This is a genomic window from Alloalcanivorax sp. (genome assembly GCF_964221125.1).
GTDB lineage: Bacteria > Pseudomonadota > Gammaproteobacteria > Pseudomonadales > Alcanivoracaceae > Alloalcanivorax > Alloalcanivorax venustensis.
In genome coordinates this window covers 1-57,671 of record NZ_CAXPXK010000082.1, presented here as the reverse complement: position 1 = coordinate 57,671, position 57,671 = coordinate 1, and the positions used below count along the sequence as shown (strand labels likewise).

Annotated in this window: 48 protein-coding genes and 1 pseudogene (1 of these 49 running past the window's edge); 26 read left to right on the top strand and 23 right to left on the bottom strand. The window is 62.2% G+C overall.

The genetic code is table 11. The annotated features are described in order from the left end of the window. Nucleotides 1-539: the 5' portion of a response regulator gene (locus ACEQZD_RS10010; protein WP_142948742.1), read on the bottom strand. 184 nt of this gene lie to the left of the window's left edge; the window shows 539 of its 723 coding nt (coding positions 1-539); its start codon is at nt 537-539; its stop codon lies beyond the left edge, outside the window. 543 nt (nt 540-1,082) lie between these two features. Between ACEQZD_RS10010 and ACEQZD_RS10005 the strand changes: the two genes are divergently transcribed. The 7 genes from ACEQZD_RS10005 (at nt 1,083) to ACEQZD_RS09975 (ending at nt 12,737) form a co-directional block, all read left to right on the top strand. After that, nucleotides 1,083-3,992: a ribonucleoside-diphosphate reductase subunit alpha gene (locus tag ACEQZD_RS10005; RefSeq protein ID WP_370185227.1), complete on the top strand. Its 2,910-nt coding sequence runs from the start codon at nt 1,083-1,085 to the stop codon at nt 3,990-3,992. Between the two features lie 66 nt (nt 3,993-4,058). Then, the gene (locus ACEQZD_RS10000) at nt 4,059-5,369 is read left to right on the top strand and encodes a ribonucleotide-diphosphate reductase subunit beta (RefSeq protein ID WP_370185225.1); all 1,311 of its coding nucleotides are present in this window, start codon (nt 4,059-4,061) and stop codon (nt 5,367-5,369) included. A 189-nt stretch (nt 5,370-5,558) separates the two neighbouring features. Then, a complete protein-coding gene (locus ACEQZD_RS09995) occupies nt 5,559-5,777 on the top strand; it encodes a hypothetical protein (RefSeq protein ID WP_142948745.1) in 219 nt (72 codons plus the stop codon). Between the two features lie 120 nt (nt 5,778-5,897). After that, nucleotides 5,898-7,541: an acetolactate synthase large subunit gene (locus tag ACEQZD_RS09990; RefSeq protein ID WP_370185223.1), complete on the top strand. Its 1,644-nt coding sequence runs from the start codon at nt 5,898-5,900 to the stop codon at nt 7,539-7,541. 116 nt (nt 7,542-7,657) lie between these two features. Continuing rightward, nucleotides 7,658-8,485, top strand: coding sequence for an endo alpha-1,4 polygalactosaminidase (locus tag ACEQZD_RS09985; protein ID WP_370185221.1), 828 nt, complete (start codon nt 7,658-7,660; stop codon nt 8,483-8,485). A gap of 144 nt (nt 8,486-8,629) precedes the next feature. Then, complete coding sequence (locus tag ACEQZD_RS09980) at nt 8,630-10,675, top strand: bifunctional metallophosphatase/5'-nucleotidase (protein WP_370185219.1); 2,046 nt, start codon at nt 8,630-8,632, stop codon at nt 10,673-10,675. A 103-nt stretch (nt 10,676-10,778) separates the two neighbouring features. Beyond that, a complete protein-coding gene (locus ACEQZD_RS09975) occupies nt 10,779-12,737 on the top strand; it encodes a cation:proton antiporter (protein ID WP_370185217.1) in 1,959 nt (652 codons plus the stop codon). A 43-nt stretch (nt 12,738-12,780) separates the two neighbouring features. On the opposite strand, the gene ACEQZD_RS09970 is transcribed toward ACEQZD_RS09975, so the two are convergent. Then, nucleotides 12,781-13,800 carry an AraC family transcriptional regulator gene (locus ACEQZD_RS09970; protein WP_370185215.1) on the bottom strand — a complete coding sequence of 340 codons (1,020 nt, stop codon included), beginning with the start codon at nt 13,798-13,800 and terminating at the stop codon, nt 12,781-12,783. Nucleotides 13,801-13,902: 102 nt separating this feature from the next. Here ACEQZD_RS09970 and ACEQZD_RS09965 point away from each other — a divergent pair, with 102 nt between their 5' ends. After that, on the top strand, nt 13,903-14,760 hold the full coding sequence (locus tag ACEQZD_RS09965) for a sterol desaturase family protein (protein ID WP_142949893.1): 858 nt from the start codon (nt 13,903-13,905) through the stop codon (nt 14,758-14,760). Here ACEQZD_RS09965 and ACEQZD_RS09960 read toward each other — a convergent pair. The 4 genes from ACEQZD_RS09960 to ACEQZD_RS09945 form a co-directional block, all read right to left on the bottom strand. Next, complete coding sequence (locus tag ACEQZD_RS09960) at nt 14,757-15,488, bottom strand: TerC family protein (RefSeq protein ID WP_142949894.1); 732 nt, start codon at nt 15,486-15,488, stop codon at nt 14,757-14,759. The two genes, ACEQZD_RS09965 and ACEQZD_RS09960, sit on opposite strands and share 4 nt — an antisense overlap. Before the next feature lie 62 nt (nt 15,489-15,550). Next, the gene (locus ACEQZD_RS09955; protein WP_335629827.1) at nt 15,551-17,041 is read right to left on the bottom strand and encodes a PH domain-containing protein; all 1,491 of its coding nucleotides are present in this window, start codon (nt 17,039-17,041) and stop codon (nt 15,551-15,553) included. Beyond that, complete coding sequence (locus ACEQZD_RS09950) at nt 17,031-17,510, bottom strand: PH domain-containing protein (RefSeq protein WP_370185212.1); 480 nt, start codon at nt 17,508-17,510, stop codon at nt 17,031-17,033. The genes ACEQZD_RS09955 and ACEQZD_RS09950 overlap by 11 nt, the downstream gene beginning before the upstream one ends. A gap of 84 nt (nt 17,511-17,594) precedes the next feature. After that, the gene (locus ACEQZD_RS09945) at nt 17,595-18,293 is read right to left on the bottom strand and encodes a hypothetical protein (protein ID WP_142949897.1); all 699 of its coding nucleotides are present in this window, start codon (nt 18,291-18,293) and stop codon (nt 17,595-17,597) included. A 193-nt stretch (nt 18,294-18,486) separates the two neighbouring features. Between ACEQZD_RS09945 and acnA the strand changes: the two genes are divergently transcribed. From acnA to ACEQZD_RS09900, 9 genes are all read left to right on the top strand, one after another. Further along, nucleotides 18,487-21,237: an aconitate hydratase AcnA gene (gene acnA / locus ACEQZD_RS09940; protein WP_335629829.1), complete on the top strand. Its 2,751-nt coding sequence runs from the start codon at nt 18,487-18,489 to the stop codon at nt 21,235-21,237. A 212-nt stretch (nt 21,238-21,449) separates the two neighbouring features. After that, nucleotides 21,450-22,010, top strand: a complete 561-nt coding sequence (locus ACEQZD_RS09935; RefSeq protein ID WP_370185210.1) for a hypothetical protein — start codon at nt 21,450-21,452, stop codon at nt 22,008-22,010. A gap of 369 nt (nt 22,011-22,379) precedes the next feature. Continuing rightward, a complete protein-coding gene (locus ACEQZD_RS09930; RefSeq protein WP_142949900.1) occupies nt 22,380-23,339 on the top strand; it encodes an ABC transporter permease in 960 nt (319 codons plus the stop codon). Nucleotides 23,340-23,356: 17 nt separating this feature from the next. Beyond that, entirely contained in the window at nt 23,357-24,316 is a 960-nt protein-coding gene (locus ACEQZD_RS09925) for an ABC transporter permease (protein ID WP_142949901.1), read from the top strand. 2 nt (nt 24,317-24,318) lie between these two features. Next, complete coding sequence (locus ACEQZD_RS09920) at nt 24,319-25,317, top strand: ABC transporter ATP-binding protein (RefSeq protein ID WP_370185207.1); 999 nt, start codon at nt 24,319-24,321, stop codon at nt 25,315-25,317. After that, nucleotides 25,304-26,323, top strand: a complete 1,020-nt coding sequence (locus ACEQZD_RS09915; protein WP_194856071.1) for an ABC transporter ATP-binding protein — start codon at nt 25,304-25,306, stop codon at nt 26,321-26,323. Before ACEQZD_RS09920 ends, ACEQZD_RS09915 begins: the two co-directional genes overlap by 14 nt. Before the next feature lie 26 nt (nt 26,324-26,349). Beyond that, a complete protein-coding gene (locus ACEQZD_RS09910) occupies nt 26,350-28,056 on the top strand; it encodes an ABC transporter substrate-binding protein (RefSeq protein WP_335629831.1) in 1,707 nt (568 codons plus the stop codon). Between the two features lie 297 nt (nt 28,057-28,353). Next, nucleotides 28,354-28,617, top strand: coding sequence for a hypothetical protein (locus tag ACEQZD_RS09905; protein ID WP_370185205.1), 264 nt, complete (start codon nt 28,354-28,356; stop codon nt 28,615-28,617). 20 nt (nt 28,618-28,637) lie between these two features. Next, nucleotides 28,638-29,255: a GNAT family N-acetyltransferase gene (locus ACEQZD_RS09900; protein WP_335629832.1), complete on the top strand. Its 618-nt coding sequence runs from the start codon at nt 28,638-28,640 to the stop codon at nt 29,253-29,255. Nucleotides 29,256-29,324: 69 nt separating this feature from the next. On the opposite strand, the gene wrbA is transcribed toward ACEQZD_RS09900, so the two are convergent. Next, nucleotides 29,325-29,924 carry an NAD(P)H:quinone oxidoreductase gene (gene wrbA, locus ACEQZD_RS09895; RefSeq protein WP_370185203.1) on the bottom strand — a complete coding sequence of 200 codons (600 nt, stop codon included), beginning with the start codon at nt 29,922-29,924 and terminating at the stop codon, nt 29,325-29,327. Between the two features lie 126 nt (nt 29,925-30,050). After that, a complete protein-coding gene (locus ACEQZD_RS09890; RefSeq protein ID WP_370185202.1) occupies nt 30,051-31,271 on the bottom strand; it encodes an oxygenase MpaB family protein in 1,221 nt (406 codons plus the stop codon). Between the two features lie 114 nt (nt 31,272-31,385). On the opposite strand from ACEQZD_RS09890, the gene ACEQZD_RS09885 reads away from it, so the two are divergent. Continuing rightward, nucleotides 31,386-31,976: a TetR/AcrR family transcriptional regulator gene (locus ACEQZD_RS09885; RefSeq protein WP_370185200.1), complete on the top strand. Its 591-nt coding sequence runs from the start codon at nt 31,386-31,388 to the stop codon at nt 31,974-31,976. Nucleotides 31,977-31,987: 11 nt separating this feature from the next. Continuing rightward, complete coding sequence (locus ACEQZD_RS09880) at nt 31,988-32,785, top strand: NYN domain-containing protein (protein ID WP_335629834.1); 798 nt, start codon at nt 31,988-31,990, stop codon at nt 32,783-32,785. Between the two features lie 6 nt (nt 32,786-32,791). Here the strand turns inward: ACEQZD_RS09880 and ACEQZD_RS09875 are convergent, their stop codons facing one another. The 11 genes from ACEQZD_RS09875 to ACEQZD_RS09825 all read right to left on the bottom strand — a co-directional run bounded on the left by ACEQZD_RS09875 (nt 32,792) and on the right by ACEQZD_RS09825 (nt 41,502). Beyond that, nucleotides 32,792-34,081, bottom strand: a complete 1,290-nt coding sequence (locus ACEQZD_RS09875; RefSeq protein WP_142949911.1) for a TRAP transporter large permease — start codon at nt 34,079-34,081, stop codon at nt 32,792-32,794. Beyond that, nucleotides 34,078-34,572 carry a TRAP transporter small permease gene (locus ACEQZD_RS09870; RefSeq protein WP_370185198.1) on the bottom strand — a complete coding sequence of 165 codons (495 nt, stop codon included), beginning with the start codon at nt 34,570-34,572 and terminating at the stop codon, nt 34,078-34,080. The genes ACEQZD_RS09875 and ACEQZD_RS09870 overlap by 4 nt, the downstream gene beginning before the upstream one ends. Further along, the gene (gene dctP, locus ACEQZD_RS09865) at nt 34,573-35,562 is read right to left on the bottom strand and encodes a TRAP transporter substrate-binding protein DctP (protein WP_335629836.1); all 990 of its coding nucleotides are present in this window, start codon (nt 35,560-35,562) and stop codon (nt 34,573-34,575) included. Nucleotides 35,563-35,790: 228 nt separating this feature from the next. Further along, on the bottom strand, nt 35,791-36,627 hold the full coding sequence (locus tag ACEQZD_RS09860) for a TRAP transporter TatT component family protein (RefSeq protein WP_335629837.1): 837 nt from the start codon (nt 36,625-36,627) through the stop codon (nt 35,791-35,793). A 73-nt stretch (nt 36,628-36,700) separates the two neighbouring features. Continuing rightward, nucleotides 36,701-37,540, bottom strand: coding sequence for a rhomboid family intramembrane serine protease (locus ACEQZD_RS09855; RefSeq protein WP_335629838.1), 840 nt, complete (start codon nt 37,538-37,540; stop codon nt 36,701-36,703). Then, nucleotides 37,533-38,555, bottom strand: a complete 1,023-nt coding sequence (locus ACEQZD_RS09850; RefSeq protein WP_335629839.1) for an aminopeptidase — start codon at nt 38,553-38,555, stop codon at nt 37,533-37,535. Before ACEQZD_RS09850 ends, ACEQZD_RS09855 begins: the two co-directional genes overlap by 8 nt. Next, the gene (gene yeiP, locus ACEQZD_RS09845; RefSeq protein WP_142949916.1) at nt 38,548-39,114 is read right to left on the bottom strand and encodes an elongation factor P-like protein YeiP; all 567 of its coding nucleotides are present in this window, start codon (nt 39,112-39,114) and stop codon (nt 38,548-38,550) included. The genes ACEQZD_RS09850 and yeiP overlap by 8 nt, the downstream gene beginning before the upstream one ends. Nucleotides 39,115-39,225: 111 nt before the next feature. Next, nucleotides 39,226-39,513 (bottom strand): HigA family addiction module antitoxin, encoded by a 288-nt coding sequence (locus ACEQZD_RS09840; protein ID WP_067610911.1) that lies wholly within the window; start codon nt 39,511-39,513, stop codon nt 39,226-39,228. A gap of 9 nt (nt 39,514-39,522) precedes the next feature. Beyond that, nucleotides 39,523-39,801, bottom strand: a complete 279-nt coding sequence (locus tag ACEQZD_RS09835; RefSeq protein ID WP_335629840.1) for a type II toxin-antitoxin system RelE/ParE family toxin — start codon at nt 39,799-39,801, stop codon at nt 39,523-39,525. A gap of 223 nt (nt 39,802-40,024) precedes the next feature. Further along, nucleotides 40,025-40,810, bottom strand: a complete 786-nt coding sequence (locus ACEQZD_RS09830) for a lysophospholipid acyltransferase family protein (RefSeq protein ID WP_335629841.1) — start codon at nt 40,808-40,810, stop codon at nt 40,025-40,027. Continuing rightward, nucleotides 40,807-41,502, bottom strand: a complete 696-nt coding sequence (locus ACEQZD_RS09825) for a GNAT family N-acetyltransferase (RefSeq protein ID WP_255442638.1) — start codon at nt 41,500-41,502, stop codon at nt 40,807-40,809. The genes ACEQZD_RS09830 and ACEQZD_RS09825 overlap by 4 nt, the downstream gene beginning before the upstream one ends. Nucleotides 41,503-41,743: 241 nt before the next feature. On the opposite strand from ACEQZD_RS09825, the gene ACEQZD_RS09820 reads away from it, so the two are divergent. Together ACEQZD_RS09820 and ACEQZD_RS09815 are read left to right on the top strand one after the other, a co-directional pair. Continuing rightward, nucleotides 41,744-42,034: a CDGSH iron-sulfur domain-containing protein gene (locus tag ACEQZD_RS09820; protein WP_335629842.1), complete on the top strand. Its 291-nt coding sequence runs from the start codon at nt 41,744-41,746 to the stop codon at nt 42,032-42,034. 133 nt (nt 42,035-42,167) lie between these two features. Further along, nucleotides 42,168-42,407 carry a hypothetical protein gene (locus tag ACEQZD_RS09815; protein WP_194856062.1) on the top strand — a complete coding sequence of 80 codons (240 nt, stop codon included), beginning with the start codon at nt 42,168-42,170 and terminating at the stop codon, nt 42,405-42,407. Between the two features lie 26 nt (nt 42,408-42,433). Here ACEQZD_RS09815 and ACEQZD_RS09810 read toward each other — a convergent pair whose 3' ends face one another. Further along, nucleotides 42,434-43,402: an Rpn family recombination-promoting nuclease/putative transposase gene (locus ACEQZD_RS09810; protein WP_335629843.1), complete on the bottom strand. Its 969-nt coding sequence runs from the start codon at nt 43,400-43,402 to the stop codon at nt 42,434-42,436. A 302-nt stretch (nt 43,403-43,704) separates the two neighbouring features. On the opposite strand from ACEQZD_RS09810, the gene ACEQZD_RS09805 reads away from it, so the two are divergent. From ACEQZD_RS09805 to ACEQZD_RS09790, 4 genes are all read left to right on the top strand, one after another. Beyond that, the gene (locus ACEQZD_RS09805) at nt 43,705-44,028 is read left to right on the top strand and encodes a type II toxin-antitoxin system RelE/ParE family toxin (RefSeq protein ID WP_335629844.1); all 324 of its coding nucleotides are present in this window, start codon (nt 43,705-43,707) and stop codon (nt 44,026-44,028) included. Beyond that, nucleotides 44,025-44,393: an addiction module antidote protein gene (locus tag ACEQZD_RS09800; RefSeq protein WP_142949924.1), complete on the top strand. Its 369-nt coding sequence runs from the start codon at nt 44,025-44,027 to the stop codon at nt 44,391-44,393. Before ACEQZD_RS09805 ends, ACEQZD_RS09800 begins: the two co-directional genes overlap by 4 nt. Before the next feature lie 433 nt (nt 44,394-44,826). Next, on the top strand, nt 44,827-46,143 hold the full coding sequence (locus ACEQZD_RS09795; protein ID WP_370185192.1) for an outer membrane protein transport protein: 1,317 nt from the start codon (nt 44,827-44,829) through the stop codon (nt 46,141-46,143). A 15-nt stretch (nt 46,144-46,158) separates the two neighbouring features. Continuing rightward, a complete protein-coding gene (locus ACEQZD_RS09790; protein WP_335629162.1) occupies nt 46,159-49,644 on the top strand; it encodes an Ig-like domain-containing protein in 3,486 nt (1,161 codons plus the stop codon). Nucleotides 49,645-51,425: 1,781 nt separating this feature from the next. Here ACEQZD_RS09790 and ACEQZD_RS09785 read toward each other — a convergent pair. Then, nucleotides 51,426-52,244 carry a hypothetical protein gene (locus tag ACEQZD_RS09785; RefSeq protein ID WP_335629161.1) on the bottom strand — a complete coding sequence of 273 codons (819 nt, stop codon included), beginning with the start codon at nt 52,242-52,244 and terminating at the stop codon, nt 51,426-51,428. A gap of 1,164 nt (nt 52,245-53,408) precedes the next feature. On the opposite strand from ACEQZD_RS09785, the pseudogene ACEQZD_RS09780 reads away from it, so the two are divergent. Continuing rightward, a pseudogene (locus ACEQZD_RS09780) lies at nt 53,409-54,432 on the top strand (integrase core domain-containing protein); the annotation flags it as partial. A gap of 131 nt (nt 54,433-54,563) precedes the next feature. On the opposite strand, the gene ACEQZD_RS09775 reads toward ACEQZD_RS09780, so the two are convergent. Continuing rightward, nucleotides 54,564-55,373 carry a type II secretion system protein N gene (locus ACEQZD_RS09775; RefSeq protein ID WP_335629160.1) on the bottom strand — a complete coding sequence of 270 codons (810 nt, stop codon included), beginning with the start codon at nt 55,371-55,373 and terminating at the stop codon, nt 54,564-54,566. A 1,042-nt stretch (nt 55,374-56,415) separates the two neighbouring features. Beyond that, complete coding sequence (locus ACEQZD_RS09770; protein WP_335629159.1) at nt 56,416-57,120, bottom strand: transposase; 705 nt, start codon at nt 57,118-57,120, stop codon at nt 56,416-56,418. Nucleotides 57,121-57,671 lie beyond the last annotated feature (551 nt).

Here is a 57,671-nt window from a genome sequence, read left to right as displayed (position 1 = left end):
ACCGTGCCGGCGTTGGAAGCCAGCAGCCAGAGCAGGTCGTATTCGGCGCTGGTCAGGTCCACCGACTTGCCGCGCAGGCTCACTTCCCGGGCGGAGTTGTCGATCACCAGGGCGCCGAATTCCAGCCGCGACGGCGAGCTGTCGCGCTCGCTGTCGGTTTCCACCCGCCGCAGCAGGGCGCGGATGCGGGCCAGCAGAACGCGCGGTTTGACCGGCTTGGCGACATAGTCGTCGGCGCCCATTTCCAGCCCCAGGACCTGATCCATGTCGTCGGTGCGTGCGGTCAACATGAGGATCGGGTTCTTGAAGGTGGCGCGCACCTCCCGGCAGACGGTCAGACCGTCGGCGCCCGGAAGCATCAGATCAAGAACCACCAGGTCCGGTTGCTCGGAACGGATGCGGCGGATGGCTTCCTCGCCGTCGCTCACCACGCTGACGTCGAGGCCGTTGGATTGAAGGTATTCGCAAGTGAGATCGGCGAGACGCTCATCGTCTTCCACGATCATGATGGTCGGCGGGTTATCCTGCACGCTTGTCATTCCCGTCGTTATCCTTATCGATTCGTTGTTGTTGCGGCGCAGCCGCCAATTCTGTTTATACGCATACCCGTGCGGTTGAGCAACCGGAATGAGCCGGTGGGGGCGACACAATATATAGTGGTCGTTCCCCCTCTCTCAAGCACCCCGGTTTTTCGCCCACACCGCTGCACAGCCCGCGCACAGTTTATCCACAGGATTTCCCCAACCGGAATGCTTGCAAAAGCCGGAACCCATCTATAACTTGTACTGTTATCGGTCACCGACCCCAACATATTGGGTTTTGTAAAAGTTTTCCGGTTCAGCAGGCCAACGTCTTTCCGCCCCCCGGAAAATGCCGCCGGATCAGCCGCTTACGAGTTCCGGCCCGAATTATGCAGTCCTGAAGTCGCCGACAGTCCGGCCCCCGGCGCGCGCCGCGAACACAACATATGGTGTTTTCGACGCGCCAGCCCACCATTGGCGCCGGACCGGCGGTTTCCGACCCAGGGTCACAACGGTTTTTACAATCAGAATAGCCAGCACAGAGACAACGGAGAGGGCATCATGCACACGGATATGAATCGCGATCAGTCCCACGCGGGCGCGCCCGGCGGCGAAGTCAGCGCCGAACAGGACGTCACCGCCACCGCCCCCGGCCAGCTGCGCGTCATCAAGCGCAACGGCAAGGTGGTTTCCTACGATGACGACAAGATCACCGTGGCCATCACCAAGGCGTTCCTGGCCGTGGAAGGCGGCACCGCGGCGGCCAGCTCGCGCATCCACGACACCGTGGACCGCCTCACCGAGCAGGTCAGCGCCACCTTCAAGCGCCGCATGCCCTCCGGCGGCACCATCCATATCGAGGAAATCCAGGACCAGGTGGAACTGGCCCTGATGCGTAACGGCGAGCACAAGGTGGCCCGCGATTACGTGCTGTACCGCGACCAGCAGGCGCGCAAACGCGCCGAACGCGCCCGCGACCTGCCCGAGCCCAAGCACAAGGTCGACATGACCGTGACCATGGAAGACGGCAGCCGCGCGCCGCTCGACATGGCCCGCCTGGAATACCTGATCCACGAGGCCTGCAGCGGTCTCGAAGAGGTCTACCCGGACAAGATCATCGCCGAAACCGTCAAGAACCTGTACGACGGCGTGTCCATCAAGGACGTCAACACCTCCATGGTGATGACCGCGCGCACCATGATCGAGATGGAGCCCAACTACTCCCAGGTCACCGCCCGGCTGCTGATGGACAAGATCCGCGCCGAGGCCCTGCAGTACCTGGGCGTGGGCGAGCGCGCCAGCCAGCAGGAAATGGAAGACCTCTACGCCAAGGCGCTGAGCGCCTACATCGAGAAAGGCATCGAGTACGAGCTGCTGAGCCCGGAGCTGGCCGAGTTCGACCTGAACAAGCTGGGCGCGGCCATCGACGGCAAGCGCGACCTGCAGTTCTCCTACCTGGGCCTGCAGACCCTCTACGACCGCTACTTCATCCACCACAACGAGACCCGCATCGAGCTGCCGCAGTGCTTCTTCATGCGCGTGGCGATGGGCCTGGCGGTGCGCGAGGACAACCGCGAAGAGCGCGCCATCGAGTTCTACAACCTGCTCTCCAGCTTCGACTACATGAGCTCCACGCCGACCCTGTTCAACGCCGGCACCCTGCGTCCGCAGCTGTCCAGCTGCTACCTGACCACGGTGCCCGATGACCTGTCCGGCATTTACAGCGCCATCCACGACAACGCCATGCTGAGCAAATTCGCCGGCGGCCTGGGCAACGACTGGACCCCGGTGCGCGCGCTGGGCGCCTATATCAAGGGCACCAACGGCAAATCCCAGGGCGTGGTGCCGTTCCTGAAAGTGGTCAACGACACCGCCGTGGCGGTGAACCAGGGCGGCAAGCGCAAGGGCGCGGTCTGTGCCTACCTGGAAACCTGGCACATGGACATCGAAGAGTTCATCGAGCTGCGTAAGAACACCGGCGACGACCGCCGCCGCACCCATGACATGAACTCCGCCAACTGGATCCCCGACCTGTTCATGAAGCGGGTGATCAACGAACAGGACTGGACCCTGTTCAGCCCCAACGACGTGCCCGACCTGCACGATCTGTACGGCGAAGCCTTCGAGAAGCGCTACGAAGAATACGAAGCGATGACCCGCGACGGCCGCATGAAGCTGTACAAGCGCCTGCCGGCGGTGAATCTGTGGAGAAAAATGCTCTCCATGCTGTTCGAAACAGGCCACCCCTGGTTCACCTTCAAGGATCCCTGCAACCTGCGCAGCCCGCAGCAGCACGTGGGCGTGGTGCACTCGTCCAACCTGTGCACCGAGATCACCCTGAACACCAACCAGGAAGAGATCGCGGTGTGCAACCTGGGTTCCGTGAACCTGGCCCAGCACATCGTCGACGGCGCTCTTGACCGCGACAAGCTGGCGAGCACCGTGAAAACCGCCGTGCGCATGCTCGATAACGTAATCGACATCAACTACTACAGCGTGCCCCAGGCGGAGCGCTCCAACATGAAGCACCGCCCGGTGGGCCTGGGCATCATGGGCTTCCAGGACGCGCTCTATAAGCAGGGCTTCAGCTACGCTTCCCAGGAAGCGGTGGCCTTCGCCGACCAGTCCATGGAAGCGGTCAGCTACTACGCCATCCAGGCCTCCGCGGACCTGGCCGAAGAGCGCGGCGCTTACCAGAGCTTCGACGGCTCCCTGTGGAGCCAGGGCGTGCTGCCGATCGATTCCATCGACATCCTGGTCAAGCAGCGCGGCGAGGACTACTGCAAGGTGGACCGCAGCCAGACCCTGGACTGGGACAGCGTGCGCGAACGGGCCCGCAAGGGCATGCGTAACTCCAACGTGATGGCGATCGCGCCGACGGCCACCATCGCCAACATCACCGGCGTGTCGCAGTCCATCGAGCCCACGTATCAGAACCTGTACGTGAAATCGAACCTGTCCGGCGAGTTCACCGTGGTCAACCCGTTCCTGGTCAACGCCCTCAAGGAGCGCGGCCTGTGGGACAACGTCATGGTCAACGATCTCAAGTACTACGACGGCTCCGTGCTGCCCATCGAGCGGGTGCCGGACGACCTCAAGGAAGAGTTCCGCACCGCCTTCGAGATCGAGCCGCGCTGGCTGGTGGAAGCGGCCAGCCGCCGTCAGAAGTGGATCGACCAGGCCCAGTCGCTGAACCTCTACATCGCCGAGGCCAACGGCAAGAAGCTGGACGTGACCTACAAGATGGCCTGGCTGCTGGGTCTCAAGACCACCTATTACCTGCGTGCCATCGGCGCCACCCAGACCGAGAAGTCCACGGTCAACGACAACACGCTCAACCGGGTCTCTTCCGGTGGCGGTGACGCGGCAGCCGCCTCCGCCGCCGCCCCGTCCGAAGCCGATTTCAGCCAGCCCGCGGACGTCCCGCAGGCCTGCTCCCTGGACGACCCGGATTGCGAGGCGTGCCAGTAAGCACGCGGAACGGAATGCAACATCGGTGGCGCCCCGGCGCCACCCCGACAGAATTGGAGAAAGATCATGCTGAGCTGGGACGAATTTCATGCGCCAGAAACGCCCAACCACAAGCAGCCCGGCGGGCGGACAGCGCCGCCGCAATCTCAACCGGTATCTGAGGAAGCGGCACCTGCACCTCAAGCACCGGCAGCGGGAAGTGGAACGGATGCGAGCCCTGAAACCGGACACCCCGGGCACGACGAACTGCGAGGAGAATCCTCACGGGAGCGAGCGCTGAGCGACGCGGTACTGCGTGCCCAGCAAGCGGTGGCCGAAATGGACACCGCCGAAGGCATCGCGGAGCTGGAAGGCGCCGCCGGCCGTGTCGAGGTGGACGACAAGCGCATGATCAACTGCCGCGCCGACCTCAACCAGCTGGTGCCCTTCAAGTACGACTGGGCCTGGCAGAAATACCTGGACGGCTGCGCCAACCACTGGATGCCCCAGGAAATCAACATGAACGCCGACCTGGCGCTGTGGAAGAAGGAAGGCGGCCTCACCGAGGACGAGCGCCGCATCGTCAAGCGCAACCTGGGCTTCTTCTCCACCGCGGATTCACTGGTGGCGAACAACCTGGTGCTGGCCATCTACCGGCTGATCACCAACCCGGAGTGCCGCCAGTACATCCTGCGCCAGTCCTTCGAGGAAGCGATCCACACCCACGCCTACCAGTACTGCATCGAGTCACTGGGCATGGACGAAGGCGAGATCTTCAACATGTACCGGGAAATCCCCTCGGTGGCCAAGAAGGCGCAGTGGGGCGTCGACTACACCCGTGAGATCTCCGACCCGCAGTTCACCACCGGCACCCCGGAGACCGACAAGGCGCTGCTCAAGAACCTGATCGCGTTCTACTGCGTGCTGGAAGGCATCTTCTTCTACTGCGGCTTCACCCAGATCCTGTCCATGGGCCGCCGCAACAAGATGACCGGCGTCGCCGAGCAGTTCCAGTACATCCTGCGCGACGAGTCCATGCACGTGAACTTCGGCGTCGACGTGATCAACCAGATCAAACTGGAAAACCCGCACCTGTGGGACCAGGAGATGCGCGATCAGGCCACGCTGATGATCCTGGAAGGCACCGAGCTGGAAATCCAGTACGCCCGCGACACCATGCCGCGCGGCGTGCTCGGCATGAACGCGGCGATGATGGAAGAGTACCTGCAGTTCATCGCCAACCGCCGCCTCACCCAGCTGGGCCTGCCCGAGCAGTTCAAGGGCGTCACCAACCCGTTCCCCTGGATGAGCGAGATCATGGACCTGCGCAAGGAGAAGAACTTCTTCGAAACCCGGGTCACCGAGTATCAGGTGGGCGGTGCGCTGAGCTGGGATTGAAGCGCCTTGTAGGAGCGAGCCTGCTCGCGAAAGGCAAGCGGAGCTTGCCGGCGGGATACCAGGGGCCTCTGGAATCCTGCCGGCCGACAAGGCGACCTTTCGCGGGCGGGGCCCGCTCCCACAAGCGCTGCCCGATTGTCTCCTCTGCCACCCTTTGGCACCATTAGGGCACCCAAGCCGGAGGCGTCCATGAGCGACCACGAAGACTACGACGACTACAAGCAGGAAGCCCAGGAGCTCCTCAGCACCATTGAGCAGGTGGAGGAAACCCTCTCGGTGATGACCACGGTGGTCAGCCAGCTCAAAGAGCAGGTCGCCACCCATATCGACGACGGCGACGACACCGTGGAAATGAGCGCCGAGGAATTCCTCGAGCAGTGCGAGAACGCCGAAGGCACCTGGCACTGACGCCGCATCGACTCTCCCAATCCCAAGCATCAGCATTGACCATACCCCCCTGCCCCGCCTGCGCGTTATAGTGTCGGGCACGATGATGGCGCGTTCCCGGCGCCGGAAGGAGAAGGTTGAATGAAAGCTTCGGATTTGTTCGTTCGCGCCCTGGAAGCCGAGGGCGTGGAATACGTCTTCGCCATCCCCGGCGAGGAAAACCTGGATCTGCTGGAAGCCCTGCGCGGCTCCCGCTCGATCAAGCTGGTGGTGACCCGCCACGAGCAGGGTGCCGGCTTCATGGCCGCCACCTACGGCCGCCTCACCGGCAAGGCCGGCGTCTGCCTGTCGACCCTGGGCCCCGGCGCCACCAACCTGGTGACCGCCGCCGCCTACGCCCAGCTGGGCGCCATGCCGATCGTGATGATCACCGGCCAGAAGCCGATCAAATCCAGCAAGCAGGGCCAGTTCCAGATCATCGACGTGGTCGATATGATGCGCCCGCTCACCAAGTTCACCAAGACCGTGGTCAGCGGCGACACCATCCCGGCGCGCATCCGCGAGGCGTTCCGCCTGGCCCAGGAGGAGCGCCCCGGCGCCACCCACCTGGAGCTGCCCGAGGACATCGCCCGCGAGCACTCCTCCATGCCGGTGCTCGAGCCCAGCCTGACGCGCCGGCCGATCGCCGAGGACAAGGCCATCTGCCGCGGCGTGGAAGCGATCCGGAACGCCCGCAAGCCGCTGATCGTGGTGGGCGCCGGCGCCAACCGCAAACTGACCAGCAAGATGCTGCGCCAGTTCATCGAGAAGCTCGGCATTCCGGCGATCACCACGCAGATGGGCAAGGGCGTGGTGGACGAAACCGGCCCCCACTTCCTGGGCAACACCGCGCTCTCCGACGGTGATTTCGTGCACCGCGCCATCGGCGCCGCCGACCTGATCATCAACGTCGGCCACGATGTGGTGGAAAAGCCGCCCTTCTTCATGCAGCCCGGCGGCGCCACCGTGGTGCACGTGAACTTCAACTCCGCCCAGGTGGACCCGGTCTACTTCCCGCAGATCGAGCTGGTGGGCGACATCGCCAACAGCCTGTGGCAGCTCAAGGAGCGCCTGGAACCCCAGGAGCACTGGAGCTTCGCCGACTTCCACCGGGTCCGCGACGCCATGCAGGCGCACATCGCCGAGGGCGAACGCGACGACCGCTTCCCGATCCTGCCGCCGCGCCTGGTGCGCGAGATCCGCAAGGTGATGCCCGACGACGGCACCATCGCGCTGGATAACGGTATGTACAAGATCTGGTTCGCGCGCAACTACCCGGCCACGCACCCCAACACGGTGCTGCTGGACAACGCCCTGGCCAGCATGGGCGCCGGCCTGCCCTCCGCCATGGCCGCCAAGATGGTGCATCCAGACCGCCGCGTGATGGCGGTGTGCGGCGACGGCGGCTTTATGATGAATTCCCAGGAGCTGGAAACCGCCGTGCGCCTGCGCCTGGACCTGGTGGTGCTGATTCTGCGTGACGACGGCTACGGCATGATCAAGTGGAAGCAGAAGCAAATGGACTTCCATGACTTCGGCCTGGACTTCCAGAACCCGGATTTCGTCGCCTACGCCAAATCCTACGGCGCCCAGGGGCACCGCGTGGAAAGCACCGAGGGCCTCGGCCCGCTGGTGGAGGAATGCTACGCCGCCGGCGGTGTGCACGTGATCGACCTGCAGGTGGACTACAGCGACAACGACCGCGTTCTGAACCAGGAAATCCGCGAGCTCAGCCGCAAGGTCTAGCACCGCCAAATGCCTTTCCGACGAGCGGTATTCCGCTCGTCGGAAAGCGCTCACCGTGCTCCCGGTGGCGGTGCTAATCTGCCGCTCCCCACCCGATTCGCGCAGGGAGCGCCAGCATGGCAACCACCTCTTTATCCAACCTTCTGCCCTCGGTGCTGAGCGCCGTTCTCTCCACCGGCACGGCGGCCGCCCCGGCCACCGATCCCGCCGTCACCAGCGGCGACTGGTATCGCCCGGCGGTGGACGTGAACGCCCAGGTTCAGCTTCAGGGCACCCCCAACATCAGCTATGACGTGGCACTCTACGTCCTTGATCTGTTCGACACCGACAGCGCCGTAATCGACGCCTTGCACGCCGACGGCCGCAAAATGATCTGCTATTTCTCGGCGGGCACCTTCGAGAACTGGCGCGACGACGCCGGCCGCTTCACCGCCGCCGACAAGGGCCGCCGCCTGGGCAACTGGCCCGGTGAGCGCTGGCTGGACGTCCGCTCGCAAAACGTCCGCGCGATCATGGCCGACCGCCTCGACCTGGCCGTGCAGCGTGGCTGCGACGGCGTCGACCCGGACAACGTGGACGGCTACGCCAACCGCACCGGCCTGCCGCTCACCTACCAGGATCAGATCGACTACAACACCTGGCTGGCGGAGCAGGCGCACCAGCGCGGCCTGGCGATCTCGCTGAAGAACGACCTCGGCCAGATCGATGACCTGGTGGCGCACTTCGATTTCGCCATCAACGAATCCTGCCATGAGTGGGACGAGTGCGAACTGCTGATGCCCTTTATCGAGGCCGGCAAGCCGGTGGTACACATCAATTACCTGTACGCCGACGACCCGATCGGCCGCGCCGAGCTGTGCCTGTACACCCGCGGCCTGGGCTTCAACACCCTGACCCTGCCGCAAATGCTCGACGGCAGCTTCCGCCACAGCTGTAATCCGTAACGCTCATCCATAGCCCTCTCCGGGGCGGGCCGGTGCGACATAAAACCGACCCACCCCGGTAACATCGCTTTCATCGCCCCTTGCTTAGCTGGGGAGTGTCGGCCAAGGCCGCCTTCCCAATCACTGCTAACAAAAGGTCGGACGATGGACACCAGCGCCCTGCGAAAACTTACCACCGCCTGTCTGGCGGCCCTTGCCCTTTCCGCCTGCGGCGGCGACAGCGACAACGACCCGGCGCCGGCGCCACCGGCGGAAGCCGGTTTCCAGCTGCAATTGCTGCACTTCGCCGACATGGACGGCGCCACCGGCGCCCTGCAGAACGTGGAGCCCTTCTCCGCGGTGCTCGAAGCCCTGCGCGCGGAATACCCGGACAACACCCTGGTGCTCAGCTCCGGCGACAACTTTATTCCCGGCCCGCGCTACTTCGCCGCCGCCGACCCGGCCATGGACGGCGTGCCCGGCGTCGCCGTGGCCGGTAACGGCCGCGCCGACATCGCCATGCTCAATGCCATGGGTCTGCAGGGCGCCGCCGTCGGCAACCACGACCTGGACGGCGGCACCGCCGAATTCGCCGGCATCCTGGCCGCCGAGGGCAACTACCCCGGCGCCCGCTTCCCCTACCTGAGCGCCAACCTGGACTTCACCACCGACGCCAACCTGTCCGGCCTGGTGGAAAGCGACGGCCAGAGTCTGGCGGCCATGCCCAACGGCCTGTCCGGCTACGGCACCGTGGAAGTGGGCGGCGAAACCCTGGGCGTGATCGGCGCCACCACGCCGTCGCTGGGCAACATCACCAGCACCGGCGACATCACCATCAACCCGTCCAGCGGCGGCAACCAGGCGCTGGCCGACGTGCTGCAGCCGAAAATCGACGCGCTGCGCGACCAGGGCATCGACAAGATCATCATGCTCGCCCACATGCAGACCCTCAGCGTGGAAAAAGAGCTGGCCACCCTGCTGGAAGGCGTCGACATCATCGTCGCCGGCGGCTCCAACACCCTGCTCGCCGACGACAACGACCGCCTGCGTGACGGTGACAGCGCCGCCGACGGCTACCCGCTCGCCTTCACCTCCGCCGCCGACGAACCGGTGCTGGTGGTCAACACCGACGGCGACTACAAATACCTGGGCCGCCTGGTGGTGCGCTTCGACGACGACGGCGTCCTGCTCACCGACAGCCTGGACGACACCGTCAACGGCGCCTACGTCACCGACGAGACCATGGCCGAGAACCTGGAAGGCACCCCCAACAGCGACGTCACCACCATCGTCACCGCCCTGGAAGACGTGCTCGCCGCCCGCGACGGCAACATCCTCGGCCGCACCGCCGTTTACCTGGACGGCCGCCGCAACCAGGTGCGCACCCAGGAGACCAACCTGGGCAACCTGACCGCCGACGCCAACCTGTGGCTGGCGCGCCAGTACGACCCCAGCGTGCAGGTGTCGATCAAGAACGGCGGCGGCATCCGCGATGACATCGGCTACTTCGTGATCCCGCCGGGCTCCACCTCCGAGGACGACCTGGAATTCTTCCCGCCGGCGGCCAACGAAAGCGCCGGCAAAGCGGAAGGCGACATCTCCCAGTTCGATTTGGAAGGCTCGCTGCGCTTCAACAACACCCTCACCGTGGGCGACGTCACCGCCGCCGAACTCCACCAGCTGCTTGAGCACGCGGTCGCCAAGGTCGAGGGCGTGGCCGGCCAGTTCCCGCAGGTGGCGGGCCTGCGCTTCAGCTTCGACCCCACCCGCCAGGGTCTGCGCAGCACCGCCAACGGCGACGACGTCGACCAGGCCGGCGAGCGGGTGCGCAGCCTGGCGCTGGTGGATGACAACGGCGCGGTGCTCGACACCCTGGTGCAAAACGGCGCCGTGGTCGGCGACGCTAACCGGGTGATCCGCCTGGTGACCCTGGGCTTCCTGGCCACCGAAGGCGGCAGCGGCCTGGGCGGCGACGGCTACCCGTTCGACTTCCCGCTGGAGAACCGCATCGACCTGGACGCCGAGGCGATCCCCGGCGGCGGCAGCAACCTGGCCACCTTCGCCGACCCGGGCAGCGAACAGGACGCCCTGGCGGAGTACCTGCTCGACCAGTTCGGCGAGAGCACGCCCTTCAACCAGGCGGAAACCGACGCCGACCAGGACCTGCGCATTCAGAACCTGAGCCGCCGCACCGACACCGTCCTGCCCTGACCCCATCCCACCCCGGGGCGCCTTTAACGGCGCCCCGTCTCCTTTCCGCTCCGTGCATGTATTACAGTACCCCCGTGAACAACAGGCAGGGGGGATCCACAGCATGACCGGAGCATTAACCCAGGTAGTGGTCCTGCTCGCCATGGCGGTGCTGGCCGTGGTGGTGTTCCGGCGCCTGCACTTGCCACCGATTCTCGCCTACCTGAGCGCCGGCATTCTCGCCGGCCCCGGCGGCCTGGGCTGGGTCGGCGACACCGAGGGCATGCTGCACCTGGCGGAATTCGGCATCGTCTTTTTGCTGTTTTCCCTGGGCCTGGAATTCTCGATTCCCAAAGTGCTGGCGCTGCGCCGGGTGGTGTTCGGCGCCGGCCCGTTGCAGGTGCTGCTCACCGGGCTGCCGGTGGCGGCGTTGATGTGGCTGCTGGGTTTCACGCCGGCGGTGGCGCTGATCGCCGGCGGCGCCTTCGCGCTCTCTTCCACCGCCATCGTGATCCGCGATCTGATCACCCGCGGCGCGGTCAACACCGGCTACGGACGCGCCACCACCGGGGTGCTGCTGTTCCAGGATCTGGCGGCGGTGATCATGCTGGTGCTGCTGCCGGTGCTCGCCAACCCGGACAGCGGGCATCCCGGCATCGCGGCGGCGACCACGCTGGGCAAGGCCCTGGCGCTGTTCATCGGCATCTATGTGATCGGCAAGTGGGTGCTGCCGCGCGCCCTGGAGGAAACCGGCCGGGCGCGCTCCGACGAAGTGTTCGTGATGACCGCCCTGCTGCTCGCCCTGCTGGCCGCCTGGGTGACCCATGCGCTGGGCCTGTCCATGGCGCTGGGCGCGTTTCTGGCCGGCATGATGCTGGGCGAAAGCCACTTCCGCCACCAGATCGAGGCGGACATCCGGCCGTTCCGGGATCTGCTGCTGGGTTTGTTTTTCATGGGCGTGGGCATGCTGGTGTCGCCGGCGCTGTTCGCCACCCACTGGCACTGGATCCTGCTCGGCGCGGCGGCGTTGATGCTGTTCAAGCTGGCCCTGATCAGCCTGCTGTTGCGCTGGCTGGGCGAGCGCACCGAAACCGCCATGCGCAGCGGCATCCTGCTGGCCCAGGGCGGCGAGTTCGGCTTTGTGCTGGTGGCCCTGGCGGTGAGCCACGGGCTGATGGACAACGAACAGGCCGGCGTGCTGGTGTCGATCACCGTGCTCACCATGGCCGTGACCCCGGCGCTGCTGGACAACAGCGGCGCGCTCACCCGCCGGTTACTGCGCCAGTGGGAACAGGAGCCGGACACCCCGGCGGTGGACGAAGCCACCACCGGCCATGTGCTGCTGTGCGGCTACGGCCGCGTGGGGCAGAACCTGATGCGCTACCTGACCCGCTTCCACCACCAGGCGGTGGCCATCGACACCGATCTGGTGCGCATCCAGGAAGCCAGCCAGGCCGGTGAGCGGATTATCTTCGGCGACGCCACCCGCAAGGAAATCCTGGAACGCGCCGGCATCCACCGCGCCAGCCTGCTGGTGATCACCTTCGACGACGCCCGCCAGGCGGAGCGCATCCTGCACACCGTCCACCAGCTGTGCCCGGACCTGCGCGTGCTGGTGCGCACCCGCGACGACACCCACCTGGACGAGCTGATCCAGGCCGGCGCCGCCGAGGTGGTGCCGGAGGTGCTGGAAGCATCGCTGATGCTGGTGGCCCACGCCCTGATGATGCTCGACACGCCGTTCGGCAAGGTGCTGGCGATGCTGCGCCAGAGCCGCCGCGAGCGCTACAAGCTGCTGCGCGGTTACTACCACGGCGAATCGCTGCCCACGTCCGACAGCGCCGGCAACCCCTACCGGCTGCTGCACGCGGTCACCCTGCACGGCCGCGCCGCCTGCCTCGGCAAGCGCCTCGACGAACTGAAGCTCAACGAGAGCAAGGTGGAAGTGCAGACCCTGCGGCGCGGCGACCGCACCATCGACCGCCCGGCGGACGACGAAGTGCTGCAGGACGGCGACATCCTGATTCTTTACGGTCCGCTGGAGGCGGTGGAAGCCAGCGAGGAGAAGCTGCTCGGCGGCTAACTCAAACGCTGTGGCAGCCCGCCTTGTGGGAGCGGGCCCGCTCCTACAAGCGGCGGCGCCAGCGGGCGGGGCTTTCGCCGCTCCAGTGGCGGAAGGCGCGGGTGAAGGCGCTGTGCTCGGAGTAGCCGAGCAGCGCCGCCACGTCGGTGAGCTCCAGGCGCGGGTCGCGCAGGTATTCCTTGGCCAGCCGGTAGCGGGTGCGCGCCAGCAGCGCCTGGAAGCTGTCGTCGCGCTCGCTGAGGCGCCGCTGCAGGGTGCGCACGCTGAGGTGGTTGGCCGCCGCCAGCGCCTCCAGGGTCGGGCGCCGTTCGCGCATCAGCCGCGCCAGCTGCCCTTCCAGCGGGTCGGCGGCCTCGCCCTGGCGGGCCAGCAGCGCCTCCGCCTGGCGGTCGAGAATGGCCAGCAGGTTGGCGTCCGGCTCGCGCAGCGGCAGCGCCAGGTACTCCAGCGGCACCCGGATCACCGTCTCCGGCTGGTTGAAGCGCACCTCACCGCCGAAGAAGCGTTCGTAGGGGCCGGTGTCCGCCGGCGGCGGATTGACGAAACAGACCCGCTCCACCAGCTGCGGCTCGCCGGTGAGATCGCGGGTCATCTGCACCACCGCGGCGATGCCGGTCTCGTCCACCAGCTGGCCGGACAGCCCCCGCTCCACGCCCCAGCGCACCTCCACCCGGTCGCCGTCCACCTCGATGCGCGCCGGGTTCACGTCGTAAATCAGCCGGTGATAGCGCTCCATGCGCGCCAAGGCCTGGCCCAGGTCGGCGCAGTTGAGCACCGCGTAGCCGAGCAGGCCGAAATGCCGCGGCGTGATGGTGCGGCCCACCGCCACCCCCAGGGCCGGATCGCCCAGCCGGGCGCTGGCGGTGGCCAGGCTCTGTTCCCAGAACCCCAAAGCGACCCGCTCCAGGCCCACCGGCGAGCGCTCCACCGGCATCGGCCCGAGCAGCGCCCGGGCGTCCTGGCCGCGCGCCTCCAGGTAGTCGTAAAGCAGCTGCACATAGGTGGCCGCCACGTAATTGCTGGTGGGCGGGGTGTTATGGGCGGCGCGGGAAACGGAAGTCATGGCGCCATTTGTCAAAAAATAGGAGGGCTCTGTCAAGCCCGGCGTGCCCCCACCCGGCTATCTTGATGTTATTGATCTGCATGATAAGCGGAGTGTTGGGACATGAACGATCTTCTTCAGCAGTTGGACTGGCGCACCCTGGTGCTGCCGGCCATGGTGCCGGTATTCGTCGCCGTGCTGATCGCCGAGGCCTGGCGGTTCCGCGGCCAGGGCCGCCTCACGCTCAAGGACTCCATGGCCAGCATGGGCCTGGGTTCGCTGTACATGGTGTTCGACACCCTGGTGACGGTGACCCTGGTGGCGCTGATTTTCTCCTGGGCCTACCAGCACCGCCTGTTCGACATCACCATGACGCCGCTCACCGGGCTGCTGCTGTTCGTGTCGCTGGAGTTCTGCTACTACTGGTTCCACCGCGCCAGCCACCGCATCCGCTGGTTCTGGAGCGCCCATGTGGCGCACCACTCCAGCACTCTGATGAACTTCTCCACCGCCATGCGGCAAAGCGCCATCTACAGCATCGTCGGCAACTGGCTGTTCTACGTACCGCTGGCGTTCCTCGGCTTCGAGCCGATCTGGGTGTTCTTCATGCTCACGGTGAACCTGGCGTACCAGTACTTCATCCACACCCAGTGGGTCGGCAAGCTGCACCCGGCCATAGAATTCGTGTTCAACACGCCCAGCCACCACCGCGCCCACCACGGTCGCAACGCGGAATACATCGACCGCAACTACGGCGGCATTCTGATTCTCTACGACCGCCTGTTCGGCACCTTCGTGGAAGAGAAAGAGGACGTGCCGGTGGAGTACGGCATCACCCGGCCGGTGAACAGCCACAACCCGATCACCCTGACCCTGCACGAGGCCGTGGATATGTTTCGGGATGCGGCCCGGCCGGGGCCGCTCAAGCAGCGCCTGAAGCACTTTTGGGCGCCGCCGGAATGGCGGCGCGAGGACGATTAGCCGGCGGCCTTCTTGCGGTTGGCGCGGATGCGCAGGTTGAGCATTTCCACGCCGAAGCTGAACGCCATGGCGAAGTAGATGTAGCCCTTGGGAATGTGGAACTCCAGACCGTCGGCGATCAAGGCCGTGCCCACCAGCACCAGGAACGACAGCGCCAGCATCTTCAGCGTCGGGTGCTCGGTGATAAAGCGGCCGATGGCGTTGGCGAACACCATCATGAAGCCCACCGCGATCACCACCGCGATCACCATCACTTCAATGTGGTCGGCCATGCCCACCGCGGTGATCACCGAGTCCAGCGAGAACACCATGTCGAGAATCGCGATCTGAATCAGGATGCCCATGAAGGAGCCGCCCACCTTGGGCTTGGCCAGTTCGTGGGTCTCGCCGGCGTCCTCAATGGAGTGGTGAATCTCCAGCACCGATTTCACCAGCAGGAAGAGGCCGCCCAGTATCAGCACCAGATCGCGCCCGGAAATGCCCTGCCCCAGCACCATGAACAGATCGGCGGTGAGCTTGGTCAGCCAGGCCAGCGACGCCAGCAGGCCCAGGCGCATCACCATGGCCAGTGACAAACCGATCAGGCGCGCCTTGGGGCGCTGCTTCTCCGGCAGCCGGTCCACCAGGATGGACAGAAAGATAATGTTGTCGATGCCCAGCACGATTTCCAGGGCGGTCAGGGTGGCCAGGGCAATCCAGGCCTCCGGCATGGTGATCCATTCGAGCATGGTGAATCCCGGTTAAGTAAAACCGCCATTCGAAACCGGCGGCGGGCATCTTGCAAGCGAATTCAGTGGTACAGCGCCGAACCCAGGCGGGCCGCCACGCGGCGGTCCAGGTACGGCAGCCGCACCCGCCGTTTGCCGAGGCCGCCGCCGGCGGTGTCCACTTCCAGTTCGCTCATGCGGTAGCGCCGGTCGAACGGGCTGCGGGTGAGGCGAATCGCCTGAATGCGGTTGCGCGGCACCACCGCCAGCCGGCGCCACAGCCAGCCCCGGTGAAACAGCAGCAGGTCCGGCGTCAGCGCCCAGCGCGTGTACTTGGCGTACAGGTGACCGTGGATCAGCGCCAGGGGCACGCCGGCCAGCGGAAGCCACAGGCCGTGCACGCCCAGCCACCACAGCCCCGGCGGCAGCGTCAGCGCGGTCCAGCACCACAGCCACAATCGCGCCAGACGGTGGCGGGTACGGCTGGAGAGCGACTGCCACTCCGGCTGGTGGCCGGTCATGCCGGGCAAGGCGCGGGCGATCAGCGCCTCGGCCTGGGCCGGCGTGCAGATCGGCGCCAGCGGCCGGGCGCCGCCGCTTTGCCCGGCCTCCGGGTCGCCGCCGCCACCGGCCTGGTCGACCTGCAGCGCCACGCGCCGGAACAGCCGATGCAACGGCGTGGCCAGCTGGTGCACCACCTGAATGCGCGGCACCCGCAGGGTCACCGACACCCGGGTGAACAGGCCGTGGCGCACACGCAGATCGCTGCCCTGCTCGTCCAGACGGTAGCCGTAATACTTCACCAGCGCGGCCACCACGGACAAGATCTTACCCACCGCCAGCACCGCCACCAGCGTGGCCAGAGCGAGCAGCACCGCCACCGCCAGCCCCAGCTGATCCAGCCAGGCGACGCCGGCGTCGCGCAACACCGGCCCCAACAGGCGCTGCAGCGTCTCCACGTTCACCACCTGCATGAAAGCGCCCAGCACCGCGCCCACCCAGAGCAGATTGCGGTTATCGATCAGACCCAGCATCACCAGTTCGCCCGGCGGCAGGGTCAGCAAGGTGGTGCCTTCGGCGGGCTCGCCGGCGTCGTGATCGTCGGTCGATGTCGCGCCCTTCAGGGCGTCGCGGCGCGCGAACACGGTATCGCTGAGGGTGCGGGCGTCGTCCAGGGACAACACCCGGATGGTCGCTTCCGCGCCGCCGCCGCTGGAGGTCTCCACCTTGACGTCGGCGACGCCCAGCAGGCGGTGCAGCAGGTTGCGCTGGGTGTCGATGTTCTCGATACGGCGATAGTCGATCTGGCGCAGATTGCGGAAAATCAGGCCGTCGCGGATCACCAGGCCGTCGTCGGCGAAATCGTAGCGGTACACCCACTGGTGCCAGAGCGCGCCCAGCGGCCCCAGCAACAGCAGCGGCACCACCACCCAGAACAGGCCGCCGCGCTCGGCGCCCAGCGCCACCGCCACGCCGATCGGGATCACCGCGCCCAGGCTGCCCACCAGCTGGAACACCCAGCTGAGCGGGTGCAGGCGTTTTTCCGGAAGCGGCTGGCCACCCTCATACCGCATCGCCGTCGCCTCCGTCGTCCTGGCGCAGCAGGGTGTCGCGCAGTGCCAGCGCGGTGTCGTGGTCGAGGCCGGGCAGCTCGTTGCAGGTGAAGCGGCTGCCGGCGGTGTACAGCTTCAGGGTGCCGACGCCGTAGCGGCGCTGCAGCGGGCCCTGGCTGACGTCGGAGTGCTGGATGCGCACCCGCGGAATGGCAATACGGTGACGCCAGAAAATGCCCTGGCGAATCACCAGGCCGTGCGGGTCGAGGCGGTAGCCCAGGTGCCGGAACCAGGCGCCGGGCAGCCACCAGGCCAGGCCGAACACCAGCAGCGTCCAGCCCAGGCACGCCAGCGCCAGCAGCGGGCCGGGGTCCAGCGGTAACAGCGTCAGGGCGGCGCCCACCGGCGCGCCCGCCAGCACCACGGCGGTGCCCAAGGCACGCAGGCGCCACACCGGCAAGGTGGCCGGGCTCACGGATTCAAGCGACATGCGGTTCCCCCAATGACGATGGCCATCAACGATGGATCAGTCAGGAGGATACCGCATCGATGCGGTGGCCAAGAACACCCGGCGTCAGTTGCGCGCTTCCTCGCGGGCCAGGTCCTGAATCAGCTGCCGCACCTGCTTGCGGTGCCTGCGGCTGGTCAGGCGTTTGCTGTCCCAGGTGGCGGGCACCAGCAGGCGGCCTTCGTCCAGGTCGCGGATCAGGAAGCGCCGTTCCACGCCGATGGGGTAATCGTCGGAGCCGTAGATGGCCACCAGCTGAATGGTCAGCGAGCGCAAACGCACAATGCCTTTTTCGCTTTCCGCCCGGTCGTCGCGGTGCTGATCCAGGCGCAGCCCCTCGCGCTGGGCGATGCGCTCGATGACGCTGTTGAAGGCGCCGATATGCACGAACTCACCGGCCCCGAGCGGCCCCTGGCGGGTGCTGTCGCTGAGCGACGGGGTATCACCGCTACTGTGCCGCTCGCGCTCCTCGTCGCCTTCCTGGTAATTCTGCTCCAGCTCGGTGACATCCTGGAAATAGGTGCCTTGGTCGGTTTCCAGGCGTGCAACGATGTGCTGAATGAAGATCGATTCGGCACTCATGTTGCTGATCAGGCAGAGGGCGTCGACACCCTTGTGGCGGCCCCGGTTGATCACCACCCGCGGGCGGCGCTGACGCTTGTAGCCGTTGTAAAGCAATTGCGCATAGACCACCCACACCATCAGCGTGGCGAAGCCGATCAATACGTTCAGAACGTCCTTATTTTGCGATATCCAGTCAAACATGCGTGAACTGTACCGCGCCGCGCCGGCCCGCTTTGCGAAAAGCTGTAAAACCTGAGCGCGCCGGCCCGGTATCGCCGCGGTCCATGGCGGTGATAGCCGGCGTTAGCCTTAAGGCCTGGTTCATGTGCCCGCAATAAGGGCGTAGTATCAAATCACCCAAGTACAGATACATCGCCAACTAAGGAGGTGCGCAGTGACACGGATTGGCCAGGACACCCTTAACAGCGCCAAGACCCTCGATGTCGGCGGCAAGACCTATCATTATTACGATATCAATGCCGTCGCCGATAAGGGCTGGGGTGATCTCAGCAAGCTTCCCTTTTCACTCAAGGTTCTTCTGGAAAACCTGCTCCGCCACGAAGACGGTGAATCCGTCACCGTGGAGGACATCGAAGGCCTGGTACGCTGGACCGAGAAGCGCGCTTCCGATCGCGAAATCAATTACCGCCCGGCACGGGTCCTGATGCAGGACTTCACCGGCGTGCCCGGGGTGGTCGATCTGGCCGCCATGCGCGACGCCATCGCCAAGGCCGGCGGCGACCCGCAGCGGATCAACCCGCTGGCACCGGTGGATCTGGTCATCGACCACTCGGTGATGGTGGACGAATACGGCACCCCGCAATCGTTCTCGCAAAACGTGGAACGGGAATACGAGCGCAACAAGGAACGCTATCAGTTCCTGCGCTGGGGCCAGAACGCCTTCAATAATTTCCGCGTGGTACCGCCGGGCACCGGCATCTGCCACCAGGTGAACCTGGAATATCTGGGCCGCGGTGTCTGGTACAGCGACACCGAGGACGGCAAGACCTTCGCCTACCCGGACACCCTGGTGGGCACCGATTCCCACACCACCATGATCAACGGCCTGGGCGTGCTCGGCTGGGGCGTGGGCGGCATCGAAGCGGAAGCGGCCATGCTCGGCCAGCCGGTGGCGATGCTGATTCCCGAAGTGGTGGGCTTCAAGATCACCGGCAAAATGCGCGAAGGCATGACCGCCACCGACCTGGTGCTCACCGTCACCGAAATGCTCCGTTCGCGCGGCGTGGTCGGCAAATTCGTGGAGTTCTTCGGCGACGGCCTGGCCGATCTGAGCCTGGCGGACCGCGCCACCATCGGCAACATGGCACCGGAATACGGCGCCACCTGCGGCTTCTTCCCGATCGACGAGCGCACCATCGAATACCTGGAGCTGACCAACCGGCCCAAGGACGACATCGCGCTGGTGGAAGCCTACTGCAAGGCCCAGGGCCTGTGGCGCTCCAGCGACGATCCGGACCCGGAATTCAGCGACGTGCTGGAACTCGACCTGGACGACGTGGTGCCCAGCCTGGCCGGCCCGAAGCGGCCCCAGGACCGCGTGCCGATGACCGAGGTGAAACGCACCATCATCGACGTGATCAGCCAGGAGCTGAAACTCAACGACGAGGAAATCAGCAAGCTCGAGGGCGAAGGCGGCCAGACCGCCATCGGCAACCACGAGCCGGGCAGCGGCGTGGAAGTGACCATGGACGGCAAGACCTTCCACCTGGATCACGGCGACGTGGTGATCGCGGCGATTACCTCCTGCACCAACACCTCCAACCCCAGCGTGATGATGGCCGCCGGCCTGATGGCGCAGAAAGCGGTGGAAAAAGGGCTGACCCGCAAACCCTGGGTGAAAACCTCCCTGGCACCGGGCTCCAAGGTGGTCACCGACTACCTCAACAAAGCCGGCCTGCAGGACCCGCTGAACCAGATCGGCTTCGACCTGGTGGGCTACGGCTGCACCACCTGTATCGGCAACTCCGGGCCGCTGCCCGACGAGATCGACAAGGCCATCGCCGAGGGCGATCTGGTGGTCGCTTCGGTGCTGTCCGGCAACCGTAACTTCGAAGGCCGGATTCACCAGAGCGTGCGCACCAACTGGCTGGCGTCACCGCCGCTGGTGGTCGCCTACGCGCTGGCCGGCACGGTCAAGATCAACCTGGAAAAAGACCCGCTCGGCAAGGATAAGGACGGCAACGATGTGTTCATGAAGGACATCTGGCCGAGCAGCAAGGAAATCCAGGACGCCGTGGTGATGGTCGACCACGACATGTTCGAGAAACAGTACGCGAGCGTGTTCGAAGGCGACGAAACCTGGAAGAGCCTGCCGATTCCGGATTCCAAAACCTACGAGTGGAACAGCAAATCCACCTACATCCAGAACCCGCCGTTCTTCGACGGCCTGACCGCCGAGCTGGACGATGTGGAGCCGGTCAAGAACGCCCGCATCCTGGCGATGCTCGGCGACTCGGTGACCACCGACCACATCTCCCCGGCCGGCGCCATCAAGGCCGACAGCCCGGCGGGCCATTACCTGCAGGGCCACGACGTGGAGCCGATCGACTTCAACTCCTACGGTTCCCGGCGCGGTAACCACGAGGTGATGATGCGCGGCACCTTCGCCAATATCCGCATCCGTAACGAGATGACCCCGGAGATCGAAGGCGGCTACACCAAGCACTTCCCCGGTGCCGAGGAAATGCCGATCTACGGCGCCGCCATGCGCTACAAGAAGGACAACGTGCCCACCGTGGTGGTGGCCGGCAAAGAGTACGGCACCGGCTCCAGCCGCGACTGGGCGGCCAAAGGCACGCGCCTTCTCGGCGTGCGCGCGGTGATCGCGGAGAGCTACGAGCGCATCCACCGTTCCAACCTGATCGGCATGGGCGTGCTGCCCCTGCAGTTCCCGGAAGGCACCACGCGCAAAACGCTCAATCTCGACGGCACCGAGGAAGTGGACATTCCCAACCTGGGCAATGACCTCAAACCCAGCCAGGAAATCGAAGTGGTGTTCCGCAAGGACAACGGCAAGGAACAGACGGTGAAAGCGATCAGCCGTCTGGATACCGGCGCCGAAGTCACCTACTTCAAGAACGGCGGCATTCTCCACTATGTGCTGCGCCAGATGATGACCGACTGAGCGGTTCTTTTTTAAAAAGAACCCTCCCGATCAGGGGCGCCTCGGCGCCCCTTTTTTCTGTCTCTTTTCTTGTTCAAGCGCAAAATATCATGCGCCTTCCGCATTTTAAGCGCCGCCCGATTCTCAACGTTACTCTGTTATTGTAATAATAGAGCGGTTTCCCCATTGCAGGAACGCAATAAAAACAAAGAAACAGGAAGGAAGCCCACGTTATGGAACAAGCCATAAAACGCAAACCCAATGTGCATGCATTCCTCTATATTTATCGCAATCACGCCGCACAATTCTGGTGGTGCGCGGTGCCCTATGTGGACAGCCCGGGGCGCCGCCGGCAGCGGCGGCGGTCGTTCCGGGACAGCCGCCTGGGCGGCAAGAACGCGGCGCTGACGGCGGCCCGCGCCTGGCGCGACCAGGCGATCACCGACCCGCGGGTGCGCGTCGCCATGGGCGACCGCCGCCCGCTGGTGCTCTACGCCGGCGACGACAGCGGCCGCATCGGTGACGGCGGCAACCCGTTCGGGCTGGTGGGGGTCACCGCCACCTTCCGGGAAAAGCCCCTGGGCGGCAATTTCTCGGTCACCGCCAACCGGGGGCGCAAGAAATGGTTCTCCATGCGCCGTTATGGCGGCTACGGCGCTTTCCGGCGCGCCGTGCTGCAGCGCTGCAAGTGGGTCGGGGCGCCGGTGCCGGACGACGATGAGCTGCGTCACCGCTACCAGCAGTGGGCGCGGGACAACGAGACCCGCCTGCGCCGGCACGGCCTGGAGCCGTGAGCTGTCCGCGCCGGGCGGGCAGGACACCCTCCCGGCGCGCATTTATAATGCAAATCAATTAAACAAACCGCTTATTTTGTCAGGAATGGAAACCCGTTCCGCAACCCTCAAAATTCGCCCCACCGCCCGTCGTTTTTGATCGCCCCCTCACTGATCCCGTCATTTTGGTTAATTATTAGCCGAAAACAGCGCAAATACAGTTGTTTACATCAACAAAGTAGCCCTAAAAACCCTTTAGGGGAATGACTTGACAGTCACAAAAACCGCGTACTAAAGTGAAATTGAAGTTCATTATTTGAACCAATGATAATTTTTTAATGGCGTTCTTCGATAGAGCGCCCAATACCAACAACAATAACGGATGTACCTATGGGTGCTTATGTCCTGCGCCGTTTGCTGGCGTTGATTCCCACTCTCCTGATCGCCAGCGTCATCGTATTCGGAGTGGTGCGGCTGGTACCCGGCGACGTGCTCGACCTGATGCTGAGCGAGAACGCCTACTCCTCCAACGCCCCCGACGACCGTGCCCAACTTGAAAAAGCCCTGGGCATGGATAAGCCGCTCTACATGCAGTACCTGAGCTGGGCCGGCAACGCGCTGCGCGGCGACCTGGGCGAATCCCTGTGGCGCAACACCCCGGTCACCGAGGAGATCGGCGCCCGCCTGGGCGTGACCCTGGAGCTGGGCATCCTGGCGTTGCTGATCGCCCTGATCATCGCCTTGCCGGTGGGCATCTTCTCGGCGATACGCCAGGAGACCCTGGCCGACAACGTGGGCCGCAGCTTCTCGATCCTGGCCCTGGCGATTCCCAACTTCTGGCTGGGCACCCTGGTGGTGATCCTGCCGGCGCTGTGGTGGGGCTGGTCGCCACCCACCGAGATGACGCCGTTCTTCGAGGACCCGATCGAAAACCTGAAAACCTTCCTGGTGCCCAGCCTGATTCTCGGCACCTCGCTGTCGGCGGTGATCATGCGCATGACCCGCACCATGATGCTGGAAGTGCTGCGCCAGGATTACATCCGCACCGCCTGGGCCAAGGGCCTGCGCGAGCGCAGCGTGGTGCTGGTGCACGCGGTCAAGAACGCCATGATTCCGGTGATCACCCTGGTCGGCATCCTGGTGCCGATCCTGTTCGGCGGCACCGTGATCATCGAACAGATCTTCCGTCTGCCCGGCCTCGGCCAGCTGCTGCTGGAGGCGGTCAGCACCCGCGATTACCCGATCATCACCGGCGTCTTTCTGGTCACCGGCGTGGTGGTAATGCTCGTCAATCTGATTGTGGATCTGTGCTACGGGTACCTCGACCCGAAAGTACGGTTCGACCGGTGAAACAGGAATCTCGAAGTATGAATGCATCCGTTGAACCGGCCGCTGTCACGGCCACCCCGGCGCGGCCCGCCAAACGCCGCAAGCCCCTGCCCAAACCCCTGGCGTTCTGCGCCCGCCTGTGCCGGGAACGGCCGCTGGGCGCGGTGGGCGCGCTGATCTGCCTGTTGCTGCTGTTCACCGGCATTTTCGCCGACCTGATCGCGCCGCAGGGCTATAACGCCATCAACCCCATCGACCGGCTGAAAGCGCCGTCGGCGGAATACTGGTTCGGCACCGACCAGCTGGGCCGCGACATCTTCGCCCGCGTGGTGCACGGCGCGCGCCTGTCGGTGATCGTGGCGTTCGCCGCCACCACCCTGTCGATCGTGATCTCCGCGTTGCTGGGCATTCTCAGCGGCTACTTCGGCGGCCGCCTGGACATGTTCATTCAGCGTCTGGTGGACGGCTGGATGTGCTTCCCCGACCTGATTCTGCTGATCGTGGCGGTGGCCGTGCTCGGCCCCGGCACCTGGCAGATCATCGTCATTCTGGGGCTGCTGTTCGGCATCTCCGGCTCGCGGATCGTGCGCGGCGCGGTTCTCAGCGCCCGGCAGAACGTCTATGTGCACGCCGCCCAGTCCATGGGCGCGTCCAGCACCCGCATTCTCTGGCACCACATTCTGCCCAACGTGATGGCGCCGCTGATCGTGCTCTACACCACACGCCTGGCGGCGGTGATCCTGGCGGAATCCGGCCTCAGCTTCCTGGGCCTGGGCATTCCGCCACCGTCACCCAGCTGGGGCGGCATGCTCAGCCTGGACGGGCGCAGCTATATGTTCCAGGCCCCCTGGCTGGCGATTATTCCCGGCATCGCCCTGACCGTGGTGGTGTTCGGCATCAACATGTTCGGCGACGCCCTGCGCGACATGCTCGACCCGCGCATGCGCGGCGGCAGCGGTCGCTACCTGGCACGCGTGAAAAGGGCCATCGGCGTATGAATATGAAAGCGGACGTTACCCGCCGCACCCTGCTCGACGTGCAGGACCTGCACACCGTCTTCGAGAAGGACGGCAACGAGGTCCATGCGGTCAACCAGGTGAGCTTCGACGTGAAGGAAGGCGAGATCCTGGCCATCGTCGGCGAAAGCGGCTCCGGCAAGAGCATCACCGCCATGTCGCTGCTGCGGCTGATTCCCAGCCCGCCCGGGCGCATCGTCGGCGGCCGGGTGCTGTTCAACGATCAGGACCTGCTGGACCTGGACGACGAGCAGATCCGCCGCCTGCGCGGCCGCGACATCGCCATGATCTTCCAGGAGCCGATGACCTCCCTGAACCCGAGCCTGCGCATCGGCCGGCAACTGGCGGAGCCGCTGCGCGTGCACGGCTCGGTGCCCAAGGAAAAGGTCCGCGAGCGCTGCCTGGAGCTGCTGCGCCAGGTGCGCCTGGGCGACCCGGAAAAGCGCCTCGACGCCTACCCCCACGAGCTCTCCGGCGGCATGCGCCAACGGGTGATGATCGCCATGGGGCTGGCATGCCTGCCCAAGCTGCTGATCGCCGACGAGCCCACCACCGCCCTGGACGTGACGGTGCAGGCGCAAATCCTGGAACTGCTGCGCGACCTGGTGCGCGCCAACAACTCGTCGATGATGCTGATCACCCACGACCTGGGCGTGGTGGCCCGTTACGCCGACCGCATCAATGTGATGTACGCCGGCCGCATCGTGGAAAGGGGCACCGCGGAAGAGATTTTCCACTACCCCAAACACCCCTACACCCTGGGCCTGATGGAATCCATGCCGCGCCTGGACCAGGCCCCCGGCAGCCGGCTGACGCCGATTCCCGGCCAGCCGCCGGATCTCTCCGACCCGCCCCCGGGCTGCCCGTTCCATCCACGCTGCCGCTTCGCCGAAGCGCGCTGTCGCAGCGAACGGCCGCCCCTGGAACAGATCACCGACAACCACTGGAAAGCCTGCTGGGTGGATACCGATGCCAAACGCTGAACCGCTTCTGCAAGTCTCCGACCTGCGCGTGCACTTCCCGCTGCAGGCCGGCCTGCTGGGCCGCAACGCCGGCACCGTGAAAGCGGTGGACGGGGTCGCCTTCCATATCGACCGCGGCGAAACCCTGGGCCTGGTGGGCGAATCCGGCTGCGGCAAGTCCACCACCGGCCTGGCCATGCTGCGCATGAGCCCGCTCACCGACGGCCGCATCCATTTCGACGGCGAGGACATCACCCACCCGGACAAGCCGGCGCTGAAGCGGCTGCGCCGGCGCATGCAGATGGTCTACCAGGACCCGTTCGGCGCGCTCAACCCGCGCATGAAGGTGCTGGACATCGTCGGCGAGCCGCTGCGCGTGCACCGCCTTACCCAGGGCCGCGCCGCCTACCGGGAAAAAGTCATGGGGCTGCTGGAAAAAGTGGGCCTGAAAGCGGAGATGGCCGACCGCTACCCGCACGAATTTTCCGGCGGCCAACGCCAGCGCATCGGCATCGCCCGGGCGCTGGCCGCCGACCCGGAGCTGATCATCTGCGACGAGCCGGTGTCCGCCCTGGACGTATCGATCCAGGCCCAGGTGATCAACCTGCTGGAAGACCTGCAAAAAGAGCTGGGCCTGACCTATCTGTTCATCGCCCACGATCTGGCGGTGGTGCGCCACCTGTGCCACCGCATCGTGGTGATGTACCTGGGCCGGGTGGTGGAAGTGGCCGACCGCGAAACCCTCTACGACAACCCCCAGCACCCCTACACCCAGGCGTTGCTGGGCGCGATCCCGATCGCCAACCCGGACCCGGAGGTGCAACAGCACTTCAACCCGTCACTGAGCGGCGAAGTGCCCAGCCCCATTGATCCGCCGCCGGGGTGCCCGTTCCACCCGCGCTGCCCCCACGCCACCGAGCTGTGCCGCCGGGAAGCGCCGCGCGCCCTGGAAATCGAAGACCGCCATAGCGTTGCCTGCCATTTGCATGACCCGGACCGGGCCCAGGCCATGGCCGGCAACCTTTAACAAAATAACAAAACGAGGAGAGCATCATGAATTTGCGTACACCGAGAATCGCCCTGTCCCTGGCGGCCACCGCCGCCCTGGCCTGGGCCGGGCCGGCCGCGGCGGAAACTCCGCAAACCGACGGCACCGTCAATGTTTCCACGGTCTACCGCACCCTGGACGCCACCACCTGGGACCTGCAGCGCTGGACCTGGAAAGGCAACCACGACAACCTGCAAATGGAATCGCTGCTGCGCGGCGATCTTCAATACGGCCCGCGCGGCAGCAACGAAAACAGCTTCGTCGAGCAGGCCTACATTCCCTACGGTCAGCTGGAAGGCAGCCTGGCGGAAAGCTGGGAAGTGAAAGAAGACCCCATGCGCGTGGTGTTCCATCTGCGCGAGGGCGTCTACTGGCAGGAAGTGCCCGGCGTCATGGAAAGCCGCGAGCTGGTGGCCAACGACGTGATCACCTCGTTCAAAACCCGCTGGGACAACCCGCGCGCCATTCCCACCTTCTGGGACTTCGTGGAACGCTGGGAGGCCCCGGACGAGCACACCGTGGTGGCGCACTTCAGCAAATTCCACGGTAACTGGCCGTACCGCCTGGCCTGGGGCTACTACGACGGCATCCTGCCGCCGGAATGGCAGAACCTGAGCGAAGACGAGCGCGCCGACTGGAAAAACGCCGCCGGCACCGGCCCCTACCGCATCGCCGACATCCAGACCGGCCGTCAGCAGGTTTATGAAAAGAACGACAACTACTGGGACACCACCACCATCGACGGCGAGGAATACCAGCTGCCGCTCAATGAAAAAGTGGTCTATCACATCATCAAGGACGAATCGAGTTCGGTGGCGGCGCTCAGCTCCGGCCGCGTGGACATCATGGAAGCGATCCGCTGGCAGCTGGTGGACCAGCTGAAGAAAACCGCCCCGGAGCTGGAATTCCGCAAGCACGTGGCCACCCAGGGCACCTACATCGCCCTGAAGACCGACGAAAAGCCCTTCGACGACGTGCGCGTGCGCCGTGCCATGAACCTGGCCATCGACCAGCGCGCCATTCTCTCCTCGCTGCTCAACGGCGAAGGCGAGCTGCTCAACTACCCGTTCGCGCAGCGCTGGACCGAGTTCTACACCCCGTTGGAGGACCTCTCCCCCGCCGCCAAGGAACTGTTCAGCCACAACCCGGAAAAAGCCAAGAAACTGCTCGCCGACGCCGGTTACCCGAAAGGCTTCAGCTTCGACGTCCAGGTCTGCTCCTGCAGCCCCTATCACATGGACGTGGTCGCCATGCTGCAGGCGTACTACCAGCAGGTGGGCATCAACATGAACGTGAAAACGCTGGAATACGGCGCCTTCCGTTCCAACATGCGCGGCGACAACCAGGCCGGCGGCTACCTGATGAACAACGGGTCCGGCAACCCCATCCAGGTCCTGCGCAAGAGCTTCATGACCGGCCAGACCTGGAACGCCTCACGTTACTCCAACGAGGATTTCGACAAGAAGATCACCGCCGCCATCCATGAGCCGGACAACGAAAAACGCAACGCCAGCATCCGCGAGCTGAACGATTTCATCATCGAGGAAGCGGTACCGCACGTCTGGCTGCCCACCGAAATGGTGTACTCCGCCTGGTGGCCCTGGGTGAAGAACTACCACGGCGAAACCCGCATCGGCGCGGTCAAGCCCAACGCCATCTACGCCCGCATCTGGATCGACCAGGAACTCAAGGACAAGATCCTCAACGACTAAGTCCGCTTCGGATCACACACTTCTCCATCATCGCGGAGCCTCCGGGCTCCGTTTTTTTTGGCTTGTGGGAGCGGACCTTGTGGGAGCGGGCCCTGCCCGCGAAAGGGTGCGAAGCTCCCGGCAGGATGCCAGAGACGCTGTTTGTGCCGCCGTTAGATAAGCCCCTGGTATCCTGCCGGGTGGCTCCCGCCACCCTTTCGCGGGCGAGGCCCGCTCCCACAAGCCGCTCCTACAAGCATCTTCCTGCCGGCCTTGATAGACTCGGGAATTTCCGGTCCCACTTAGATCGTATTGTGTATGGCTTACATTCGTTTCATCGTCATGCTGGCATTGCTGGCACCTTTTCCGGCCTTGGCCGGTAACGCAGACCGCACCGCCGCCGAGGAAGAGAAGAGCGCCGCCGCCCGCGAGCAGCAGGAACTGCTGGAGCGCGCCGACGACCTGCGCCGCCAGCAGGAGACCACCGAAGCCCTGCTGCGCAAGCAGGAACGGTACTTGCAGGTATTAGAACAACAACTAAAACAACTCAAGGAGGCCTCCGATGAAGAGCCTGCCTCATAGCACTCTCCACGGCCCCGGCCATGCTTAAACGACTGCGCCGCTGGCTGTTCGGCGGGTCACCGGCGCCGGGCGCCTCGTTCGCGCCGGCGCGCCCCGCCGATCCGCCGCCCCCCGCGCGTGAGCCGGCACCCGCCGTGGCCGCCGACCCGGCGCCGGATTCAGCAACGTCGGGCCTGCCGTTCGAAATCCGCCCCTACCGGGACGGCGACGCGGCCGCGCTGGCCCGGGTGTTCCGCGACGCCATTCTGGTCACCGCCGCCGATCACTACGACGCTGACCAGCGTCGGGCCTGGAGCGCCGCCGCCGACGACCCGGCCTTTCCGGCGGATCTCGCCAAGGGCCTGACCATGGTCGCCGAATGGCAGCAGGAAACCGCCGGCTTCGCGCAGCTGGTGGACGACCGCATCACGCTCATCTACGTCCACCCGGACACCGCCCGCCTGGGCATTGCCACCCTGCTCTACCAGCATCTCGAGGACGAAGCGCGCATCCAGGGCCGCGAGCGCCTGGTCACCGAAGCCAGCCTGGTGGCCCACGACTTCTTCCTGTTCCTCGGCTTCCAACCCGACGCCGAGGAAACCGTGGAACGCGACGGCGTCGCCCTCACCCGCTGGCGCATGCACAAACCCCTGATCTGAAATAAAAAAAGCCGCTTCTGGGGGGAGAAGCGGCAAGGGGGGTAAGAATCAGCGTCTTGGGTTCGGGGATTACAACTTCGCGGTCAGCTTGGCGACCTGCTCGCCCTGGTAGCGGGCCAGGCCCAGCTCTTTGTCGCTGGGCTGACGGCTACCGTCCGGCCCGGCGATAGTGCCCGCGCCGTAGGGCGTGCTGCCGTGCACTTCCTTGATGTCCATCTGCGCCTGCTCGGGGTCGGCGTAGCCCAGCGGCACGATCATGAAGCCGTGGTGCGCCAGCGTGGTCCAGGTGGAGGTGATGGTGGTTTCCTTACCGCCGCCGGTGCCGGTGGAGGTGAACACACTGGCCACCTTGCCGGCGAGCGCGCCCTTGGCCCACAGACCGCCGGTCTGGTCCCAGAAGGTGCGCATCTGGCCGCTCATGTTGCCGAAGCGGGTGGGGGTACCGACGATTACCGCGTCGTAGTCCTTCAGCTCTCCGGGTTCGGCCACCGGTGCCGCCTGGTCGGTCTTGCCGCCGGCCGCCTTGAAGGCGTCCTCGGGCATGGTCTCGGCGACGCGCTTGATGTCGACCTGCACGCCTTCGACGCGGCGGGCCCCTTCGGCCACGGCGTCCGCCATGGCTTCGATATGGCCGTACATGGAATAGTAAAGAACCAGAATGCGTTTCATCGGAACCTCCAGTTTGTTCGCAGTCGTCTGCAAAAGATGATGCAACTGTACGCCTGAAGGTTCGGTGAAAGCACAGGGCTGGGCAGAACGGATTGATCAGATTTTTCTATCTATTAACACCGCCCCTTACAGCGGCGGCTCGGTGACGGCCCGCTCACCGTCGCCGAACATGGAGGCCAGCGCGCGGTGCTGGGCGTCACGGCCGCGCCGGCGTTGCCAGGCTTCCAGACCGGGCAGCCAGCGCTGGGCGCTGTAGCCGAGCAGGCGCGGCACCAGGGTGAGCAGCGGGTACCAGGGCGTCACCCCGGCGGGCAGGCCCAGCTGGCCCATCTTCTCCCGGTCCAGGAAGTAGCGGCTCACGCTCAGATGCTGCCGGTACAGCAGCCACCGGCGCGGGCCCTGGAAGCGCTTGAAATGCCGCTCCAGCGGCTCCCGGGCCAGGGCCGCCCCCAGCTCGCGGCTGGTCCAGTCCGGCAGGCTCTGGGTCATCAGGCAGTGGTGCAGCCGCACCGCGCCGTCCTGTTCGTTGAACGCCAGCCATTGCTCGTCCACGCCCATCACCCAGCAGGCGTAGCTCCACAGGTGCATCACAGCGCGTGCCTCGCGGCCGGTGACCGGCACGCCCAGTTTGCGCAGCCCGCCCAGCATCACCACGCTGAACCCCAGGTAGGTGGCCGCCATGTCGGTCTGGCACAGCGGCAGGCCCCAGCGGGCCGCGTCCCACTCCTGGCGGCCGCTGAGGTTGCGGCGCACCAGGCTGTGCACCAGCCGCACCCGCAGGGTGGTCTTGAAGCCCTCGCCGAAACGGTCCAGCCCACCCGGCTCGGTGCAGTCGATCCACCATTTGCCGGTTTCCGCCACGCGCCGGGCGGTGCCCTGGCTGAGCGCGCCGGTGAGCACCAGCGACTGGTTGAAGCCGGACAACAGGTAGCCGCCCATCAACGCCAGATCGCGCAGCACATAGGTGGCGGTGAGCCCGGTGCGGTGGATAAAGCGGGCGCCCTCGTCAATCAACGCCGGATCCACCCAGTCCGGGCGGCGGTCGACACGTTCGAAGAACGACCGCAGCGGTTCCGGCGCCGCCGGCACCGCGTCGATGCCCTGCTCCAGGGCCTGCTCGAACAGCGCCCGCCCCTCGCGGGTGCCGTGGTCGTACATCCAGTCCACCAGGGTGTCCATGGCCGGGTCGCCGTGCCACAGGCCCTCGGTTGCCGCCTGGTACTCCGCCTCGCTGGGCGCCAGCGGGCGGCCCAGAAAGCGGCGCAGCAGGTACGGCGTGGGCGCCTGGGTCTTGGCGTAGGGCCGGGCGCGTTCAGGCACGGCGGGCGGCTGGGCGGACGCGTTCATGGCGGGCTCCGGTGGCTCTGGCGGTTATCGAGGTTATTGCGATGCCCGTACTCTAATGCGAATATGTATTCGCATTCAATTCGCGTTCCAGCGTCGCTTATCCCAGGAGTCGCCATGCGCAAACATCCCCGCCAGCGGCGTTCCCGGCAACTGGTGGACAGCCTGATCGAAGCCACCGGCCGGGCGCTGGTGGAATACGGGCTGGACCACACCACCACGGTGCGCATCGCCGAGATCGCCGGGGTCAGCGTGGGCTCGCTGTACCAGTATTTCGAAGGCAAGGAAGCCCTGGTGGAGGCGCTGATGGACAAGCTCGCCGGCGACATCGCCCAGGGGCTGCGCCGCCTGCCCCTGGCGGACGACGCCGACCTGCGCGAGACCGTGGACGGCGCCATCCGCTTCGGCTTCGCGGTGCTGCACTCCCGCGACGGCCTCTACCTGGAGCTGGTGCGCAACTGGCACCGGCTGCCCACCAACCGGGTCGCCGACGCGCTGCAGCAGCACTTCATGGAGCTGTCCCGGCTCTACTTCATCAAACACTACCGCGACTACCCGATCGAGGATCTGCAGGTGCGGGTGTTCATCGTCGCCAACAGCGTGCTGTTCACCATGGTCCGCCACGCCAGCCAGAACGACGCCCTGCTGCGCGAGGACGACATCGCCGCCGGTCTTACTGATATGGTAGTGGGCTATATGACCCATTGAGGTGGAACCCCATGGACGACAAGAACCCCGCTGAAGGACAACGCCACCTGGCGGTGCTGATCGACGCGGACAACGCGCCACCGGCCATCGTCGAAGGCCTGTTCGAAGAGATCGCCAAATACGGCGTCGCCAGCGTGAAACGCATTTACGGCGACTGGACCAAGCCCAACCTGGGCGGCTGGAAGAAGGTGCTGCTGGACTATTCCATCCAGCCGGTGCAGCAGTTCGCCTACACCCAGGGCAAGAACGCCACCGACAGCTCGCTGATCATCGACGCCATGGACCTGCTCTACACCCGGGAGCTGGGCGGCTTCTGTCTGGTCTCCAGCGACAGCGATTTCACCCGCCTGGCGGCGCGCCTGCGCGAGGCCGGCGTCACCGTTTACGGCTTCGGCGAGAAGAAAACGCCGAACCCGTTCGTGGCCGCCTGCGACAAATTCATCTACACCGAGATTCTGCGCGCCGACGCGGAAGAGCCGGCGCCGGCCAAGACCGACGCCGGCTCGGGCAAGGCAGCGGACAAACCCACCCAGGCGCAGGCCGCCAAGGCCCAGAGCGACAAGGAGAAGCCGCCGCTCAACTTTATCGCCCGGGTGATCGAGGACATCTCCGACGACGAGGACTGGGTGCACCTGGGCGCGCTGGGGCAGAACCTCAACAAACGCAGCCCGGCGTTCGACACCCGCCTCTACGGCTTCAAGAAACTCAGCGAGCTGCTCAAAGCCCACCCCAACCGCTTCGAAGTACAGGAAGCCGGCGGCAGCGGCGGCAGCAAAGCCCTGCGGGTGCGTAATAAGCGCAAACGCTAGTTTGCGTTATCGCACCAGCCAGAGACTCAGTTGCGGGATGTAGGTGATCGCCAGCAGCGCGATCACCAGCACCAGCATGAACGGCAGCGTGGCGGCGAACAGCTCGGTGATCGATTTGCGGAACCGGTAGCTGGCGATGAACAGGTTCATGCCCACCGGCGGCGTGATGTAGCCGATCTGCATGTTGGCCACGAAGATAATCCCCAGGTGCACCGGGTCGATGCCGTAGCGCAACGCCACCGGCAGAATCAGCGGCACCATGATCACCAGCGCGGCGAAGATATCCAGGAAGGCGCCGAGCACCAGCAGCAGAATGTTGAGCAGCACCAGGAAGGCGATCTTGCTCTGCACATGGGTCTGGATGAACTGGAACAGCTGCTCGGGAATGCCGGCGTACACCAGGTAATCGGCGAACGCCTGGGCCACCGCCAGAATCAGCAGAATGCCGCCCACCATCACCATCGCCTCGCGGGTAATGCCCGGCAGCCGCCGCAGCGGAATCTCGCGGTACAGGAACACCTCGGCGAACAGCACGTAGAGCGCGGTCACCGCCGCCGCTTCGCTGACCACCAGGAAGCCGGAGAAGATACCGCCCAACACCACGAACGGCAGCGGCAGCTCCCAGCGCGCTTCCCAGAGCGCGTCGATCAGCTCGCGGGTGCGGAACGCCTGGCGCGGCACCGGCGCCTCGCGGTTGGCCCACAGGCAGTAGAAATACAGTAATACCACCATCAGCAGCGCCGGGCCGATCCCCGCCAGATACAGATCGACGATCTCTACCGCCGGCATCGCCAGTTGCTGCGACAGCTGCTGGGCGATAATGCCGTAGATCAGCAGCGGCACCGAGGGCACCAGCAGCAGGCCCAGGCTGCCCGACGAGGTCACCAGGCCGAGGCTGAAGCGGCGCGGGTAGCCGGCCTTCACCAGCGCCGGCAACAGCAAGGCGCCCAGCGCCACGATGGTGACGCCGGAGCCGCCGGTGAGCGCGGTGAAGAAGGCGCAGGCAATCAACGCCACGAACGCCATGCCGCCGGGCATCCAGCCGAACGCCGCCTGACTCAGGCGCACCAGCCGGTCGGCGGTGCGCGACTCGCTGAGCAGGAAGCCGGCGAAGGTGAACAGCGGCAGCGCCATCAGCACCACCGAATCCGACAGCTGATAGATGTCGATGTGCAGCACCGCCAGCGGCGAGCCCTGGGTGTAAAAGCCTAGCGCGGCGGCGCCCAGCAGCACCGCGAACAGGGGCGCGCCCAGCAGCGCCAGCAACAGCAGAACCAGCACGGCGATCCAGATCATGCCACCGGCTCCCGCATGCTGGGCCGCCGACCGCGCAGCCCCAGGCCGAACAGCACCAGGTAACGCAGCGCCATCACCGTGAAGCCGAGCGGGATCACCGCCTGCAGCAGCCAGCTCGGCACGCCGGCGAAGGCGGTAGCGCCGAACTTGTATTCCTCGATCACGAACTGCACGCTGTACCAGCCGGTGAGCACGCAGATGCCCGCGGTGAACAGGTCCACCAGCCCGGTGACCCAGGGCAGCAGCCGTTCCGGCAGAAAGTTGGCGGCCAGATCAATGCGGATGTGCTCGTCCTTGCGCGAGGCGATCATCGCACCCAGCAGGCCGATCCACAGCACCGCGTTGCGCAGCAGCGGCTCCGCCCACACCAGGCTGACGCCGCCGAAGTTGCGCAGGCCGATCTGCGCCACCGCCAGCAGCACCATGCCCAACAGCACGGTGACGATCAGACCGTCCTCGAAGCGGTGCAGCCAGAACAGCAGGCGGCGCATTTATTCGGCCGTGTCGCGGTGGGCCTCAAGGATGCGGTGCAGCCGGTCGAGCATGTCGCGGCTCAGCTCGCCCTCTTCCACCAGTTCATTGGTGGCCTTGTCGGCGTAGCGCTTCCATTCGGCGCGTTGCTCGTCGCTGGGCTTGACCAGCTCCAGGCCCTGGTTGCGCACCGCCTGGAAGGCGTCCTTGTTCTGCTCGCGGCTGTCCCGGTCGATGGTGTCGAAGGCGCTTTCCAGCACCCGGCGCACCACCGCCCGGTCGTCCTCGGCGAGGCGGTCGAAGTGGCGCTTGTGGATCGCCAGCAGGCCGTAGGTGTAGAGCAGCGGCAGGTCGGTGACGTAATCCACCCGCGAGTACCACTGCAAGGTGAGCGCGGCCACCGGCGGCGCCGCGAAGGCGTTGACCGCGCCGGTCTGCAGCGAGGTCAGCACCGAGCCGATGTTCAGCACGATCGGCGACAGCCCCAGGGTGTCGGCGGCGTTGGCCGAGGCGCTGTCGCCGGAGGGCAGCCACAGCTTCTGATCGCGCAGGTCGTCGAGGCTGCGCACCGGGTTGGCGGACATGATGTAGGCGAAGCCGCCGTCCACCAGCCCGAAGCTGACCCAGCCGTTGTCTTCCAGCCCCTGCTGGATCAGCGGGTCCAGCTCGGCGCGGGCGGCGTCCACCTCGGCGTAGTTATTGAAGGTGAGCGGCACGTTGAGAATCTGGCTGTCCGCGTAGGCGCCGGCGAAGGCCCCGCCCTGAGCCATCTGACCGTGCAGCTGGCCGACGCGAATCTTGCGCTGCACCGCCCGGTCGTCGCCCATCACGCCACCCGGGTAGATCTTCAGGCTGACCCGGCCGTCGGTTTCCTGCTCGATGGTGTCGCCCGCCTGCTTCAGCGCCTTCACCACCGCCGTGCCGTCCGGATACAGCGTGGAAATCTTCAGGGTGGTGGCGAAGGCCAGCACCGGGAACAGGGCCAACAAGGCCACGGCGGTTCTCAACATCGTTCTCTCCATCATCAAAATCGTGCAAAAAGGCCTTGTTGGGGCCAGCCTTGCGGGCGCGGCCTTGTGGGAGCGGGCCCCGCCCGCGAAAGGCAAGCTTTGCTTGCCGGCAGGAGCCCAGAGCGCCCTCTACCCGCAGCATAAGCACCCTCTCTGGTATCCTGCCGGCCGGCGTTGCCGGCCTTTCGCGGGCGGGGCCCGCTCCCACAAGGCCTGCTCCCGCAGGCCTCAGAAATAATCGTCAGCGCCATCCAGAAGCTGCTGCGCCTGCTCCTTGGCGTAGGTGTTCTGCAGCGTCAGGTCGGGCACGTCCGGCTCGGCATCGAGCACCTGGCGCAGCTGCTCGTCGTGCAGTTCTCGGTCAAACACCAGACGCGCGTAGTGCTCCGCGAACAGCACCCGCGCCAGCAGGTTGCGGCCCTCGGAGAGCGCCACCGCCCGCTCGAAATGGTCACGCGCCTGCTCCGGGCGGCCGCCCAGGCTGGCCGGCAGGATGCTGTTGAGCACACCCAGGTACATATGCGCCTGACCGTAGCGGTAGTCTTCGTCCAGCGCCACCACCCGTTCCATCAGCAGCCGTACCCGGGACAGCTCCGCCACCGCGTTCCAGTCCTCGGTGTGGGTCTGGATGTAGCCGGCCCAGGCGCCGCCCAGGGAAAACAGCACCGGCACGTCGTCCTGGCCGGCCTCGTCGAGCAGCGCCTCGAACGCCGGCACCTCGATGTCGCGCAGGTCGCAGTAGTCGCCGTCGTGGGCGCAGGCGCCGCGCAGAGCGTAGGCCAGCGCCTTTTCGTTCAGGCGCGCGGCGCGCGCTTCGTCGTCCACGAACACGCCGGCGTAGGCGCCGTACAGGTCGGCGCCGGTCATCAGCAGGCCGCTGCGCTCCGGCCAGTTGACGATCAGCCCGTCCACCATCAACAGATAGGAGGGCAGGCCCGCCTCGACGGTGGCCAGATCGTTGTTCTGCATCACCGCGCGACCCAGGCTGTCGTCCAGACGCGCCACCCCGCAGCCGGTCAAAAGCAGTGCCAGCATTGGCCCCATCAGGTATTTGGCTATTCGCATGTCGGTACCATTACTACTCCGTCTCTGGAATCCTGCCGGAGGCTTCGCCTCCTTTCGCGGGCGGGGCCCGCTCCTACCCGCCTTTGTAATAGCGGGCGCGGCGGTAGAGGCCGATGCCCGCGCCCAACGCCGCGCCGGTGATCAGGCCGGACACATGCGCGGCGTTGGCGACGATGTCCGCCAGCCCTACATAACAGATCACCAGCCAAACCAGCATCAATATCACAATCTCCCGGCGCAGCTGATACCCGGCCGCCGGGTTGGTCTTGCCGTACAGCCATAGATAGCCGAGCAACCCGTAAACCACCCCGGAAAGCCCGCCGAAGCGCGGCCCGGTGTCCATGAACTGGGCCAGGTTGGAGACCGCCGCCACCAGCAGCGTGATCCAGATCAATTGGAAGCTGGACTGGAAGCGCTCGATCAAACGGCCCAGGTCACTCCACCACAGCAAGTTGAAGATGATGTGAAGCACCGAGAAATGCAGCAGCATCGGGCTGAACAGCCGCCACGGCTGGGCCGCCAGGCCGTCCAGGCTTTGCGGGAACATCAGCGCGTAATAGATATCCGGGCCGATCACATACGGCGAGACGTAGATCAGCGCGGTCACCACCAGCACCGTGCGCGTCACCGGCCCCATGCTGGCGAACCAGCCGCCGGAAAACACCTGCTGGCGCGGCAGGCCGGTGACCGGCTCGCTGGCCTGCCAGGCGTTGTCCTGCCAGCGGCGCGCCCCGGGGTCACGCAGGAACGCCTCGGCAATCCGGCGTGCCTCGTCATGGCGCGCCGGATCCTCAAGGAACAGCACGAACTCGCCGTCGCCGGCTTCCTCGCGGGTGCGGATACCCTCACGGCCCAGCACATGGGCCAGTTGCCGGGCCAGCTTCTCGTTGTTCAGGCGCACCAATTCAAGCATTCCAATCCTCTTTGTCGGCCAGCACTTCCACCGCCTCCCAGAAACAGTCCCAGTGCCCGCCGCAGCTTAGCAGCACCTCCTGAAACGTCCCCACCAGGCCGTAATAGTCATGGACGCCGTTCAGGCGGGCATTGTTCAACCGCCCCTCGAAAAAGCCGGCGTAGGCGCGCAGGGCCGGCAGCTGCTCGGCGCGGGCCCGGTAGTTCTCGCGCAGACCTTCGATCAGCGCCGCTTTGCGCTCGGCCATGGTGGCTTCATCGGCGCCGCTGGCGTACAGCTCGCCCAGTTGCTCGCGGGTCTCCCCCACCAGGGCCAGAAAGGCGTCGCGGGCGCGGTCGCGCTGTTGCCAGCGGTCCAGGTCCACCTGCAGATCGTGGCGCGCCAGATAGCGCAGCGTGCCCTCGCGGGCCACCATGGTGGCCAGGGACTCATTGAAACGGGTGTCGTCGCGGATATACAGCCGCCGGTGGACCAGCTCATGAATCAGCAGCTCCACCAGGGCCGGGCCGGAGCGGTCGATCATCGGCGTGGTCAGCGGGTCCGCGAACCACCCCAGGGTGGAGTAAGCAATGGCGCCGCCCACGTAGGTGTCCTGCCCCTCCGCGTCGAGCTTCTCGGCCAGGGCCTCGGCGTCGGCGCGGTCGAAGTAACCGCGGTAGCTCAGGCACCCCAGCAGCAGGTAGCACCAGGTGCGCGGCTCCAGGGAATACGGCGGCGCGGCGACCACGTTCCAGACCACCGCGTCGTCGCGCAGATGCACGTAGTCCTGGTAGACGTTACGCGCCGGCAGCGCCAGGGACTCATCGGCGAACGTGAGCACATCACCGGCCAGGGCCAGTTGCCGGCGCACCGCCACCGGTGTTTCCGGATCGGCCACCACGTCGGCCACCGGCTGGCGGGCGCCCATCAGGTCCATGTGGCCCTTCACGGCCTGGCCGTAGTAGCCGAGCTGGCAACCCGACAGGAGCAGCAGGCTGCCGGCCAGAAGCCACCAGTAAAACCGGTTCTCAGGCACGGGACATGAACTTCCGCTCGGAGGTATTCACCTTCACCTTCTCGCCCTCCTGGATGTACTCCGGCACCTGGACCACCAGGCCGGTCTCCAGGGTGGCGGGCTTGGTGCGGGCACTGGCGGAGGCCGCCTTCATCGCCGGCGTGGTCTCGGTGATGGTGAGCACCACCGACAACGGCAGCTCCAGGCCGATCACCGAATCCCCTACCTTCAGGGCCAGCAGGCCGTCACAGCCCTCGGTGATGAACGGCAGCTCGTCGCGGATATCCTCGGCCTTGAGCGGGTATTGGGAGAAATCCTCGTCGTCCATGAACACATGGTCGTCGCCGTCCACGTAGGAGAAATGCACCGGCCGGCGCAGCAACTCCACGGTGGGCACGTCCTCGTCGCCCTTGTAGCGCTCCTCGAACTTGGGCCCGCCGCCCACCGCGGCGGCGCGCACCCGGTACAGCGTGGCCGCGCCCCGCGCCGAAGGGGAATTCACCTCGATCTGGCGGATCACGAACAGGGAGCCGTTGTGTTCAATAACGTCGGATTTTTTCAGGTCGCTGGCGCGGGTCACGGGCCTTCCTCATGGCAACTCAAAACGGCGCCAATAGTAGCAGGCCCGGCACCGTCGCCGGTAGGCCGGGTCATGCCAAAGACGCCACTCCGGCGTCACCGGCCCGCAAACCTACGCGGCGACGAGCTTCTTGACGTTCAAATCCTTTCGGTGCTGTTCGGCGTGCCAGAGTTCGTACTGCGCCTGCTGGGTGAGCCAACTCTCCGCGGACGTATCAAATGCGATGGAAAGCCTGATCGCCATTTCCGGGCTGATACCCGCCTTTCCGTTCAGGATGGCGCTCAATGTCTTGCGACTGACCCCCAGCGCCTCGGCGGCGGCGGTCACCGTCAATCCCAGAGGATCAAGACAGAGTTCCTTTATGACTTCACCGGGGTGGGGAGGGTTGTGCATCAGCATAATGACACCTCAATGGTAATCCTCGTAGTTCACAACCTCGGCGTCCCCATCCTTGAACCGGAACGTCACACGCCAGTTACCACTCACCGTAACGGACCAGATACCGGCACGGCTGCCCGTCAACTTGTGTAACCGGAGCCCGGGCAAGCTCATATCTTTAGGCTCTGACGCAGCATGCAACCTACCGAGGATAAGCCGAAGTCTCTTAGCGTGGGCAGCCTGGATTCCCGCCGTGCTGCCGGACGAAAAGAAATGGGCCAAACCTTTGTGTTTAAAACTTCGTATCATCGCCGAGTGTAACCCGTAACGTATCGCACCTCAACACAGAAACACAGTGAACTGCCTGATGACATAGCCTCACCACAGGCAGGGCCTGGTCTCCCCGTTATGGAGTCAGCGTAGTGGATCAGGATGCGGTCGGAGGTAAGCAGGAAACGACCCGGCGTGTCGGCGAGAGCGGAACTTTCCGTGATCCCTGGCGTACGGTGGGGTTGGGGCGGGTGGAGGGACGTTATCCGACGGCGGCGCCGAGGTCGGCGACGATGCGCTCGCGGGCTTCGCGGGCCAGGGCGCGGGGCTCGTCCGGCGGCAGGGGCGCACCGAAGGTCAGTTCGACGACGATCCGACGGCGCCCCAGCAGCCGCCACAGGTGGTGGTGGAATTCATCGTCGTCAATAAAGGCGATGCCGGTGTCCGGTCGGCCCTGCTCGTCGCGGTAACGCACGGCGACGGTCTGCACCGGTGCGTCGTCACCGGCGGCGGCGAACAACTGCGGGAAGAACCGGCGCACGCCGGTGCCGTCGGTGGTGGTGCCTTCCGGGAACACCAGGATGCCGTGGCCGCGATCCAGCCGGCCACGGATCTCCTCGGTCTTGGCCTTGGACTCACCGCCGCCGCGACGGATAAACAGGGTGCCCACGGCGCGCGCCAGCCAGCCGATCACCGGCCACTCCGCTACCTCCGCCTTGGACAGGAAATAGCACGGCCGGGCGGCGGCGATCACCGGAATGTCCAGCCAGGACACATGGTTGCTAACCAGCAGCACCGGCCCCGCGCGCAATGGCCCCTGAACGCGCAGCTCCACCCCCAGAATGGTGAGAAACCGCAGGCACCAGCGGCGCTTGGCGTTCAGAATCACCACCCGGTGGGGATCCCGCCCCGCCCTCAACCAGATGGCCTCCAGCACTCCGCCCAGCAGGTGCATAAGCACCCGCAAGGCGCGCCAGCAGCGCCGCGCGGTCACCCGTACGGAACCCTCCCCCACCGGCGAGTTCAGCGGCACATCCCGCACCGTCACACCGCCACCGCCGGCCGGGCATCGCCGGGCTGCAGGAAGTGCTGCACATAGCGCGCCGGCAGCCGCGACACCTCCATCAGAATGAAATAATCCAGGCAGTTGAAGTCCGGGTCCCAGCAGGGTTCGCCGCACACCCGCGCACCCATGCGCAGGTAGGCTTTAAGCAGCGGCGGCATCTTCACCCCGCCGCGCTCGCCGGCGCCGTCCAGGGCGTCGCCGGGCATGCGGTCGAGCCGGAAACGCGGCGTCACCCGCAGGTGCGGCGGCGTCATATGGGATTCGCGGATGCGCTGATCGATCGCCGCCACGTTAAAGCCTTCGCTCAACGCGATGCTGGCGCAGCCGATCAACGAACCGATGTCGTTCTCCAGCATGTACTGGGCCAGGCGCGCCCACAGCACGGTGATCACCGCCCCACCCCGGTAATCCGGATGAATGCAGGTGCGGCCGATTTCCGCCACACGCCCCTGCAAACCGGCCAGCGGCCCAAGATGAAACTCGTTCGCCGAGTAGAAACCGCCGGTTTTATGCGTGCGCTCCCCGGCCAGCACCCGGGTGTAGCCGACCAGCTCGCCGCTCTGGTTATCGCGCACCACCAGGTGCAGGCAATGGCGGTCGAAGCGGTCCCGGTCCAGACCGAACGGCGCGTGGAAGCTGGCGCCGTACTCCTGGGAAAAGATCCGATAACGCAAACGCTGAATCTTCAGGATCTCCCGGCGGGACCGGGTAAAATAAGCGCTGAACCGAGCGCCTGTTTCCGGCCCTTTGAGCGCATCACGGGGCTTGAACACGTCTTTGAATGGCGGTCGCAGGGCTTTGATCTTTCCGGCGGCTTGCGCAAGCATAACGAGCTCCAGATTGGATTTACGCCAGTCTGGAAGCCCCCCATTGCTGTCCCGTGACAGGGTTGTGACCGTTAGGAGACAGAAACTCATGCGTATCGAGCGCCGCGCGACACCGCGCTACCCGCAGCCGGTCAAACTGGCGCCCGGTGAAGTCCGGCACTGGTGCACCTGCGGCCACAGTGACACGGCGCCGTTTTGCAGCGATGAGCGTTGCGGTGCCGGCGAGCGGCTGAGTTATACGGCGAGGAAGGAAGAGATCGTACTGTTCTGCGGCTGCGGCGCCACCCGCACCCCGCCCCACTGTGACGGCGCCCACATCGGCCTGCGCGACCGCGAGCCCTGGTGGCGACGGCTAAGGCGCTGGTTCCGGGGTCAGTGAGAACCGCTGTAATCTTTCGTCCCCGGCACGCGTGGCATATTTCTTACACGTTCCGTCATTTTGAGCCTACTTCCGCCGCCTTTGACCTGCGTTACCGTATACACATACCAATTCGCACGGAGGCGAGACGACAATGACCATACTGCTCCAACACCGCGGATACTACGGCTACGTCGAGGTCAGCCAGAAAAACAACTGCCTGCACGGCGCCCTGCTCAACATCGAGGTGCCGGTGCACTATCAGGCCGACACCGCGATCGGCCTGATACGAGCCTTTCAAGACGCCGTGGACAATTACCTGGACTACCCCTACCCGACGCCGTCCCGCGATGAAGAATTCGGGGTCAGGTCTTGTCTTTTGCCTTTCGGATGATGTGACGCCTCGAAGCCAAAACAGGCTCAGCCGAAAATGTCGTCCAGGCTGTCGGCGTCCAGCACCCGGTCGGCCCACGTTTCCAACTGATGTTGCCTGGCGCTCTGCAGGCGTTTGTGCACGCTGGGCGGAACCTCGCCGAAGCGTCGCTGGATAAGACGCAGGACCAAGGCGCGCTCTCCGTCCAGCCGGCCTTGCTCAATGCCTTGCTCCACGCCTTGCCTGACGCCCACCAGACGTTGACGCTCCTTCCATTCCTCGAAGCGGTTGGTAATCATCTCGTACGCCTCCTGCAGGTCGTGCATCTCGGGAAAGGTTTCGCCGGGGAACCATCGGGGTAGACGGCGGCGCAGCCATACCAGATAAGACCTGCGCAGACCGGCCTGTTCTGGCCCTTCAAGCCACTTTAGCAAACGCTGAAGGAGAGCCGCCACCTCCTCGGAGGACCGGTGATGCTCCAGCCGGAACAAGGCAGCCACCAGGTTAGTGAGCGGCTCCTCCGGTCGCGAAGCGTAGACGCCTTCGTCGATCAGTAGAAACGCCTGGTTCGGCTGAAAGCCTTCCAGCCCTTCCGGCGGGGCCTGAATCAGAGGCCTCACTTCGGTGGGCGCCCGCCAACGGCGCTCGCCGTTATAAAGCACCACAGGCAATACCGGCGGCAGCCGACGCTCGGCTCCGAGTTCACCGCGTCGGATCAGGTCCTGATGGAGCAGTCCGGTATATACCATGATGCGAAGCGCCATAAAGCGATCTACAGAAGACTGAAACTCCAATAGTAGATACACGTAAAGCCATTCCTCACCCCAACGAACCCGCCAGATGGCATCGCCGTGGCGACCGCGCAGATCGTCGGTAACGTAACTGCCATTCATTTTCTGCAGGGAGGACAGATCCAGTGCCGCTATCCACTCCCGGGGCAGAAAGCCCGTGAGCAGATCCCGCACCATCCGATCATGGGAAAACAGCAACTTGTAACTGGTGTCGTGCTCGTCCATGGGCACCTCGAAAGCCAATTCAGCCCAAGTCTGCGTGGGAAGAACCGGGGAATCTGTCCTACGGTGCGGAAGGTGCCTGTGCGAGAAAGCGGAAAGACATGTAGGCAGCTTGATCCGGGCGGAGCAAAACGCAAGGCCTGACCCTCAAGATGCTCAAGAATCCTACAGCCCGATGCCGTTCTATATTACCCAGTCTGTAGTCTTACGCTTCTTCCGACTCCCCCACCTCGTCCTTAATCTTGCTTGATCGCCATTAACACGGATGAAAATCTGTAACTTTTAAGTTACAGTAAGGGCATGGAATGATTGAGCTACGGCGCTACCAACGACCTGACGGCAAAGTGCCTTTAACAGAGTGGCTCGCCGAGCTACGAGATCCACGAGCTAAAGCGAAGCTACAAGTGCGCTTGCGCAGGCTATCGGTGGGAATCACTGGCGACGCGAAAAGCGTCGGGGAAGGCGTCTACGAGTTACGGGAGCGCACCGGACCAGGCTACCGACTGTACTACGGCCGTCACGGAATGAGCTTAGTAGTCTTACTCTGCGCCGGCGACAAAGGTACCCAGCGAGCCGATATTAAGCGTGCCAAACAGTACTGGAATGATTGGAAACGGAGAAAGTCATGAGCCGACGCCAACCTCAAGCCTCTATCTCTCACGACGAGGCCATAATTGAAGAACTGCGAGCCGACCGTGAGTTCGCGATCGCTTATCTACAAGCGGCGCTGGAAGAACTGGACGATGCCGACAACCGAGCCGCCGGCCTACTGGCGCTGCGCGACATCGCCGAAGCGTATGGCGGCATGGCAGTCGTTGCCCGGGACGCCGGCATCACCCGGGAAGCGCTTTATAGAGCACTGTCCCCGACGGGCAACCCTACCCTTAAAACACTGCTGGCGGTTCTCCACGCCATGGACATGCGGCTGTCGGTTACGACAGGCAGAACGCAAGGCCTGACCCCACCCCAAGGAAACACATGTAGGCCAGCTTAATCCGGCCAGAAAAGAGCAAGATTTCACCAGCCTTTTTAAAATGTTTTCTGTCCCCTTTTAATATATTAGCGCCTGTTTTCTGTCCCCTTTTTAAAATCGGTAGAACATTCAATTAGGTGTGTATATAAATCCGCCGGACATTACGGGTACACACGTTCACAGACGGCAATTCCAGGCCTGTTTCGCATTTTTTTGACTGTATAGTCACCCCTCTATATCAATTACTTACGCCATGTTTTCATTTTTTTGGCCTACCCTTTTCACAATTTTCGATTAACTACGCTCCAAGCACGGACACAAGCTCTGAGTGCCGTCCGTCCAACGGCAATTCCCTCCCACGGGAGACGCCGCGTTCAGTCGTGGCACCAATAACGGGATGCAAACCACTAAAACAACAATTTGGAAGAAAACAATAAAAGGAGGGTTCACACCCATGCGCGCAAATTTCCTTTCTTGTGCCGGCCTGTGTGCCGGCGCTCTTTTTCTGAGCCCGAGCATCGCCCTGGCGAACATGGGCAACACCGCCACCACTTACGGCCTGTTGCCCACGGACATCGCCTCCGCCCAGGCCTTGTCCATGTTCAACACCCAGGTGTCGACCACCTACTACAACCCGGCCTATCTGGCGCACAGCACCAAGAGCGAGCTGACCGCCGGCCTGATGCACGCCGAGCACAACCTCAAGGCGGACAGTGAGCAGTTCGGCACCTACACGGTGCAGGACGACCCCACTCAACAGGTGCTGCTGGGCCTCAAGGCCGATCTCAGTGACCTCACCGAGCTGGGCCAGCCCATGTACCTGGGCGTAATGATCGGCTCCGAAAAATTCGGTGACGAGCTGCTCGCCTTCGGCTCCCGCACCGACCCGGACGGCCAGTACTTCAACTACGGCCGCCAGCCGCTGTTCCTGAGCATCGGCGTGGGCACCCACATCTGGCGCGGCCTGGACGTCGGCATCGGCACCAAGGTCACCCTCAAATCCGAGGCGTCCCTGGTGGCGCAGACCAATCTGGCCGGCGAGACCGAGTATGAAGAGCTCAACGTCTCCGCCAAGCCGGTGATCCGCCCGGTGATCAGCATGAACTTCGACTGGGAAGAGACCTTCTGCCCGGACGCTAACTGCTGGTACGACGGCCTGGAAACCGCGTTCGCCTTCAAGGGCTACTCCGACTCTTCGGTGGAAGTGAACGCCAACACCATCATCCCCGGCACCATCCCGGATCCCGGCCTGTTCATCGACATCGCCACGGTGGATTCCTACCAGCCCAACATCTACACCGTCGGCATGCAGCTCAAGCGCGACAAATGGCGCCTGGGCCTGGCGGTGGAAATGCAGGAGTGGTCCGCCCTGGAAGACGAGCTCAACAACGACACCGTCAAGAACAACCTGGGTCTTGAGTTCGACGACATCGTCATCCCGCGCATCGGCGCCGAGTACTACCTGAACGACACCTTCACCCTCACCGGTGGCGTGGCGTTCGAGGAATCGCCGCTGGCCAACGACGTGAACCCGGAAGTGAACTACCTGGACGCCGACCGCACCGTGATCGGCCTGGGCGTCAGCGCCACCTTCGACCACGTCTACGGCCTGGTACACCCCCTGCGCGTGGACCTGGGCTATCAGCATCACCTGATGGATCAGCGTGAGTTCCAGATCAAGTCCAGCCAGCCGACCGCACTGAACGACGACGTGGTGGAAACCGCGGGCGACGTCAATGTCTTCGCCGGCTCCATCAGCATGCAGTTTTAAGAGGGAGGGACAATAATGAAGACAACAATCCTGAAGCAGTCATTGCTACTGCTTTCCTCCGCCACGCTGCTGGCCGCCTGTGGCGGCGACGGCGGCGACTCACCGGTGGACGACTTCGGTAGCAACCCGGGCGAATCCGGCGCGCAGGCCCTGCTCTACGCCTACCCGGACAACGGCCAGGGCGAAGTGCCCACCAAGGCCCCCATCGCGCTGCGTTTCACCAGCGATGTCTCCACTGGCGACGTCAAAGAGAACGTAACGCTGTGCTGCGACGACCAGGGTGAAAACCTGGATTTCGATGCCGATCCCGTCGGCGGCGAGCCCCGCGGTGTACTGATTACACCCACGGACGAGCTGGCACCCGGCACCCAGTACACCATCGACATTGCTGATCTGCGGCTTAAAAGAGGTACCGCCAAGGACCAGACCCTGACCTTCACCACCCGCACCCTGCAGGAAGGCCCCAAAAGCCTGGTGGTCCAGGACATGGAAAACTTTGAGCTCAGCCGCACCTTCCCGGACGGCTCCAAGCTGGAACCGGTGATGGATTTCTCCGCCTTCCGCTTCCAGTTCACCCAGCCGATCGACCGCACCACCGCCACTTATGGCGACGGCAACACAGTGGTGATAAAAGACAGCGAAGGCATGGAAGTGGACGCCGGCCTGCTGGTGGACGGTGCCTATATGACCGTCGATCCCACCGCCGACTATCTAACCCCGGGTGAAACCTACACTCTGACCCTCGGTGCCGGCCTGATGAGCACCTACGGCGAGCCGTTCGCTGAACAGACCATCGAGTTCAACCCGAAGGACTCCTCACCGCGCGGTGAACCGGGCTTCCTGGTACAGCGCATTACTCAGAACGATACCTCGCGCCTGACCGGAAAGCCTATTAACCAGGTACCGGTGAACGGCGTCCTGCTGGGCGAAGAAGGTCAAAATTTCACGCAGGCAGAGGCTAGCCATGTAATCGCCGAATTAGCGGATGTGACCCAATACACTGAAGTCACCCCGATCCGTCTGCCCAAGGGAACCTTGCTCAAAGGCCTGCCCATCGACATGGTGAAAATCGGCGGTGAAGTGGAAGCCGGCTTTGGCTCCGGCGACGTCACCATGCGCGTCCTGTCGGACGCCACCGGCTACTTGGTGCCCAACCCCTACACGGAAAACCACCCGGACAAGCTGCGCATCGTGCATCTGTTCATGGACGTGGGCATCGCCACCGAGAACCCGAAAGCCAACGCGGGCTTCACTCAAAACCTGCTTCACATTCACTTGGTCGGCGTAGCCGAAGTGAATCCCAGCGGCGGCGTTCTGAATATCGACGCAACAAGTATGGTGGAACCGGATATTCTGGGGCAGGAGTACGGATACGGTCTGCTGAGTTTCCAGTTGCAGTCTTACAAGAACCAAACGGCTGAGCTACTTCAGAACGCCCGTGCAGCGCTGCAAGACGACACATCTCCCCAAATGCAGAGCTGGGTGCCAGATACCAATATTGCCGCGTTCAAAGCGAGCGATCCAGTCATCATCAATTTTGATGAGCCTTTGTCGTCAGAGACAGTCAACTCGGGAACTGTGTTTGTACGGAGAGATGGTGCAGAAATACCGAGTAGCATAAAGGTGGATGGCAGCGCTATAGTAATACGTCCAGAAGCAGGCTTTCTGAGATCCTCTCAGGGCGCCACCAACGAATATGAAATAGAAGTCTCGAGCGGGGTCACCGACTTGGCCGGAAACCAAGTATCGCCAACCGCCCTAGACGCATTCAGAAGGCCCGAACTTGCGCAGTCAATGACTCAGGACGCTGTAAACCCCAACACGCAAGAAGAAGTGGTAACCGATGAAATAGAAAGACAGCGATCGCCCATTGTTTTGCATGCTTATCCTGGCTTCCCCTGCGCGTTAGAGGATGGCGGTCTAGATCCACAAAATAACGTGGTAGGCAGATGCGACGGCGCGTTATCGGGCTGGAATCAAGGCCAAGAGCCTGACATTAGACGCGCAGACGATCTATTGCCTTTACCTTCACTAGCTTCGAACCAGCCCATCATCGTACAGTTTTCTCAAAACATGGATGCGCAAAGCTTTGAGGTGGGGGAAACTTTTAAAGTCTATCAGATCGATAACGCAGGGAACATCAGCGCCCCGGTGGACGGACATATAGACGTCGAATCCAAAAGCATAATATTCTGGCCATCTGAACCCTGGGAGGAAGATAAACTCTACTCCTACTCATTAGTCTCTAACGGTGATGCATCATCATCGAACGTTGATTGTTCTACTGCAGTATGCAGCGAGGACGGGTTACCCTTGCAAACTAGGCTCTGGGAAGTCTCCACAGACCCGGTGATCAGTGCCCCGGCCTATGCTACAAGGGACTTTTTAACGTCTCACCTCCCAACACCTCCCACAGCTGGCGGCCCGCTCTTTACACAGTACTTCAGGGGTGACCAGCGCTCGAATAGCGTCATCCAAATGCTCAGCACACCGTCTGCGGATAGAAACGCGAACTTCTACCTGGACAAAGTAGCGGGTGAGCTCGACCTGGAAATGCGCCAGAACTTCGACCCTATTGATCAACTTGGCTTCCGGTACGTCACTGCGATAAAAGGCGATCAAGAGGTCGGTGCACAAGATCAGCCCTACATATCAAACACACCAACTTCTGACTATCCCGGGATGGCAAGAGAGGACATCGATCCGGAGGGTGTCGTTCCGCCGAAAAACAGCGCTAAAATACTTTCTCTAATGGTAGAAACCGAGAGCTTCGGCGCTGCAGATTTTGCGATAAATGGCGGCACAAAACTTTTTGCACTGGGCTTAAGAATAGGTTGTGGATATGGAGATATCACAGCACCGGATATGGAAAACTTTTTCGGTAAACATATTGTTCGAGAAGAGCCATGCCCTCGTGAAAAGTTTACATACTTAAATAGCTCAGTAGTGGCAGAAGTAACGGATGAATTCGTGGAAGGGAAAGGACTCAAAGTGAAACTATGGCCCGGCCAGATAATGGCCACCTCAATATCGCAGAGAATTGCATCGGGCGGCGGTGTTGGCTTTGTACCTTCAGGCCCTCAAGTAATGAGGATGCGCTATTCCAAAGCTGATGAGTCTTGTGTACCGACAGCGCTGGAACCGTGCGCGAGAACAAAGCCTATTACCGGCTGGATCAGCACGGGAAGTGACACGCCAAGACTGAAAGCCACAGTCGATTTGTACATCGACGCGCCACTGCTAAACATTAACATTGGTGACAATCTAGATATAGGGAATCAACAACAAGAAACGGATCTGCTAAGTTACCCTGTAACTATGGAGCTATCAGGCGACATTGTGTTCAAAGACGATGGCACAATGGTCGTAGAACAATACAATCTCCAGGACGTTAACATCGATATCTCATTGGTCTTGCGTGGCGCGGAGGCCAATGTCCTTGAATTGATGATACCTGCCTATGGTAGCCGTCTTGTCTATGAGACTTCGAAAATTAAGTGATTTGTGTAACGGATAATTGGTGGCCGTTCTACTAAGAACGGCCCTTTTAATATCACCCATTTATCTTAAAAGTCAGCAAGTCGGTGCCATGATTATCAACGGATAAGGAATGGCCAAACCCGCAACCATAATACGCCAAATGATGAATTAACGAGCGTTACGCCTGCCACATCCAAACATAATCCTATTAGCATGCAATGCGAAAAGTATTGGCTTCACCCTAAAATAACGATCCCTTCCAGTCTCAAACGGGGCCATTTCAAAGGCCTCTGGGCTTATTTCGCTTGGATGGGCATGACATCGAATTCAACTATAGAAGACTTCCGTGCGATCGAACACAGCCGCTTTGGCTAAGTCACGGATTTCGTAGAGCCGTTGCCCAATGCGTTCCTTCTTCAGGTTTGAAGAAGGATTCCACTATCGCGTTATCCCAACGGTTTCCTCGCCGACTCATCCTGGAGTCCAGATTGTGGGCAAGACAGGAACGAAGCCAGTCATCACTCATATCATATGCCTGATCCGGACTTTCCTCTTGGTACGTCGACAACATACCAACATCTGCAGTGCATCAGCCGCCAGGCAGCGCGTCGGCTCCATGGACCAGCCCACGACATGCCGGAGAAAAAAGTCGACGACCAAACCAGGCTTGCCTGGAGAGAATGTAGGTGATGTCGGTCACTCAAGCTTTATCAGGGCAGCTTATAAATTTCCGCTGTAACTTCGGACTGAGAATCGCTGGCTTTCTGGCGATCATCTTCGGCGCATCATAAGCCACGCAACGCCTTGATTTATGTTCTTTCATCAGCCGTCTAATCCGGTTCAGGTTACAGGTTTCGCCGGCCTCCCGAAGATCTAGAAACACGCGGCTTGCGCCTTACACACGGGAGTTATCCTGATAAGACAAGGATTAGGGCCGAAAAGCGTTACTATCGATGGTCGGGTCTAGCACGGCTTATAGATGTCTATAAGACCCAGACGAGCCTTCTGGAGCACGCGGCACATCGTTCTTTATCTGGAGCTCACGCCGATGATCGTTGATGGACCGGCACTTCACTCGGACTCTGTGACAACGAATCGCCTGGCTTTTCGTAGGATATGGCGCTCTTCTAAAATTCGTCACATTTGCGCCCGAAGCTAGAGGATCTAAGCGCCCGAGGATCCAATATTGACCGACGGTTACGCTAGGCTACCTGCAGGAAGCGATATAAACATAACCAGGCTCAAGTAATGGGAAGCACCAAAGTGCAGGAAGAGAAGTGTCTTTTTATAGGCCGACTAGGCTTTAGTAAGTACGGATGAGTGGGCAGAGCCAAATAACATATATAATGCAGACATGGCGGCGCATACCCTGGGCGCATTACTATAAAATCCATCTCTAGGTAGCAACTTATTTTGCATCAATAAAAACTCTCCTAATTTACAACATCCGATGCATTTACTTCAATTTAGCTTTGGAATTTACAAAAAAAATACGCCAGTAAACCGCCACAACGTTATGCATAAAAATACTGAAAAATCAACGAAATACGTAGCTACAGCCTCCCAGAACCTACCCCCCACATTTAAATTTGATAGATGGTTTTGAAAACCGAACCACCGACCATGCAGGATCGAATAGTGATAATATACGCTTATTAATTATTTTCATTTCCCTAATTACGATACTGTCGCAACGCAACCTTTCCTAAAAAAGGCGATATTTATATATTATTAATAATCGCAACGCGATGTCAGTAATTTTAAAAGCGCACCCTCGCTACGGCAAGGGTGCACAAGCTAGATTATTGAGAAATATACTGAATCAGACCTCGAGAAAGAGGGCTAGGATTCGGCGTTCCGGGTGTATGATCCGGACTATTAAGCAACTTGTCGACTGCTGAGTAAAGCTTGCCATTCACTGAACAGGCGATACCATTCGGTGCTTCTATATCGTTGTCGAAGTCAAAACTTACCTTGTTAGGCGCGGGATCCACGCCAGGAATACCGTTATTAGAGAAGCCAACTTCGTCGATGTGGCCGCCGGAACCAGCGTCCTCGGTTGAGCAATACCCGAAAAGCGGAGTATCAACTTGAACATTATCGAAGGTACCGAACAGGACACCTGTATCATCAAAAGTGGGCAAGCTGCTTATAGGATAGGAGGTAACCCAAGCGCCAGCCGATGCAGCCGGAAAACCGGAAGCATTGTAGCCATTATTAAACTCTAAGCTGATGCTGCTGCAGGTCGCGGAGTTGCTTGCGCCAGACCCGGCCGGCGGAGCTTGGTTAGTAGTACCGTGGGTCACGGCAATTTTCACCAATCCATCTGCCTTATCGGTCCAAATGTACCCACCCAGTTTTAAATTACAAGATGCAGTAATAAACGACCTGCTCAGGTCAGTCTGTTGACCGTGCCAACCTGCGCCGTCTTTCACTGGGATCCAGCTATTGAATTGGTAGAAAAAATCTTGACTAACCGCATCTGCATAGGAGGTTGGCAACGCTTCCGACGACCCATCTTGGTAATGAATCGTCGCATTTGCAGCAGCCACACCTGAAACGGACGCGAACAGCAGGCCAAGTCCACTAAGAGCCATTACTTTCAATTTTTTTAATTCCATTTTGATTCTCCTTTTATAAATTGAAACCATTTCTATGCCAAGGCATATAAACCCTGACGACTCCAAAGTAGAATCAACAGCTCCTACAATTCAATACAAAACTTCTGTTTAAAAACGATCCGTTCAAGCGCTGAATATCAAAACGCAATAAAATCATTTTTTTCAATGCCTTGAATCCTAACTTATGATGGCGTTCCTTTCGGCTTGTGTGGTATTTAAGCGTCCGAGCAGTCGCTTCCGCAGCCTAAAAATACGCACCTTTACCCTGAAAATAACATGAACCCCTGCGCGTAGTTATGGTATTCACCTGACAGTCCACTGCATATAGAGGCGGCGGCCATATCCCCTCTGACGGACTCAGGACAGCGTTAGCAAACGTTATCTATACCCTGAAAGGAGTGGAATACGACCATGGCATGGCGCAAGCTCAGCCTGCTAGGCTGGCCCCGGATCTGCGCAATGCATCCAAACCCCGCAAGATGATGAGCTATTCCTGGCAGGTGTTCTATGAAATCCTGCCCTACTTCCAAACCTATATTGCTCGGAGGCTCCGATCGACCGCCTCCTAGTAACGCCTAATCTCATCCTGGTCGAGTCAGTGAAGAGATCGAGGAAGGGATCTCGGCATATTGAACCGCCCTGGGTATCGCGGAGCCTCTAATTTCTGACAGGATAGAGACCAAGCCCAATAAGTGTTCTCCTGAGGTCCGAAAGCGTGCGGTACGCTCGGTGCAAGCGCACCGTGGCAAGTATCCCTCGCTGGGGGCCACCGTGGTGTCCATCGCGCCGAATATTGGCTGTCTTTCGTAGACGCTGCTGAAGGGGTCAAGCCTGCGGAGGTCAATGCTGGCGCGCGGTCGGGTACAACAACGGTCGAGGCGCCGAGAGTCAAGGAACAGGAGCGCGAGAACAGAGCATGGCGAGGCGCCAGTGAGATCCTGCACGCCGTCAGTGCTTTTTTCACCCAAGCGGAACTCAACCGCAACCTGAAGCCGTCAACGCCTACATCTCCGATACCGGAATACCTACAAGATCGAGCCGATTATCAAGGTGTTGCAGGGTACCATATCGGCGTACCCGTGCCATGCGGCCTGCCGACATAATTCGGATTGGCGCAGTGCCCGTGTAAGCTTCCCGCTTAACAGACCAATCCAAAGTAGAAATTTGGCACAACCAGCCAATAAGGAGAGGTTTCATGAAAAGACCCCTATTCACGAAACCCGGATCGTATCGATTCTGAACGAGGCGGAGGCGAACTTGCCGGGGAAAGAGGTCTGTCGCCAACACGTTCTCAATTCGCTCGGCCTGCTACGACCAACGGAAATCCAAATACGGTGGTCTGGGCGTTTCCGAATTGAAGCGCCTCAAGCAGCTAGAAGCGGAAATCGCTAAGCTGAAGCGGCTGTACGCCGATATGGCTTTGGAAAACAGTGCCTGAAGGAACTGATCGAGAAACGCTCTAAGGCCGCCGAGAAGCGCGAGGCCAATCGTTATTAGGCCGGGAAACACCGGTATCGGCGCGAGCACGACCAGACAGTGATCGGTGAGCTCTTAACGATGGCTGAGTCGAGACCAGGCCTGGGGCTCTGGAAGCTGTTCTACCAATTGCGGCGGCAGGGCCACCGGTGGAATTAAACGCAGGCTTACCGAGTATATTGTCGACTGAGTTTGAACCAGCAACAACGAACGAAGAGACGGCTTCCCCGCGCGGTCTCCTACTATTCTTCGCTCCGACTCAGCCGATCAGGCTTGGTCGGCGGAATTTATGAGCGGTGGATTGTACAACAGCTTACGGCCCCGTACCTTCAATGTGCTGAACGACTTTAACAGGGAAAACCTAGCGATTGAAATCGATACATATTCCCAGCCGCCGGCTGGTGCAAGTGCTCGAAGCAGAGCGCGGGCTAACGAATATCCAGAGATATCGACAACGGCCCGAAATTCCGCGTTAAGACCTACGGACTAGTGCCTATACAACGATATATTCCTGCGTTATATCGAGCCAAGTAACCCGAACCAGAATGCTTCTATTGAGCGGCTCAACCGCACTTACCGGCAAGAAGTGCTGGATACCCGGCTGTTCCGGGAATTGGACGAGGTCCGGGTGATCGGCTGGGCCTAGATACTGGAATACAACAAGGAACGCGATCACGGCAGCCTGAACAGGCGGACCCCCTTCGAGGCATTACACCAAGCCCAAAGCTCTACTTTACGGTGCCTACTTGACAGGACAACTTATATGCCAGCGTCGCGGCCTGGCTTGAACCAAACAGTTCCGTTTTCCTGGGGCGATTCACGTCTTAGGCACAATATTAGCAGTCATAGTTTACTGCCGTCTTTAGCGTAACTAAGTGTAATCTCTTCGCTTTCCCGCACAATTACTATATTCACCGTTCCTGCATCTTTAAAAGATTTATAAGCTAGCAGGTCTTTGATCTCCGTGCCTAACGGGTAGCCGTTGGCTGAGACAATTACATCCCCCTCTTTTAAACCATACTTCTCCTGTATTTCTTCAGATCCCTTTCCCACCCTATAACCTTCAGCATTGGTTTTACTGACCGGCTCCAACCCAGATGTCTTTAGTACAAGTTCTCTATTTGATGAGATCTCACCACCACTTAAAATTCTACTATGCGCATTCCTATTTTTTGCGTTATAGTTTACGCTTAAATTTGAATTTGAAATTCTTAAGGCAGTCACTTCGCCAAATTTCTCAATGATTACTCTCTTCTTCTCTACTGCCAAAAGGCGGATTCCTTCTTCAAACCATTGGGTTTTCCTTACTCTCTTTTCCTTTCCGTTATTTACTTCAACAATAGCTATGCTTTCTTCGCCATTATCGCTATAGAATACGCCCGCGAGCCGAAGATCCGACCGACCATCACGAAGCAATTGACTGGTAACGCTATTTTTAGTTTTTGAGTAATCCAATTGCATCCGCCTGTTATTACCGATTTCGGCTGACCACAGGTTGGCTTCTAAAATAGACTTTTCTTTAGAGATCGGCTTGACGGTCGAATGCGACGGTTCATTAGATATAAAAATTGTATAGAGCAAAAAAGCGAACAGCGCCGTTGCGCCGGTAGTGACCAAAGAAGGACTTAAGAACGATTTCAATTTTGAGAACATGGGAACCCCGCTAGTATTCTATGGACAACCAAGAACTTCATCAACCTCGAAGTAATGGAATATCTGTCCGAGCTGAGCTTCAGCACTCAACCTGTTAAATGAGCGAAGGCCTATATGCAAGGGCCGCAGTTTGGTGAAACCGATATCCGTAACAAGAACTGCATTTTCCGGCGCGGCTCTCACTATTCGGATTATTGTTCACCGTCATATACTCCTTTTTTGCTCGGAAAGTCAGTAGTATCAACTGCCTAATTAAATACCCTCGATGCTTCATTAATGAAAACGAGGCGCCACAGCCAGCTTGTATATAGCCATCGCCGCGCCACGGCAGATATCGTTTAACCCAATGTATCCCTTCTTGCCTGTGTGATGTATAGAGACACCAGTAATTTATACGCAGTAACCCTGAGTAGTGGCCGCCCCCCCCCCCTCCAGCATACGATCATACTTGCCATCGATAATTCTTAGGCGAGCTCCAATTACTGATTGACCTCCAACGCCCTATATCGTCGCGAGACCTCGCTCACGAACTGGGCCAATCTCATCAGTCACCATCCACACCGGCACACATGTATCTCCATCTATTTTCCGATACGTCAAACCTACCGCGGGTTCGGTCCAAAGTGTGCTGTCAGCCGATTAAGACATTAATCGACTCATGATTGCTTAAGGTTATGACGTAACTTTTTTACAACTATCAAAAAAGGCATACGGAAGCAGACGATTAGCATTCATCTAGTGCGGGTTTTATATCCAAGTCGTCGGCATTCAAACCCATCATGTCGTATTCCCGGTTCGCATCTCCCACAAGCCGTGATTGATTCCGCGAGCGTATGCCTTTGCGCAGCGTGGTTAGTTACCTCCTGCGGATCCTTTCGGCAGAGCAGGCTATGACCAGTGAACGCACACCCCTGCCTTATTGGTTTTTTTCAAGTTGCCGGCGGCCCATTTTGCAAGATCCGAACTTCTCCATCGTTTCCGGTCTTAACTGGCGGCTTGCGCATCCGTAACTCTTATGGCCAGATGCACACAACGCGGCTAATCAGCTGTCGGCCTTCTTGCGGTACTTGCGCGGCCGCCCCGGTCCCCGGTTAATGCCGAGCACTCCGTATTCCCGATAGACCTCCTTTACGAATCGGATCGAGCCGGTGAGCTTGCAGCGCTTGACGGCGGTGTCGATCATCTTCTCTTCGTTCCGGTCCAGGCCATTGCTCATATACACGCGGTAGGCCTCCGCCCGCTCTTGGATGGTGTCGCCCAGGCGGGCGTACTCCTCTGGGTCGCTCAGCCAGTACTGCCCTGTCTTGCCTAGCCGCATGCGATAGCTGCTTCGGTGGTAGTGATAGGCGGACGACGCGAGCTGGTGAATCACCGGCAGCCGCTCGACGTAGCACATGCAGGCGAGGAGCCATTGCCCCGGCTCCACCGGGCTGGAGCGGTAGCGCACCTCCCATACCGAGTTCCGGCCATGAAGGTGCTTGCGCCTCAGCGAGGTACGGCACGAGAGCGCCTTCATGAACGTGGACAGGTTGGCGGGATCTTCCAACGGCGTAGCGACGATGTGCAGGCCGTTTGGCAAGAGACAATAGGCGTGAATGGCGAGCTTGTACTCTTTACTGAGCTCCCGTATCTGCCCTATGCAGTAGGTATAGTCAGCTTCATCGAGAAAAACGGGTTGCTGGTCGCGGCTTTTGCGCACCAGGTGGTGCGGGTGACCCGCGAGCAGAAGGCGATCCTTGCCGGGCATAACTCCCCCTTTGCGGTTGCAGTTGGGTTTGTTTTTCTTGGAGCCTACCCCTTGCGTGCGTCGCGTATGAAGAGAATTTCGCCGCAATTTGCGACTAAAATAAAGCGCTCATATGGTCCGCTTAATTGTTCCATTGTTATCAGACAGTTACAGAAATCTAATGCGCTCATTTCGGCGTTGTGCGTCCCCTTTCTTCACGTATCCATGCCCCGTGGAAGCACCAATCTCTTCAATCTGTCGGGCCTTTGCGCGAACCGCAACTTTCGTTGTCGCGCCCGCAAAATGGCGCCTTTCCATCCTTCTGACATGGTTTTCCGCCTTTTTGCCCTGCTCTGCCACCTTTCTAGCAGTATCCGTACATCGCCTCTGCTCGCACTCCGCCTTCGCTTACAAGGACTGTCCGCATCGTAGGACAGACAACCCTGCTCGTCCCGGCCACGCTGGACGACACATATTGACTGAAGGCCCGCGGACGAGACCCGCCGTGCCGACCGTCAGGACACATACACCTTTCCTTTTTGTATTTTTTAAACTACAATGAGCATCAAATG

What these genes read in the sequence shown, in the direction of transcription:
- ACEQZD_RS09960 (WP_142949894.1), bottom strand. Translation starts at nt 15,488, where the DNA reads ATGCTCGAATGGATCACCATGCCGGAGGCCTGGATTGCCCTGGCCACC.
- ACEQZD_RS09795 (WP_370185192.1), top strand. Translation starts at nt 44,827, where the DNA reads ATGCGCGCAAATTTCCTTTCTTGTGCCGGCCTGTGTGCCGGCGCTCTT.
- ACEQZD_RS09975 (WP_370185217.1), top strand. Translation starts at nt 10,779, where the DNA reads ATGACCGGAGCATTAACCCAGGTAGTGGTCCTGCTCGCCATGGCGGTG.
- ACEQZD_RS09930 (WP_142949900.1), top strand. Translation starts at nt 22,380, where the DNA reads ATGGGTGCTTATGTCCTGCGCCGTTTGCTGGCGTTGATTCCCACTCTC.
- ACEQZD_RS09855 (WP_335629838.1), bottom strand. Translation starts at nt 37,540, where the DNA reads ATGCTTGAATTGGTGCGCCTGAACAACGAGAAGCTGGCCCGGCAACTG.
- dctP (WP_335629836.1), bottom strand. Translation starts at nt 35,562, where the DNA reads ATGTTGAGAACCGCCGTGGCCTTGTTGGCCCTGTTCCCGGTGCTGGCC.
- ACEQZD_RS09920 (WP_370185207.1), top strand. Translation starts at nt 24,319, where the DNA reads ATGAAAGCGGACGTTACCCGCCGCACCCTGCTCGACGTGCAGGACCTG.
- ACEQZD_RS09955 (WP_335629827.1), bottom strand. Translation starts at nt 17,041, where the DNA reads ATGCGGTATGAGGGTGGCCAGCCGCTTCCGGAAAAACGCCTGCACCCG.
- ACEQZD_RS09965 (WP_142949893.1), top strand. Translation starts at nt 13,903, where the DNA reads ATGAACGATCTTCTTCAGCAGTTGGACTGGCGCACCCTGGTGCTGCCG.
- ACEQZD_RS09775 (WP_335629160.1), bottom strand. Translation starts at nt 55,373, where the DNA reads ATGTTCTCAAAATTGAAATCGTTCTTAAGTCCTTCTTTGGTCACTACC.
- ACEQZD_RS09885 (WP_370185200.1), top strand. Translation starts at nt 31,386, where the DNA reads ATGCGCAAACATCCCCGCCAGCGGCGTTCCCGGCAACTGGTGGACAGC.
- ACEQZD_RS09935 (WP_370185210.1), top strand. Translation starts at nt 21,450, where the DNA reads ATGGAACAAGCCATAAAACGCAAACCCAATGTGCATGCATTCCTCTAT.
- ACEQZD_RS09880 (WP_335629834.1), top strand. Translation starts at nt 31,988, where the DNA reads ATGGACGACAAGAACCCCGCTGAAGGACAACGCCACCTGGCGGTGCTG.
- ACEQZD_RS09985 (WP_370185221.1), top strand. Translation starts at nt 7,658, where the DNA reads ATGGCAACCACCTCTTTATCCAACCTTCTGCCCTCGGTGCTGAGCGCC.
- ACEQZD_RS09860 (WP_335629837.1), bottom strand. Translation starts at nt 36,627, where the DNA reads ATGCGAATAGCCAAATACCTGATGGGGCCAATGCTGGCACTGCTTTTG.
- ACEQZD_RS09900 (WP_335629832.1), top strand. Translation starts at nt 28,638, where the DNA reads ATGCTTAAACGACTGCGCCGCTGGCTGTTCGGCGGGTCACCGGCGCCG.
- ACEQZD_RS09875 (WP_142949911.1), bottom strand. Translation starts at nt 34,081, where the DNA reads ATGATCTGGATCGCCGTGCTGGTTCTGCTGTTGCTGGCGCTGCTGGGC.
- ACEQZD_RS09805 (WP_335629844.1), top strand. Translation starts at nt 43,705, where the DNA reads ATGATTGAGCTACGGCGCTACCAACGACCTGACGGCAAAGTGCCTTTA.
- ACEQZD_RS10005 (WP_370185227.1), top strand. Translation starts at nt 1,083, where the DNA reads ATGCACACGGATATGAATCGCGATCAGTCCCACGCGGGCGCGCCCGGC.
- ACEQZD_RS09980 (WP_370185219.1), top strand. Translation starts at nt 8,630, where the DNA reads ATGGACACCAGCGCCCTGCGAAAACTTACCACCGCCTGTCTGGCGGCC.
- ACEQZD_RS09995 (WP_142948745.1), top strand. Translation starts at nt 5,559, where the DNA reads ATGAGCGACCACGAAGACTACGACGACTACAAGCAGGAAGCCCAGGAG.
- ACEQZD_RS09800 (WP_142949924.1), top strand. Translation starts at nt 44,025, where the DNA reads ATGAGCCGACGCCAACCTCAAGCCTCTATCTCTCACGACGAGGCCATA.
- ACEQZD_RS09810 (WP_335629843.1), bottom strand. Translation starts at nt 43,402, where the DNA reads ATGGACGAGCACGACACCAGTTACAAGTTGCTGTTTTCCCATGATCGG.
- ACEQZD_RS09785 (WP_335629161.1), bottom strand. Translation starts at nt 52,244, where the DNA reads ATGGAATTAAAAAAATTGAAAGTAATGGCTCTTAGTGGACTTGGCCTG.
- ACEQZD_RS09890 (WP_370185202.1), bottom strand. Translation starts at nt 31,271, where the DNA reads ATGAACGCGTCCGCCCAGCCGCCCGCCGTGCCTGAACGCGCCCGGCCC.
- ACEQZD_RS09915 (WP_194856071.1), top strand. Translation starts at nt 25,304, where the DNA reads ATGCCAAACGCTGAACCGCTTCTGCAAGTCTCCGACCTGCGCGTGCAC.
- ACEQZD_RS09950 (WP_370185212.1), bottom strand. Translation starts at nt 17,510, where the DNA reads ATGTCGCTTGAATCCGTGAGCCCGGCCACCTTGCCGGTGTGGCGCCTG.
- ACEQZD_RS09970 (WP_370185215.1), bottom strand. Translation starts at nt 13,800, where the DNA reads ATGACTTCCGTTTCCCGCGCCGCCCATAACACCCCGCCCACCAGCAAT.
- wrbA (WP_370185203.1), bottom strand. Translation starts at nt 29,924, where the DNA reads ATGAAACGCATTCTGGTTCTTTACTATTCCATGTACGGCCATATCGAA.
- ACEQZD_RS09770 (WP_335629159.1), bottom strand. Translation starts at nt 57,120, where the DNA reads ATGCCCGGCAAGGATCGCCTTCTGCTCGCGGGTCACCCGCACCACCTG.
- ACEQZD_RS09790 (WP_335629162.1), top strand. Translation starts at nt 46,159, where the DNA reads ATGAAGACAACAATCCTGAAGCAGTCATTGCTACTGCTTTCCTCCGCC.
- ACEQZD_RS09840 (WP_067610911.1), bottom strand. Translation starts at nt 39,513, where the DNA reads ATGCTGATGCACAACCCTCCCCACCCCGGTGAAGTCATAAAGGAACTC.
- ACEQZD_RS09835 (WP_335629840.1), bottom strand. Translation starts at nt 39,801, where the DNA reads ATGATACGAAGTTTTAAACACAAAGGTTTGGCCCATTTCTTTTCGTCC.
- ACEQZD_RS09925 (WP_142949901.1), top strand. Translation starts at nt 23,357, where the DNA reads ATGAATGCATCCGTTGAACCGGCCGCTGTCACGGCCACCCCGGCGCGG.
- ACEQZD_RS10000 (WP_370185225.1), top strand. Translation starts at nt 4,059, where the DNA reads ATGCTGAGCTGGGACGAATTTCATGCGCCAGAAACGCCCAACCACAAG.
- ACEQZD_RS09910 (WP_335629831.1), top strand. Translation starts at nt 26,350, where the DNA reads ATGAATTTGCGTACACCGAGAATCGCCCTGTCCCTGGCGGCCACCGCC.
- ACEQZD_RS09905 (WP_370185205.1), top strand. Translation starts at nt 28,354, where the DNA reads ATGGCTTACATTCGTTTCATCGTCATGCTGGCATTGCTGGCACCTTTT.
- ACEQZD_RS09990 (WP_370185223.1), top strand. Translation starts at nt 5,898, where the DNA reads ATGAAAGCTTCGGATTTGTTCGTTCGCGCCCTGGAAGCCGAGGGCGTG.
- ACEQZD_RS09820 (WP_335629842.1), top strand. Translation starts at nt 41,744, where the DNA reads ATGCGTATCGAGCGCCGCGCGACACCGCGCTACCCGCAGCCGGTCAAA.
- ACEQZD_RS09945 (WP_142949897.1), bottom strand. Translation starts at nt 18,293, where the DNA reads ATGTTTGACTGGATATCGCAAAATAAGGACGTTCTGAACGTATTGATC.
- ACEQZD_RS09870 (WP_370185198.1), bottom strand. Translation starts at nt 34,572, where the DNA reads ATGCGCCGCCTGCTGTTCTGGCTGCACCGCTTCGAGGACGGTCTGATC.
- ACEQZD_RS09815 (WP_194856062.1), top strand. Translation starts at nt 42,168, where the DNA reads ATGACCATACTGCTCCAACACCGCGGATACTACGGCTACGTCGAGGTC.